The organism is Corallococcus exercitus (genome assembly GCF_003611585.1).
GTDB lineage: Bacteria > Myxococcota > Myxococcia > Myxococcales > Myxococcaceae > Corallococcus > Corallococcus exercitus.
In genome coordinates, this window is the sequence record NZ_RAVW01000028.1 from 1 (window position 1) to 41,743 (window position 41,743).

General features: G+C 71.5%; 36 protein-coding genes. 18 read left to right on the forward strand and 18 right to left on the reverse strand.

Translation table 11 applies throughout. The features are described 5' to 3' along the window. From D7W79_RS05980 to D7W79_RS06020, 10 genes are all read left to right on the forward strand, one after another. A partial coding sequence (locus D7W79_RS05980; protein WP_147441813.1) for an MFS transporter occupies positions 1–418 on the forward strand: 418 nt, incomplete at its 5' end. Positions 419–555: 137 nt separating this feature from the next. Next, positions 556–1,752 carry an endonuclease domain-containing protein gene (locus D7W79_RS05985; RefSeq protein WP_208729645.1) on the forward strand — a complete coding sequence of 399 codons (1,197 nt, stop codon included), beginning with the start codon at positions 556–558 and terminating at the stop codon, positions 1,750–1,752. A gap of 1 nt (position 1,753) precedes the next feature. Continuing rightward, on the forward strand, positions 1,754–2,770 hold the full coding sequence (locus D7W79_RS05990) for a hypothetical protein (protein WP_120524365.1): 1,017 nt from the start codon (positions 1,754–1,756) through the stop codon (positions 2,768–2,770). Between the two features lie 21 nt (positions 2,771–2,791). Then, positions 2,792–6,151 (forward strand): helicase HerA domain-containing protein, encoded by a 3,360-nt coding sequence (locus D7W79_RS05995; RefSeq protein WP_120524366.1) that lies wholly within the window; start codon positions 2,792–2,794, stop codon positions 6,149–6,151. Positions 6,152–6,330: 179 nt separating this feature from the next. Next, positions 6,331–8,724 carry a PAS domain-containing sensor histidine kinase gene (locus D7W79_RS06000; RefSeq protein ID WP_158616895.1) on the forward strand — a complete coding sequence of 798 codons (2,394 nt, stop codon included), beginning with the start codon at positions 6,331–6,333 and terminating at the stop codon, positions 8,722–8,724. A gap of 42 nt (positions 8,725–8,766) precedes the next feature. Continuing rightward, entirely contained in the window at positions 8,767–9,204 is a 438-nt protein-coding gene (locus D7W79_RS06005) for a hypothetical protein (protein ID WP_120524368.1), read from the forward strand. Between the two features lie 2 nt (positions 9,205–9,206). After that, positions 9,207–10,031, forward strand: coding sequence for an aminotransferase class IV (locus D7W79_RS06010; protein ID WP_120524369.1), 825 nt, complete (start codon positions 9,207–9,209; stop codon positions 10,029–10,031). A 21-nt stretch (positions 10,032–10,052) separates the two neighbouring features. Then, on the forward strand, positions 10,053–10,628 hold the full coding sequence (locus D7W79_RS06015; RefSeq protein WP_120524370.1) for an RBBP9/YdeN family alpha/beta hydrolase: 576 nt from the start codon (positions 10,053–10,055) through the stop codon (positions 10,626–10,628). 97 nt (positions 10,629–10,725) lie between these two features. Beyond that, positions 10,726–10,899, forward strand: a complete 174-nt coding sequence (locus D7W79_RS44240; RefSeq protein ID WP_167497668.1) for a hypothetical protein — start codon at positions 10,726–10,728, stop codon at positions 10,897–10,899. A 78-nt stretch (positions 10,900–10,977) separates the two neighbouring features. Beyond that, positions 10,978–11,445 carry a carbonic anhydrase gene (locus D7W79_RS06020; RefSeq protein WP_120524371.1) on the forward strand — a complete coding sequence of 156 codons (468 nt, stop codon included), beginning with the start codon at positions 10,978–10,980 and terminating at the stop codon, positions 11,443–11,445. Here the strand turns inward: D7W79_RS06020 and D7W79_RS06025 are convergent. After that, positions 11,442–12,179: a tetratricopeptide repeat protein gene (locus D7W79_RS06025; RefSeq protein ID WP_120524394.1), complete on the reverse strand. Its 738-nt coding sequence runs from the start codon at positions 12,177–12,179 to the stop codon at positions 11,442–11,444. The genes D7W79_RS06020 and D7W79_RS06025 overlap by 4 nt on opposite strands. 95 nt (positions 12,180–12,274) lie before the next feature. Between D7W79_RS06025 and D7W79_RS06030 the strand changes: the two genes are divergently transcribed. Next, positions 12,275–12,994, forward strand: coding sequence for a spermine/spermidine synthase domain-containing protein (locus tag D7W79_RS06030; RefSeq protein ID WP_120524372.1), 720 nt, complete (start codon positions 12,275–12,277; stop codon positions 12,992–12,994). A gap of 37 nt (positions 12,995–13,031) precedes the next feature. Then, on the forward strand, positions 13,032–13,859 hold the full coding sequence (locus D7W79_RS06035; RefSeq protein ID WP_120524373.1) for an alpha/beta hydrolase: 828 nt from the start codon (positions 13,032–13,034) through the stop codon (positions 13,857–13,859). 136 nt (positions 13,860–13,995) lie between these two features. Here the strand turns inward: D7W79_RS06035 and D7W79_RS06040 are convergent, their stop codons facing one another. Both D7W79_RS06040 and D7W79_RS06045 read right to left on the reverse strand, forming a co-directional pair. Next, entirely contained in the window at positions 13,996–15,357 is a 1,362-nt protein-coding gene (locus tag D7W79_RS06040) for a FadR/GntR family transcriptional regulator (RefSeq protein WP_120524395.1), read from the reverse strand. A gap of 535 nt (positions 15,358–15,892) precedes the next feature. Next, entirely contained in the window at positions 15,893–16,777 is an 885-nt protein-coding gene (locus D7W79_RS06045; RefSeq protein WP_120524374.1) for an SDR family NAD(P)-dependent oxidoreductase, read from the reverse strand. Between the two features lie 70 nt (positions 16,778–16,847). Here D7W79_RS06045 and D7W79_RS06050 point away from each other — a divergent pair, with 70 nt between their 5' ends. Beyond that, a complete protein-coding gene (locus D7W79_RS06050; protein WP_158616896.1) occupies positions 16,848–17,519 on the forward strand; it encodes a TetR/AcrR family transcriptional regulator in 672 nt (223 codons plus the stop codon). Between the two features lie 94 nt (positions 17,520–17,613). On the opposite strand, the gene D7W79_RS06055 is transcribed toward D7W79_RS06050, so the two are convergent. The 11 genes from D7W79_RS06055 to D7W79_RS06105 all read right to left on the reverse strand — a co-directional run bounded on the left by D7W79_RS06055 (position 17,614) and on the right by D7W79_RS06105 (position 29,870). Next, positions 17,614–18,411, reverse strand: coding sequence for a heme ABC transporter ATP-binding protein (locus D7W79_RS06055; RefSeq protein WP_439099178.1), 798 nt, complete (start codon positions 18,409–18,411; stop codon positions 17,614–17,616). 2 nt (positions 18,412–18,413) lie between these two features. Continuing rightward, positions 18,414–19,499 (reverse strand): FecCD family ABC transporter permease, encoded by a 1,086-nt coding sequence (locus D7W79_RS06060; RefSeq protein WP_120524377.1) that lies wholly within the window; start codon positions 19,497–19,499, stop codon positions 18,414–18,416. After that, a complete protein-coding gene (locus tag D7W79_RS06065; protein ID WP_120524378.1) occupies positions 19,496–20,371 on the reverse strand; it encodes a heme/hemin ABC transporter substrate-binding protein in 876 nt (291 codons plus the stop codon). The genes D7W79_RS06060 and D7W79_RS06065 overlap by 4 nt, the downstream gene beginning before the upstream one ends. Next, a complete protein-coding gene (locus D7W79_RS06070; protein WP_244221617.1) occupies positions 20,368–21,369 on the reverse strand; it encodes a hemin-degrading factor in 1,002 nt (333 codons plus the stop codon). The genes D7W79_RS06065 and D7W79_RS06070 overlap by 4 nt, the downstream gene beginning before the upstream one ends. 80 nt (positions 21,370–21,449) lie before the next feature. Further along, positions 21,450–22,109: an HmuY family protein gene (locus D7W79_RS06075; RefSeq protein ID WP_120524380.1), complete on the reverse strand. Its 660-nt coding sequence runs from the start codon at positions 22,107–22,109 to the stop codon at positions 21,450–21,452. A gap of 30 nt (positions 22,110–22,139) precedes the next feature. Next, entirely contained in the window at positions 22,140–24,167 is a 2,028-nt protein-coding gene (locus D7W79_RS06080) for a TonB-dependent receptor plug domain-containing protein (protein ID WP_120524381.1), read from the reverse strand. A 134-nt stretch (positions 24,168–24,301) separates the two neighbouring features. Next, positions 24,302–25,573 (reverse strand): metallophosphoesterase, encoded by a 1,272-nt coding sequence (locus tag D7W79_RS06085; RefSeq protein ID WP_120524382.1) that lies wholly within the window; start codon positions 25,571–25,573, stop codon positions 24,302–24,304. 57 nt (positions 25,574–25,630) lie between these two features. Beyond that, positions 25,631–25,981: a hypothetical protein gene (locus tag D7W79_RS06090; RefSeq protein ID WP_120524383.1), complete on the reverse strand. Its 351-nt coding sequence runs from the start codon at positions 25,979–25,981 to the stop codon at positions 25,631–25,633. Between the two features lie 125 nt (positions 25,982–26,106). Further along, entirely contained in the window at positions 26,107–27,486 is a 1,380-nt protein-coding gene (locus D7W79_RS06095) for a hypothetical protein (protein WP_120524384.1), read from the reverse strand. Between the two features lie 27 nt (positions 27,487–27,513). Next, on the reverse strand, positions 27,514–28,647 hold the full coding sequence (locus tag D7W79_RS06100) for a UTP--glucose-1-phosphate uridylyltransferase (protein WP_120524396.1): 1,134 nt from the start codon (positions 28,645–28,647) through the stop codon (positions 27,514–27,516). Positions 28,648–28,790: 143 nt separating this feature from the next. Beyond that, positions 28,791–29,870, reverse strand: coding sequence for a M24 family metallopeptidase (locus D7W79_RS06105; RefSeq protein WP_120524385.1), 1,080 nt, complete (start codon positions 29,868–29,870; stop codon positions 28,791–28,793). A gap of 365 nt (positions 29,871–30,235) precedes the next feature. Between D7W79_RS06105 and D7W79_RS06110 the strand changes: the two genes are divergently transcribed. Together D7W79_RS06110 and D7W79_RS06115 are read left to right on the forward strand one after the other, a co-directional pair. After that, entirely contained in the window at positions 30,236–30,967 is a 732-nt protein-coding gene (locus tag D7W79_RS06110) for a DUF6310 domain-containing protein (protein ID WP_338078777.1), read from the forward strand. Continuing rightward, a complete protein-coding gene (locus tag D7W79_RS06115) occupies positions 30,964–31,719 on the forward strand; it encodes a DUF5953 family protein (protein WP_120524387.1) in 756 nt (251 codons plus the stop codon). Before D7W79_RS06110 ends, D7W79_RS06115 begins: the two co-directional genes overlap by 4 nt. A 6-nt stretch (positions 31,720–31,725) precedes the next feature. On the opposite strand, the gene D7W79_RS43150 is transcribed toward D7W79_RS06115, so the two are convergent. Then, positions 31,726–31,908 (reverse strand): hypothetical protein, encoded by a 183-nt coding sequence (locus tag D7W79_RS43150; RefSeq protein WP_147441815.1) that lies wholly within the window; start codon positions 31,906–31,908, stop codon positions 31,726–31,728. Further along, on the reverse strand, positions 31,905–33,071 hold the full coding sequence (locus D7W79_RS06120) for an NAD(P)/FAD-dependent oxidoreductase (protein WP_120524388.1): 1,167 nt from the start codon (positions 33,069–33,071) through the stop codon (positions 31,905–31,907). Before D7W79_RS06120 ends, D7W79_RS43150 begins: the two co-directional genes overlap by 4 nt. 280 nt (positions 33,072–33,351) lie before the next feature. On the opposite strand from D7W79_RS06120, the gene D7W79_RS06125 reads away from it, so the two are divergent. Further along, on the forward strand, positions 33,352–33,810 hold the full coding sequence (locus tag D7W79_RS06125) for a YaiI/YqxD family protein (RefSeq protein ID WP_120524389.1): 459 nt from the start codon (positions 33,352–33,354) through the stop codon (positions 33,808–33,810). A gap of 6 nt (positions 33,811–33,816) precedes the next feature. On the opposite strand, the gene D7W79_RS06130 is transcribed toward D7W79_RS06125, so the two are convergent. Together D7W79_RS06130 and D7W79_RS06135 are read right to left on the reverse strand one after the other, a co-directional pair. After that, a complete protein-coding gene (locus D7W79_RS06130; RefSeq protein ID WP_120524390.1) occupies positions 33,817–34,302 on the reverse strand; it encodes a hypothetical protein in 486 nt (161 codons plus the stop codon). Positions 34,303–34,412: 110 nt separating this feature from the next. Then, positions 34,413–35,741, reverse strand: a complete 1,329-nt coding sequence (locus D7W79_RS06135) for an amidohydrolase (RefSeq protein ID WP_120524391.1) — start codon at positions 35,739–35,741, stop codon at positions 34,413–34,415. Between the two features lie 251 nt (positions 35,742–35,992). Between D7W79_RS06135 and D7W79_RS06140 the strand changes: the two genes are divergently transcribed. Both D7W79_RS06140 and D7W79_RS06145 read left to right on the forward strand, forming a co-directional pair. Next, positions 35,993–36,610 carry an outer membrane beta-barrel protein gene (locus D7W79_RS06140; protein ID WP_158616897.1) on the forward strand — a complete coding sequence of 206 codons (618 nt, stop codon included), beginning with the start codon at positions 35,993–35,995 and terminating at the stop codon, positions 36,608–36,610. A gap of 104 nt (positions 36,611–36,714) precedes the next feature. Continuing rightward, a partial coding sequence (locus D7W79_RS06145) for a non-ribosomal peptide synthetase (protein ID WP_120524393.1) occupies positions 36,715–41,743 on the forward strand: 5,029 nt, incomplete at its 3' end.

Sequence of the window (41,743 nt, forward strand, 5' to 3'; positions counted from 1 at the left end):
GGGCATGGTCATCCAGGGCGGGCTGATTGGTCCGCTGTCTCGCGCGGCGGGTGAGTTCCGGCTGCTCATCACCGGGGCGCTGCTCCTGGCGTGCGGCATGGCGGGGCTCGCGGTGTCGTATCAGGCGCTTCCGATGATGGTCGCCGTGGTGCTGGTGGGCGTGGGCACGGGCTTCCTGCAGCCGTTGATTTCGAGCCAGGCCTCGCAGGTGGCCCCGCCGTCGCAGCAGGGCGCCGTGCTGGGTCTGGCGCAGTCGTGCGGCGGGCTGGCCCGCACGGTGGGTCCGGTGGCGAGCGGCTGGATGTATGCGTCGTGGAGCACCCAGGCCCCCTTCCTGACGGGCATGGTTTCCGCGCTCGCGGCGGCGGGATTGGGGCTGTTGCTCCGTCGGGAGACCGCGGACGACGCGGGGCGGTAAAGCCTTTCAGACCCACCCGGGTCCCTTGCTTCCCGGAACGCCCTACCTCCTTTGGGGGGCTTGTCTTCACCCGACCCGTGAGAGCAGGCTTTTGCTCACAAGGGGGCGGTGAAGCCATCACTCCCGGGGGGTAGTGCTTGCCATTGGCGGGGGAAGTCGCGCTGCTGGATGCGTTGGACCGCCAGGCCCGGCGCCGGGCGGAAGGCATCGCGACCCTGAGCGTGCTGGAGGGACCGGAGGCCCTGGGGGGGACCCTCTGGAACCAGTGGGCCGCGAGGCACGGTCAGACGGTGGTGGAGGTCTCCGGGGAGGACCCGCATGCGGCGGCGCTGGGCTGGGCCCGGGCGCTGGCGGCGACCCGAGACCTGGGGGCGGACGCGGAGGCGCTGGCGACGTTCAGCCTGACGGCGGCGAATCCCAGACACACGCCGGTGTTCCGGGGAAAGACAGCGCATGAGCGGCGCGTGTTGTTGGACGCGCTGCCGCCGCCCGCGATGTTGCCGGAGGCCACCTGGGCGCTGTGCCGGGAGCTGGTGATTCACCGGGAGGCGGTGGAGCCCGGGGCATTGCCCGACGCGGTGCGCACGGCGCTCCAGAAGAACCTGGGCGCGGGGCTGCGCGCGTTGCATGCGCTGGTGCCGCCCGGGAAGGCGCCGGTGGTGCGGGTGCCCGCGGGTGAGGCGCCGTCGTTCCGGGGGCTCCACGTGGCGGGGGTGTTGAGCAACGCGGTGCCGGCGCTCGCGGTGGCGTGCGGGGTGTCCAGCGAGGCGCTGGCGGCGTTCCAGGCGGGCGGGGAGACGCGGCTGAAGGCGCTGGTGCGCGAGGGCGTGCTGGAGGTGCCTGAGCCAGCGTCGGGCGCCGAGGGGGCGCTGGCGGCACTCGAGGACCTGGAGCGAAAGGGAGCCTCCGAAGCGCGGCGCGCGCAGGCCGCCGAGGTGGCGCTGGCGGCGCATACCAGCGCGGAAGCCCTGTCCGAAGGAAAGGTCCGGAGCAAATACGAGAGATACCTCCGCGACAGGCTGGCGGATCACCCGGCCACGGCAGGCATCTTCAAACCCAATGCACCGGTCGACACCGGAGGCCCTCGTCCGTGGGTGGTGGACTTCCTCAGCCGTGAATTGAAGCTGGCGGTTGAGATCGACGGGTACCACCACTTCGGCACCCGGGAGCGGTTCCGCCTCGACCGACGCAAGGACCTGGACCTGCAACGCGCTGGCTACTGGGTCTACCGCATCCATTGGGAAGACCTGCTGCCCCGACTCGAAGAAATTCTCCAGACCATCAACATCCTGATTGAGGCCCGCAGGCGCGAGCTTGCAGGGCAGGAGCGCTGACATGAATACCCATCCCCCTGACACCCGACTTCAGGGCCTGGCCCTCGCATGGCTGGCGACACGCACGGACAAGAAGCCGGGAACGCGCAACGACTTGGCGAAGACGCTGCTCTCCTTCGTGGAGCACCGTTGGAGCCGTGGGGAGTGGAGCGAGCGGTTCGAGGCACTGATGGAGCGGCTTCTGGACACGGGGCTCGTGCAGAAGCGCTCCCGCACCGCGCTGGCGCTGACGGTGCAGGGACGCCAGCAGGCCTTGAAGTTCCTGCGGGTGGACTCCCCCAAAGGGCTCACCTGGAAGCGGGTGCGGCAGCAGTACCTGCTCGCGAAGGACCTGGACCTGCCGACCTCCAAGGCGGCGCTAGGCCGGTTGTCCAACGCGGACGGCATGCGGGCCCTGCTGCTCAAGCGCGCACATCAGGTGGATGGACCTGAGTTCCCGACGCTGGCCCAGGTCCGGGACCGGCTGATGTGGCGGAAGCTGGGCGTGGAGACGAATGAGAAGCTCACCCTGCGCGCCATCCAGGCCCACCTCCTGGGCAAACTGCTGGAGCAGGAAGTCAGCGACCCGAAGCGCGGTGTCGAGCAATTGGCGGCGCGTGCAGTGGGAGCCTCCCGGGTGGACGCGGAGGCACTGCGGCTGGCGACCCTGCGGAAGTGGGTGGTGACGGAGCAGGCTTCGGAGCCCAGCAAGAAGCCCGTTCAGGGCCCCCCTGTCGAGGATTCGCGCGAGGCGGCGCCGCACGATCCTGCTGCCTTCGCGAAGAATGTGCTTCGCGTGGCGAGGGCACTCCCCTCGGGACGCTTCGGGGACGACAAGGTCTTCATCTCGCACGTCTGGAAGGCCATGCAGCCCAGTTGGGCCAGCCGCGAAGCCTTCGACTCCGCCCTGCTGGAAGCCAACCGCAAGCGCCACCTGACGTTGACCCGCGCGGACCTCGTGTCGGTCATGAACCCGGCCGATGTGGCTGAGTCCGAGGTGCGCTTCTACGGCGCCACCTTCCATTTCGTCGTCGTCTAGTCCGCCTCCGAAAGAGCCTCCATGCCCACCGACGCCCATCTTGAAGCATTCCTGGCTGATGGCCCCGAGGTCTTCGCCAGCGTCCAGCAGGCCCAGTCGTTCTGGAAGCCGGACCCCTTCGACGTCGAGTCCATCAACGTCCCCGCCCGCCGGATTTTCGAACGGCAGGTGAATCGCGCCACGAAGAACCCTGACTCCGGCAAGCTGTACCTCCTTCGAGGCGAATCTGGCAGCGGTAAGACCCACCTGGTCCGCGCCTTCCGCCACCGCGTGCACTCCCAGAAGCTGGGGTACGTCGGCTACCTCCCAATGACGGTGGATGCCGCCAACTACGACCGATACATCCTGTCGAACCTCATCGACACGCTGGACCGCACCTACGACGTGACCGTGGACGAGGACAATACGGGGCTGACCCGCCTGTCCAACGCGCTCATGAAGTACTGCAAGAGCGCGTTCGAGCCGCTCATCCACGACGAGGGCATCCTGGAGGAGCACGAACTCCACGACATGATCCGCTCACTGGCGGACGAGCTTCACGAAAATCCCCTCTTCCGCCATGTCGACGTCCAGCTCCTGCGCGCCCTCATCTACCTGCAACGCCGGGAGGCCAAGTACCACCACCGGGTCCTTCAATGGCTTCGCTGCGAAGACATGGTCCCCGTTGACCGGCAGGTCATTGGCGACATTGTGCCCCGGACCGCGGACAACGACCCGATGCGGATGCTCACGCACCTGGGCAGGCTCATGGGCGCCATGGAGCAGGCACTGGTTCTCTGCGTCGACCAGGTCGAGGACATCAGCGACTTCGAGAAGAACCCTGGCATGGAGCCGTCATTCCGGCGCGCGATCAACAGCCTGGCCACCTTCGTGGGCAACGTTCCCACGGCGGTCGTTGTCGTCTGCTGCCTGTCCGACTTCTGGGCGACGATGCGCAAGCAGCTCACGCGGTCCATGCTCGACCGCATCGAAAACGATCCTCAGCCCGTGACCCTGGACCACCTGCTCACGGAAGAGACCGCTCGGGACATGGTCACCCAGCGGCTGCGCGTCCTCTACAACCATCACGGGCTCGAGGTGGATCACTCGGATCCGACCTACCCCATTCCCCGCTCCGAGATTGAGCGATTCAGTGGACTTCGCGTCCGGGACGTACTCAACGCCTGCCATCGATTCAGGGAGCAGGCCATCACCGAGGGGAAGCTCCCACAGCACCTGCCTCTTCCCGGCGAGGACAAAGTCGAGGGCAGCAAAGAGGAGCTCAAGCGGACCCAGCAAGCCACCATGGACCAGAGGTGGACTGACTTCCGGGCAAAGTTCAACGGCACCGTCCCAGAGAAGGATGCGGAAATCGTCTCCGTGCTCGCATGGGCGCTTGAAGCAGGAGGAGACGAACTGGGCGTGACGGACCAATTCAAGGTCAGGTCGCGCACGGATGCGACCATCGACGTCACGCTTCCGGCCGATTCCCAGGGGTTGTTCGTGGCGCTCTGCAATCGCTCGCCTCGGGGTGGAGGACTCGGCCGGCAGATGGCCGAAGCCCTCAGGTCCGCCGCCCGCAAGCTTCCAGTCATCCTTCGCACCACCGAATTTCCTGGCAATCCGACCGGGCTCGTCGGTGAACAGGTCGGCGTGCTTCTGAAGAGAGGAGGGAGGCGCGCGGTGGTGAGCAACAGCGATCTGCGCGAGGTAGTGGCCCTCCAGTCCTTCCGGAAGGAGCACCCGGAGGCAGCGTACCGTGAATGGAGTCGGTCGGCGCGTCCCCTCACTCGACTGAAGGTGATCTCGGACGTGCTTGCACTCGAGAAGCCTCCGCCGCCCACCCCGTCTGGTCGTGATACCCCACCTGCCCCTGACGCCCCCGGGAAGGCTCCCACGCTGGTGTCGCAGAAGCCGGCCCATGGTGAGCGCCGCACCGCGCAGCTTGAAAGTGCGCGCCGCACTGACACTCCCGTTGAGAAGAGGTCTTCCGACCATGCACACGGCGGGGACGAGGTCGAGCTGGAGGGGCGACGCATCCAGTCCATCAGCGAGCCGTTGGTGAGCAAGTCCCCGGGTAGAGCCCAGACGCCCAAGGAAGTGCCCCAGCAGAAGACGGCTGCGAAGGCCGCGAGTGAAACGAAGCCGGGCGCGCTGCGGGTCGGCGAGTCCGAAGGGGTCTTCACCCATCCCGTCTTCGTGCAGACGGAGGAACTGACGAAGCACAGCGCGTTCCTCGGCGGCTCCGGCAGCGGCAAGACGACGCTCGCGTTGAACCTCATCGAGCAGTTGCTCCTGCAAGGCATTCCCGCGCTGCTGGTGGACCGCAAGGGCGACCTCGCCGCGTACGCTCGCGACGAGGCGTGGGAGGAGGAGCTGAAGGACCCCGCGCTGGAGGAGCGTCGCCGCCTGCTGCGAGAGCGCGTGGACGTGGCCCTCTACACGCCGGGCCGCACGGATGGACGCGCGCTCGCGATTCCGGTGGTCCCTCGTGGTCTGGAATCCCTGCCGCCGGAGGAGCGCGAGCAGAGCGTGCTGCAGGCCGCGGACGCCATCGCGAGCATGCTCGAGTACCGCAACAGTCCCAGGGACCGGGCCGCGAAGGCGCTGCTCGCGCAGGCCCTGCGGCTGCTGGTGGAACGGCCCATTGGCCAGGAGCTGAGCCTGGACCTGGTCCAGAAGTTCATCGCATCCCAGGACATCACCCTCGTCCAGGAGACCAGCGGCATCGACCTCAAGGTGTTCCCGAAGCTCGCCCAGGACCTGGCGACGCTGCGGCTCAACGCGCGCAACCTCCTGGCCGCCCAGGGCGAGAAGCTGAACATGGAGGAACTGCTCGGGCTGGGGAACGCGAAGGTGCCGGGCAAGACGCGGCTGAGCATCATCAGCACCAAGTTCCTCGGCGGAACGCAGGGCGCGCTCTTCTGGGTGTCGCAGCTGCTCGTGGAGGCCAATCGCTGGGCCAGCCAGCATCCCTCCTCCAAGCTCCAGGCGGTCCTGATGTTCGACGAGGCGGACATGTATCTGCCGGCCGTGGGCATCCCCGCGACCAAGCAGCCCATGGAGAACCTGCTCAAGCGCGCGCGCTCGGCGGGCATCGGCGTGATGCTCGCGACCCAGAGCCCGGGCGACTTCGACTACAAGTGCCGGGAGAACGTGCGCAGCTGGTTCATCGGCCGCGTGAAGGAGGATCGGGCGATCAGCAAGCTCCGGCCCATGTTCTCCGATACTCGCGTGGATCCGGCCATACGTCTTCCCGCGCAGAAGATGGGCCAGTTCCACGTCCTGCGCGACGGCCAGGTCGAACAGCTCAAGGCGGACCGGAACATCATCAAGACCGACCAGCTCTCCGAGGACGAAATCCTCCAGCTCGCGCACCGCTCCCGCGAGCAGGGCTCCTGACGTCCGCTCCACGGCCGCCCCCTTCCCCGCTGGCTTCAAGGCCCGCGGGCAGGGGGGCGCTCCCCTTCCCTCGACCGGACTGGCCCTCGGGCGGGGAGTCGTCCCGGGTGTTCTCGCGCGGCTTCGGCGGGCAGCGGACCCCATACTTCCCCCAGGTGTCTTCCATGGGGGAGGCAGGAATGGTCTTGCGACAGGGCGAGGGACGGACCGCGCGTGGGTGCCCCGCGTCCGGTGAGGGCTCGTCCCTCCAGGCCCTCGAAACCCTGGAGCGCATCTCGGATGCGGTCTTCTCGCTCGACCGCTCCTGGCGCTTCACCTACCTCAACACGCGCAGCGAGTGGCTGCTGCGACACCCGCGCGCGGAGCTCCTCGGCCGCGTCGTGTGGGACGAGTTCCCCGAGGCACGGGGCTCCGTGTTCGAGCAGGAGTACCTGCGGGCGCTCCAGCAGCAGGTCAACGTCGCGTTCGAGGCCTTCTACGCGCCCCTCGAGGCCTGGTTCGACGTGCGGGCGTACCCCTCCTCGGAGGGCCTCACCGTCTGCTTCCGGGACGTCAGCGCCCGCAAGCGCGCCGCTCAGGCACTGCATGAGTCGGAGCAGTTCCTGCGCTCCACGCTCGACTCGCTGTCCACGCACATCGCCATCCTCGACGGCCGGGGCCTCATCCTCGCCGTCAACGAAGCCTGGACGCGCTTCGCGCGCGACAACGGCTGCGTGGAAGATCGCAGCCCGTGCGGCGTGGGCGCGAACTACCTGGGGGTGACGGACGCCGCGCAGGGCACCTTCTCCGAGGAGGCGCCCTCCGTCGCCGCGGGCATCCGCGCCATCATCGCTGGCCGCACGGAGCCGTTCCTCCTGGAGTACCCGTGCCACGAGCCCGGGGGCCACCAGCGCTGGTTCCTGCTGCGGGCCACGCGCTTCGCCGGCCCGGGTCCGCTGCGCGTGGTGGTGGCCCACGAGGACATCACCGGCCGCCGCGAAGCCGACGAGGCACGGCGCCAGCTGGTCCGGGAAGAGGCCGCGCGCGAGGAGGCGGAGGCGGCGCGTGAGCGGATGAACGCGGTGCTCGAGCGCATCACCGACGGCTTCGCCGCGTTCGACCGGGACGGCCGGTTCACCTACGTGAACCGGCCCGCGGAGGCACACTTCGGCCGCAAGCGGGAGGCGCTGCTGGGCCGGCGCCTGGCGGAGGTCTTCCCCTGCACCCAGGGCTCCGACATGGCGGCCCTGCTGCACCGGGCGACGGTGGCGCAGGTCCCCGTGGAGGAGGAGCAGCCCTCCGTCGTGCACAACCGCTGGCTGCGCGTCGTGGCGTACCCGTCACCGGAAGGCCTCTCCGTCTACTTCCGCGACATCACCGAGCAGCGGCGCGTCGAGCTGTGGAGCCACTTCCTCTCCGACATGGGTGCCGCCAGCACGCGCTCGCTGGACTGCGGGGACGTGGTCCGCACCGTGGTGACGCTCGCGGTGCCCACGCTCGCGGATGGCTGTGCCATCACCACGCGGAGCGGCGGCCCCGAAGACGAGGCCTCCACCGAGGCCGCCGCCGTGACGCCCGGGCTGGGAGACGCGCTGCGCGCGGCGTGCGCCCCGGGGGCCCAGGGCGCGCTGGGGCGGCTCGTGGCTCAGGCGGTGTGCACGGAGTCGGGAGCGCTCCTGCGGGAGCCTCCCGGGGACAGCCCCGGTGTGGAGTCCGCGGTGGCCGTGCCGCTGGCCCTCCAGGACCACTCCCTGGGCGTGCTGCTGATGGTGTCCACGCGCCCGGGCCTGCGCTACGGGCCGGAGAGCCTCCCCCTCGTGAGCGAGCTGGCGCGGCGGACCGCGCTGGCGCTCGAGAACGCGCGGCTGTACCGCACCGCCCGGCAGGCCGTCGCCGCGCGCGACGAGACGCTGGGCATCGTCTCCCATGACCTGCGCGCGCCGCTGAACACCATCTCCCTGCTGTCCCTCCGCGCGGAGAAGCGCCTGCCCCGGGAGGAAGGGGTGGAGGCCGCGGAGGCGCTGCGGAAGATCCGCGGCGTGGTGGGCAACATGGACCGGCTCATCGACGACCTGCTGGAGGTGGCGCGGGTGGAGTCGGGACGCGCGGTGCTGGACGTGGAGCCGCTGGACGTGCCCCGGCTGCTCGCCCAGGTGCAGGCCTTGAACGAGCTGCTGGCGGCGGACAAGGGGCTGCGCCTCGAGGTGGCCTTCGAGCCGGGCCTCCCCAAGGTGCGCGCGGACCGGGCGCTCGTGGTGCGCGTCTTCCAGAACCTGGTGGGCAATGCCATCCACTTCACCCCGCCTGGAGGCCGCATCCTCCTGAAGGCGGTGCGCCGCGGTGAGCAGGTGTGCTTCCGCGTGGAGGACTCGGGGCCGGGCATCGACGCGGCGGCGCTGCCGCACGTGTTCGACCGCTTCTGGCAGGCCATCCACGCGCGCAAGGCGGGCGCCGGGCTGGGGCTCGCCATCGTCAAGGGGCTGGTGGAGGCGCACGGTGGCCGCGTCTGGGTGGAGAGCCCGCCGGGCCACGGCGCAGCGTTCTTCTTCACGCTGCCGGGCCTCCGGCAGGGGGGCGAGGAGGCCCGTCCCTGACGGTCCTCAACGGAACGCCGCGCGCGGCTCTACACTGGCGCCATGCCTGCGCATCCCGCCTCCGGCCTGGCGCCGTGGTTTCCCCTGGTCATGCTCCCGGGGATGTTCGTGCTCTTCTCGTTCACCCTCTCCTGGATGGGGGGATGGAGCCGGCTCGCGCGGGACTACCGCCTGGACAGGGGCGGCGGCTTCCCGTGCAGGTACTTCGTCTCTGGCGGTTTGGGCCTGGTGAACTACCGTAACTGTCTCATCGTGGGTGGCGACGCGCGGGGGCTCTACCTCGCGGTGCTCCTTCCCTTCCGCGTGGGCCATCCGCACCTGTGCATCCCCTGGGCGGACCTCCAGGACCGCGTTCGCGAGCGGTGGTTCTTCCGATACTGTGACACGTTCAGGGTGGGACCCGACCGGGTGAAGCTGCGCATCCAGAGTTCCGCCATGAAGTCGCTCGACAGCTATCTGCCCGCCGCTCGCCAGGCCTGAGCATGCTCTCCACCGTCTCCGTCGATGGCGTCGTGCAGCGCTGGGAGGACCTGCGCCTCCAGGACTTCGCCCAGGGCTTCTTCTTCGGCGCGGGCTTCTTCACCACCTTTCGCATCGACGCGGGCCAGCCCCGGTTCCTCGCGCGTCACCTGTCCCGCCTGCGCGGAAGCCTCGACGCGTTCCCCACCGCCGTGCGAGCCCCGGCCCCGGAGCTCCTCCACGAGGACGCCGTGCGCGAATCGCTGCGCCGCTGCCTCGCGGCGGACGCGGCCCTGGGGCCCCGCTTCACCGGCGTGGGCAAGCTCGCGGTGAGCGACGGCCACGTGCTGTGCACCTTGCGTCCCTTCGACGCGGACCAGGAAGCGCATCACCGGGAAGGCCGCGAGCTGGACACCGTGGAGGCCGGGGCCTACCGGCGCGCGGAGCGCACGGTGAACCACAAGGGCCTGGCGTACTTCCGTCAGCACGCGCTCCTGCCGCGCCTGCCCGTGCTCACCAACGAGGCGGCGGAGGTCTGCGAGCTGCCCACCGCCAACCTCTTCGTGCAGCTCGACGGAGCGCTCGTCACCCCACCGCTCTCCGCGCCGTGTCTGCCGGGCATCGCCCGCGCGGTGCTGCTGGCCATGGCCTCCGTGGACGGGCTCCCGGTGGTGGAGCGCGTGCTGCCGCTCGCGGACCTGGCCCGGGCGCAGGCGTGTTTCTACAGCAACGCGGTGGCGCTGGCCGTGGGCGTGCCGAGGCTGCTGGGCCGGGAGCTCCCCGACAGCCTGAGGCTCGCGGAGCGGGCCCGCGCCGCGCTCGAGGCCCGGGCCGTCCGCGAGGGCTGAGCCCGTGGCACACTCGCATCCATGACCCGCTCCCTCGTCATGGTCCCCCGCTGGGCTGGAAGCCCCGACACGGACTTCTACCCGTGGCTCACCGCGAAGCTGCGCACGCCCCCTGCCCTCTTCGACGACGTGCGCACGCTGGACATGCCCACGCCGGGCGCCCCCACCCTCGACGGCTGGGTGTCCACGCTCGCCTCCGCGGTGGGTCCGGTGCCCGCGCCCTCCACCGTGTTCCTGGGCCACAGCGTCGGCTGTCAGGCCGTGATGCGCTATCTGGCGACGCTGCCTCCGGGCCACACCGTGGAAGGGGCCGTGTTCGTCGCGGGCTGGTTCGAAGTCGACACGCCCTGGGACACGCTGCGGCCGTGGCTCGACACGCCCATGGACTTCGAGCGGATCCGCGCCGCGCTCCGCCGCTGCGTGGTGGTGCTGTCGGACTCCGACCCCTTCACCTCCGACTTCCGCCGCAACACGCGCCTCTTCGAGGAACGCCTGGGCGCGGAGGTGCGCGTCATCCCCGGCGGGCGCCACTTCAACAACCCCCAGGAGCCCGCCGTGCTGGCCACCCTCCAGGAGTGCTTCGGCGCCTCACGCTGAGCAGCCGGCCGAGCAGGCGGCGGACGTGGCAATTTTCGCCGCCACCCCCATCTTTGGAGGACTTCGAAGGACTTTCTTCAACGACAGGGGGCTCGAGATGGAGACGAAGAAGCCAGACGAGAAGCAGGTCCAGCACCAGGGCATGGGTGAGGACCAGAACCTGCGCCACAAGGGCGAGGTGCGCGAGTCCGAGGCGGACCGCCATGCCGGCCCGAAGCCCGAGGGCAACGGCGGCACGGGGCAGCCCGCGGCGTTCCCGGAACACAACTGACACCGGGCGCGTGACCGGTTCCCACGGAATGGCCTGAAGGCGCTTTCGTGGGAGCCGGAAGCCATTAACCTGGGGCGCATGTCCGCTCCCGCTCCCTATGTCTCCCGCGTCCCCTTCGAGTCCGTCCACCCGAAGGCCCTGGCCGTGTACTGCTCGGACGGGCGCTTCACCGAGGCCGTGGAGGACCTGGCCCACCACCTGGGCCACGCCCGCATCGACACGATGACCATTCCTGGAGGCCCCGCGCTGCTCAACCGCTGGGCCTCGGACTACCTGGAGAGCGCGGGCTTCACGAAGGCCGCGAGCTTCCTCATCGAAGGCCACCACATCGAGGACGTGCTGCTGCTGGCGCACGCGGGGTGCGGCTACTACCACGCGAAGCACAGCGCGCTCGGGCCGGACATCGCCGTGGAGCAGCAGCTGAAGGACCTGCACTTCGGCGCGAAGGAACTCCAGACGGCCTACCCCCACCTGCGCATCCACCTCTTCTACGTGCGCCCCAAGGGGACGACCGTCGAGTTCGAGCCCATCCCGCGCGAGGGCTAGGACGCCCCGGCCTCACGGGCCGCCGCGTCCTGGAGCCCGCGCCGGAGCGCGTCCAGCAGCGACGGCGGGTCCCCCACGCGGAAGGCCTGGAGCCCCGCGTCGAAGTCCGCGCGAGCGCCCGTGGCGTCACCGCGCTGGAGCCGGAGCGCACCCCGCTCGTACAGCAGCTCGGGGTCCACCGCGTCGCCCTCCTGGGACGCGAGCGCGACGGTGAGGTCCTGCTCCGCGGCGTCCGCACGCCCCGCTCGGGCGCGGCTCCGGGCCCGCTGCTGGAGGAGCCACGGGTTGCCCCGGTCCTCCGCCAGGGCCGCCGTCCAGTCGGCGTCCGCCTCCGTCAGCCGCCCCAGCGCTTCAAGCGACTCCGCGCGCTTCATGTGCAGCACCAGCGCCTTGCGGAAGCCCGCGGCCTCCACCTCGGTGAAGCCCTCCACCGCCTCCGCGTGCCAGCCCAGCCGAGCGAGCGTGAGCGCCCGGTGGTAGCGCGTGGCCACGTGGCCCGGGGCCAGCTCCAGCACGCGGTCGAACCAGGGCAGCGCCTCCGCCGGCTGGCCGCCCCACACGCCCAGCGTCAGCCCCACCTCCACCAGGACCCGGACCTGCGTCGGGTGCGCCTCCGCCAGCGACCGGGCCAGCGCGAGCGCCGACGTGTAGCGGCCTCCCCGGCGCAGGCGGTCCACCTCGCGCAGGGGCTCGGACAGCTCCGGGGGCCAGGCCTGTCGTCCGTTGCGTTCCATGGGGTGGGGGCGGTCGTCCGGCATTTCGCAGGCAGGCCCCAGGGTGTCAAGGCGACGACTTGACCCGGAAGCCCGGTCGCGAGAAGAGCGCTGACATGAAGCCCTGGGAAACAGTGGAGCGAGCGCAGGTGCCGGACGTGGGAGAGGTCGTGCTCGCCCGGCGGGACGAAGAGTACGTGCTGCGCGTGCGCGGTCAGACGTTGATGTCCAGCCGCCAGCATGGCTCGGAGATGGCCATGGCCGAGGCCGGCTGCGCGAACCTCGCGGCGGACGTGCCCGCCCGGGTGCTCGTGGGCGGGCTGGGCTTCGGCTTCACGGTGCGCGCGGTGCTCGACCGCCTGGGGCCGGGGTCCCGCGTCGTGGTCGCGGAGCTGATATCGCCGGTGGTGGAGTGGAACCGGGGCCTGCTCGCGCCGCTGGCGAAGGCGCCGCTGGAGGATCCGCGCGTCACCGTGGTGGAGGGGGACGTGGGCAAGGTGATGCGCAGGCAGCAGGGCGCCTTCGACGCCATCCTGCTCGACCTGGACAACGGCCCGAAGGCCATGACCCACCCGGACAACGACAGCCTCTACGACCTCACCGGCGTGTCGCACGCCTACAACTCCCTGCGCTCCAACGGAACGCTGGTGGTGTGGAGCGCAGGGCCCTCGGTCGCGTACGTGAAGCTGCTGGAAGAGGTGGGCTTCTCCGTCCAGCTCCTCCACCCCACGGCGCACGGCACCAAGGGGACGCGGCACACCCTCTTCGTCGCCCGGCGCGTGCCCAAGACCAAGACCAAGACCTCATCGTCGTCCCGGCCGCCGTCGCGGCGCTGAAACACGCGGGCGTTCTTCCCATCAGGAGGTGGCAGCCATGTGGTGCATCCGTCTGTTCCTGTTCGCCGTCGTCCTCGTCAGCGGCGTGGGACACGCCACGGAGGCGGAGCCGATGCCTCCGCACGCGACGTTCCTGCTCCCGTCGAAGGCGCTCCGGGAGAAGCGCCGCATCAACGTCTACACGCCGCCCGGCTACGACGCGGCGAAGGGCGTGCGCTACCCGGTCCTCTACATGCCCGACGGCGGCGAGCAGGAGGACTTCCCGCACGTCGCCACCGCCGTGGACACCGCCATCCGCGCCGGGGAGATGCGGCCCGTCATCGTGGTCGGCATCGAGAACACCGAGCGGCGCCGGGACATGACCGGGCCCACGCAGGTCGAGAAGGACAAGCAGATCGCCCCGAGGGTCGGAGGCTCCGCCGCGTTCCGAGCCTTCCTCCGCGACGAGCTCATGCCCCACGTGCGCCGCAAGTACCGCGTCACCGACGAGACGGCCATCCTCGGCGAGTCGCTCGCGGGGCTGTTCATCATGGAGACGTTCTTCCTCCAGCCCGGGATGTTCGGCACCTTCATCGCGCTGAGCCCCAGCATCTGGTGGAACAACGACGAATGGGTGCACAAGGCCGGGGAGCGGCTCAAGGCGAAGCCGGGCCTGAAGGTCACGCTCTACTTCGCGTCGGCCGGTGACGACATCGAGGAGCAGACCACACGCCTGGCCGAAGTCTTCCGCGCGAACGCGCCCGCCGGGTTGAAGTGGAAGTACGAGCCCCGGCCCGACCTGCACCACGCCAACATCTACCGCTCGCTGGAGGCGAAGGTGCTGCGAGAGGCCTTCGCGCCTGCCTCCACGAAGGCCGTCCCGTGAGAAGGTCGCCAGAAGCGCGTTGACGAATCCGGCGTGGCTCGAACAACGGATGCATCCCAGGTCAATCGAAGCAGGCGCACCCCTCTGGGAGGACATACGAAGCTTCATGAGCGCGGGCACGAAGTGCGGTCGCCGCTCACGCAGCAGGAAGTCCCAGGCCATGGGCAATGAAGCGCCAGACGCGCACAGCCCACCGGCCGAGGGGGCACGGGATGCCGTGACTCGGCCCATCCGCCTTGCGAGCAACCACGCAGGTCGGGGCGCGGGTGCCAGTGGCTGAAGCCTCGGGCTGGAGGTCACCCGGCGGAGTCGAAGCGTCCCAACCTGTCCGACAGTCGGACAGGTTGTCCCAGGCCGCCCCAGTCACGTCCCCGTCGGCGCACTCCCCACCGGGCTCGCAGGAGACGAGCCCCGCGACAGCTGGAAACCGCAGCGCCTCGCTGTCGGGCTCTTCGAGGAGGGTCTGCACCTGGGGGCAGGGTTCAACCCCGAACGCCTCGGCATCTTCGACGGCTGAAGCGGAGATGTCAGGGCCATGCACCTCAACGCACAGGTGTGCCTCCAATGCATCGTCCTGCTCAGTGACTACGACAGGGGCGCCGAGGCCACGGGTCTCCACATGCGGGCCCGCTTCCAGGGCATCGTCCCGCCCGGGGGCCGACGTGGCAGCGCTGCGGCCACGGATCTCCATGCAAGGGCTTGTCTCCAGTGTCTCGTCCTTCACGGCGGATGACGTGTGGACGCCGAGGAGGCACTCCTGGGCTGGGTGGGCTTCGGGGGACGAATGCTCCCGAGGGGCAGGGGTAAAAGCATTCAGCACGCCTTCATCGCACGTCTTCAGCAGCGCCGGCAGTTGGCGTGTCAGCGCCTGCACGTCGCGCTCGCCCAGGGCGCGCTCCGCGCACACGGCCCACTGGCGTAGCGACTCGCCGCCCATGAGGAGCTGCAACCGGGCCGCGTTACCCCTCATGGCCCGCTGCAGTGACTGAATGAGGAGCAGGTGTCCTGGACGCTCTGCCGCATGGGCCGCCAGCCGCAGCAACTCGAATTCCAACTGCGCGCACCGTGCACCCGGCTCCCAGTGCGCCGCGTCCCAGAGAGCGTAGCAGATGGACTCCAACTGGCTCACAGCCGCCTCGGAGGCACGCGTGCAGCAGTCGACCAGCAGTTCCACCAGCACCTGCCGCTTGAGGCTGAAGAAGCCCTCCAAGAGCCGCCGGCACTCCTCGGAGCGCTCGTCATGCAGCGCGAGGCCCAGGTTCTCCAGCGTCAGTGACTCATCCAGCGCCACCGCACGCGTCACACGCCCGGGGCGCTGCACCACCAGGCCTCGCGCCGCCAGCCGCCGCAGCGCCTCGCGCACGGTGCTTCGGCTCACTCCGTAGCGACGCGCCAGCACATGCTCCGAGCCCAGCTGCCCGTTCCTCGGCAGCCTCCCCAGCGAAATCTCGCGCTCCAGCTGTTCCTCTACGTACGCAACGAGTCCCACCTGCACCATCACCGTCGCCCTCCCGCCCAAGTCTCGCCCATCCAACCAGACGGGTCTGACATGGACGCGCGGCCTCACCAACCTCGTCGCCTGCCGGGACAGCGCGCCCCCGGGCCCCATGCAGCGCGAACCTGTCCGACTGTCGGACAGGTTTGCGCAAAGCGCTCCCCACGGGTGCCTCTGCTCGTGGCCCCACCTTGGCGTCCGCGACAGCACGACGTCTCGGCTCACCGCTGCACTCCGCAAGGCGTGCGTCCTCCCGGAGTCCTTCACTTCATGGAATGGGTCGATGGACCTCTTGCGACCTCCTGGCCGGCAGGCTCCGTCGTGCTCCCATCCAACCCTGGAGGTGATTGATAGGCCTTCCGGATGGCATCCATCATCTGGAGATCACGACGCCAGAATGGAGCTGACGGCGCTGTCGTGGATGCATGGCGTCTGGCGCTGAGCGTTCCTTTGGACGGTCTTCTTCCAGCCCATCGACGCGCTGAACCCGCCCACTTCACCGGCGCCGGAGCCGCGTCCGGCGTCCCAAGGCCCGCCGCTACGGCGCGAGCCGCGCGGAGCCCGTGCCCGTCGCCTCGCGCGGCTTCATCATCCCGCCCGCCACGCGCAGGCCCAGCCAGCGCGGCGTGAAGCGCGTCAGGTTGGCCTGCAGCCAGTTGCGCCACCCCGGCACCACCGACGCCCGGCCCTGGTCCAGGGCCTTGAGGCCGTGCAGCACCACCTCCTCCGCCGTCGCCATGGGACCCACGGCGGCCTGCTGGGTGCCCACTACGTCGAAGAACGCCGTCCGCACGGGGCCCGGGCACAGCGCGAGCACTCGCACGCCGCGCTCGCGCGTCTCCTCCGACAGCGCCTCCGTGAAGGACAGCACGAACGCCTTGGTGGCCCCGTAGATGGCCATGTACGGCACCGGCTGGAAACCCGCGATGGAGGCCACGTTGAGGATGCCTCCCACGCCGCGCGCGAGCATGTCCGGCAGGAACAGGTGGCTGGTGTCCGCCAGCGACGTGACGTTGAGCATCACCTGTTCGTGCTGCCGCGCGAACGGCGCCGCGTCGAAGGCCCCGTGCATGCCGAAGCCCGCGTTGTTGACCAGCAGGTCCACGCGCAGGCCCTTCTCCTGGCAGCGCGCGTGCAGCTCACGGCCCGCGCCCTCGCGGCCCAGGTCCAGCGCGATGACCTCCGCCTGGATGCCGTGGGCCTTCGACAGCTCCGCCGCCAGCGTGCGCATCCGGTCCTCGGAGCGGGCCACCAGGATGAGGTCCATGCCGCGCGCCGCCAGCTCGCGGGCGAACACCTCTCCCAGACCGGAGGACGCGCCCGTCACGAGCGCGCGGTGGCCCGCGTAGGGGAAGGCCCTGCCCCGGGGGGCCGACGCGGGAACAACAGGGCGAACGGGAGACTGGGACGAAGTCGTTTGCATGGGGTTAGAATGTGAGCGAGCGCTCACGTTCTCAACTCGCGTGGTGCTCACATTCCCTTTCGGAGGCCTCATGCCCCGCCGTCCCCCACCTTCCCGTCGCAGGGAGCCCCGCCAGGAGCGGGCGCAGGCGACGTGTGACGCCATCCTCACCGCGACTGCTCGCGTTCTGCTCAGGGACGGCTACGAGGCCGCGAGCACCAACCGCATCGCCCAGGAGGCGGGGGTGAGCGTGGGGTCGCTCTACCAGTACTTCCCCAGCAAGGAGGGGCTGGTGACGGCGCTGATGGAGCAGCACCGCGCGCGGGCGCTCGCGGACTTCGAGGCGGGACTGGTGCCGCTGGCCGGCCAGCCGCTGCCGGTGGCGATGCGCGCGCTCATCCGGCAGGTGCTCGCGGTGAAGCGGGAGAACCCGCGCCTGAACCAGGTGCTGCATGAGCTGATGCCGCGGATGAAGCAGTGGGGCTTGTCGGATGTGTATTCGCAGCGGCTGCACCGGCTGGTGCGGGCCTTCCTCGCGCCCCGCTTCGAGGACCTGCGCCCCCGGAACCTGGACATGGCGGTCTTCATCCTGGTGAACGCGGTGGAGGCGCTGTGTCACACGGCGCTGACGGACCGGCCGGACTACGTGGAGGACGATGCATTCGTGGACGAAATCGCCGCGCTGGTGGTCGGCTACCTGCGTCCGGAGCCGGCCCTGGCGCGTCCCCGGCGCGCGACCCGGGAGCGGGCGGCCCGGATGTGAAGTTCAACGTCCTTCCGCGAGGAGGGTCCAACGCGCGGCCTTGGAGGGGCGTTCGCGCGCGTGGACACCCTCCTCGCGGGCGGAAACCGGTGCCTCAGGGCGGCGCGGGTGCGCGGCCCAGCGGAATCACCAGCGGCCCGGGCAGGTCCGGCCGCGCCAGCACCTCCACCTGCAACCCGAAGGTGCTCGCGATGAGGCCGGGGGTGAGCACGCTTGAAGGCGTGCCCGTCTCCACGCACCGGCCCTGGTCCAGCACGGCAAGGCGGTCCGCGTACCGCGCGGCCTGGTTCAGGTCATGCAGCACCGCGAGCACCGCGCCGCCTTCCCGTGCGAAGGCCCGAGCGCGCTCCAGCACCAGGTGCTGATGGGACAGGTCCAGGCTCGCCGTCGGCTCATCCAGGAGCAGGTAGCGGTGGCCGTGCGAGGGCGGGGTCCACAGCTGGGCCAGCACGCGGGCCAGCTGCACGCGTTGCCGTTCTCCGCCGGAGAGCGTGGTGTACGCGCGTGAGGCCAGGTGCTGCGTGTCGGTGGCATCCAGCGCGGCGCGGGCGATCTCCAGGTCGGACTGTTCGCCGCCCCTGCGGGCATGCGGGCTGCGGCCCAGCACGGCGACTTCGAGCGCGGTGAAGCCGAAGCCCAGGGAGGACTCCTGCGGCAGCACGCCCAGCCGTTGTGCGCGCTCCACGTCAGGCCACTGGTGCAGCGGGCGGCCCTCCAGGAACACGTCGCCGGACTTGCAGCGCAGCTCGCCCGACAGCGCCGCGAGCAGGGATGATTTGCCCGCGCCATTGGGACCCACCACGGCCAGCACCTCGCCAGGCCGGACCTCCAGCGACAGCGGACCGGCCACCCGGCCCCGCCCCCGCCATACCTCGATGCCACGCGCCTCCAGGCTCATGCCGCCCCCTTGCGCGCGAGCAGCGCGATGAAGGCGGGCACGCCCAGCACCGAGGTGAGCGCGCCCACGGGCAGCTCGGACGGGGAGGCCAGCGTGCGCGCGAGCAGGTCCGACGCGAGGAGCAGCGAGGCCCCCGACAGCGCGGACGCGGCCAGCAGCCTTCGATGGTCCGGGCCAAGCGCGATGCGCAGCAGCGCCGGCACCAGCAGGCCCACGAAGCCGATGATGCCGCAGAAGGCGACCGCCGCTCCCACGCCCAGCGCGGCGGCGAGGATGAGCTTGCGCTTGAGCCGCTCTACGTCCACGCCCAGGTGCCACGCCTCACGCTCGCCCAGGAGCATCAGGTTGAGCGCACGCGCTTCGCTCAGGAGCACCCCCAGCGTCACGCTCAGCGGCAGCGCCGCGGCGCCCACGGCCTCCCACGACGCACCGCCCAGGCTGCCCAGGCTCCAGAACGTGATGGAGCGCAGCTGCGCGTCCGTCGCGCTGTGCGTGAGCAGGCCCATGCCCGCGAACGCACCCGCGCTCACCGCCACTCCCGCCAGCAGCACGCGCGGCGTGTCCGTGCGCCCTCCTCCCGTGCCCAGCCTCAGCGCGAGCAACGTCGCCCCCAGCGCCCCCACGAAGGCCGCCCCGGGCACCACCAGCATCCGCAAGGGGCCCACGTGCGCGGCCAGCGCCACGTCCAGCACGATGGCCAGCACCGCGCCCAGCGCCGCCCCACTGGACGTGCCCAGCAGGCCGGGCTCCACCAATGGATTGCGGAACAGCGCCTGGAGCGCGGCCCCCGTGGTCGCCAGCACTCCGCCCACCATCACGCCCATCAGCACGCGCGGCAGGCGGAGGGTGAGCAGCACCGCGCGCTGCATCGCATCCAGCCGGTGGGAGGCCTCGCCCAGCCCCAATGCCTCCCAGAGACTTCCCAGGATGGCGGACGGGGGCACCATCATCGAGCCCACCGCCAGCGACGCCAGGACCATCAACGCCAGCAGCAGCCCCAGCGTCACCCAGGGCCCCGCGCCCGGCAGCCTCGAAGGCACCGGACGCGCGGTGGGGACGGGCATGGCCTCCGACGCGCTCATCGACCGCCGCCCTTGCCAGCCACCGGGGCCACCGAGTCCTGCACCCGGGCCACCGCCCGGCCCAGGCCGGGCCCCAGCCCCATGAAGTCCACGTCCTCCACCGTGACCAGCTTCCAGCCCTTCACCTGCGACAGGCCGGGCAGCTTCGCCAACCCTTCCGCGCCCCCCACCGTCGCCACCGAGCCCGCGGGCAGCAGCACGAACTCCGGCGCCGCCGCCACCACGGCCTCCGCGCCCAGCGGCTTGTAGCCCTGCAGGGACTCCGCCGCGTTCACGCCACCCGTCAGGCGGATGAGCGTGTCCGCCACGGTGCCCGAGCCCGCCACCATCATCGTGCCCGCGCCCCGCGCGTAGATGGCGAGGATGCGCGGCGGCTTCGTGCCCTTCACCTGGGCCGCGCGGCCCGCCGCCTTCGCCAGGTCCTCGTCCAGCTTCGCCACCAGCGCCCTGCCCTGCTCCGGCACGCCCAGCCGCTCCGCGATGCCCTGGATGCGCGAGCGCGCCGCCTCCACCGTGGGCTCGTTGGCGAACGTCTCCACCGTCATGCCCGCCTGCTTCAGCTGCGTCAGCACCGCCGGAGGTCCCGCCTCCGCCGACCCCAGCAGCACGCCCGCGCCCAGCGACAGCACCCCTTCCGCCGACAGCGCGCGCTGGTAGCCCACCGTGCGAACCTTCGACGCCTCCGGCAACGCCGCGCTGGAGTCATCCACGCCCACCACCCGGTCGCCCGCGCCCAGCGCGAACACCGTCTGCGTGATGGCCGGCCCGATGGTGATGAGCTTCGGCGCGGGCTTCGCCGCAGGAGGTGCCGCGTGTGCCGCCAGCGAGAACAGCGCCGCGAGGAGGCCCCACTTCGAAGCCGTGCGCCTCATGACGCCACCTCCACCGCGGGCAGCGTGCGGACCAGTTCCTCCATCAGCGCCCGCCACGCGGGGGACTCCAGCTCGCCCGGCTTCCGCTTGCCGAACAGCAGCGCGATGTTCTCCCCCGCCCGGTCGAACAGCTCCAACGAGGTGACGTCTCCGTCGCGCGTGGGCTTGCGCACCACCCACGCCGTGTGGACGTGGTCCGCGCGGACGTGGAGGTTGAAGCCCGGGTCCATCACGTTCATCCACGGGCCCATGGGCCGCACCGTACGCACCGGCCCGGTGTGGATTTGAATGGCGCCCGGGTTGCCCACGAACACCATGATGGGCAGCTCCGTCGCCGCGGCGCGCTCCAGCGTCCAGCCCAGCGCGTCCGGCGCCACCGGCTTCGCGAACTCCGTCCCCGCGAGCCTCAGCGCCTGCGTGCGCGCCACCTTGAACGTGTTGAGCAGCGCGAAGAACTCGTGCGTGTCCTGGAGCGCGCGCCAGCCGGCCTTGAGCCCCAGCGCGTCGATCTCCGAATCCGGCCGGGGCGCGGCGGGAGGCGACACCGGCATCACGCCCAGCACGTGGCCCTGGTCCTCGTGCTGGAGCTCGCGCACCAGCCCCTCGAAGGCGGCCACGTTCGCGTCGTCCTGGAGGTAGATCTTGTGCACCGCCGTGCCTGCCGCGTCGAAAACCTGGAAGCCGCGGCGCACCTGGCCGGAGAGGTCCTCGCGCAGCGCGAAGACGAAGCACCAGCGCGACAGGAACAGCCGCAGGTCGATGTCCTCGTCCAGCACCAGCGCCCGCGCGCCGTGCAACTCCACGTTGCGGTAGACGCCCTTCTTCTCGTGCACGGCGGACGCGTTGCGCGTGAGCGCCATCACCCGGCCCATCGACTCCAGCCGGGGCAGGAGCACGTCGAAGCGCGGCTCCAGCCGCACCAGCTCGCCGTTCAATCCGGTGGCGAGCAGCTCCGCCTCGCTCACACCCAGATGCTCCGCCGCGTCGCGAATGCGCATGCGCGGCTGGGCTTCGCGCAGGGCCAGCCAGCGCTCCCTCAGCGGGGCGTGGGGGCTTTCCCTCTCCTCCGTGCGGCCCATCACGGCTGCCCCCCGGCCGGCGCGGCCACCTTCGCCCAGAGCAGCTTCAGCATCGCGGGCGTGCCGGCTGCGTCGTAATAGGACTGCACCTGCACCTTGAAGTACGCCCCCGCATCCGAGCGCACGACGTAGAGCTGGGCGCGCGGCGTGAGCGTGTGGAACTGGAGGTCGTAGCTGTACCAGCCGTCCCCCGCGTTGAAGACGGTGTCCGGGCTGTCGCCGGTGTCACTGCCATCCGCCGCGTCCGTCACGTAGCCGGACGCCGGTGCCTGGGTGAGCGCCGCGAAGGGCGTGCCCGGCACGATGGCCACCCGCACGCCGCCCGTACCGCTGACGCCGCCGCGCGTCTTCACCGTGTAGCGCTGGAAGGCCAGGTCCCAGAGCGCGTCCTCCGTCGCGCTCACCTGCTTGCCGGAATCCAGATCCATGGCCACCCACGCCGCCGGGTCGGTCGCGTCGACGACGGAAGTGAACGTGCCGTCGCCGTTGTCCTGGTGCTTCAGGTTCGCGCCGTCCTGCGGCGTGACGACGGGGTTCTCGTCCTCGCCGGGCCCCGGCGTGGGTTGGAGGTCGTCACCACACGCGGTGGCCAGGCCGGCGAGGAGCAGCGCCGCGCGGGCGGGGCCCAGGAAGCCGGGGCGGGAGGGATTGGGGAACATGCGGACTCCTTCAGGGTGCGGCGTGGGAAATCAGAACCGGGTGGAGACACCGGCCTGGAGGGTGCGGGGAGGAATGGGCAGATCCTTCGGGTTGCCCGCACCGGTGAGGTTGCTGCCCACAACGAAAAGCTGGAGCCCGCCCGCTGGCATGAGCCAGGCAACACGGGCGTCCAGGGAGACGGTGGGGCTGGCACGGTAGGAATCCGCCACACCGTCTCCGTTGGTATCCGGGTAGAAGGGGCGCTCGCCGGTGAGCGCGCCGCGCACGTGGGCCTCCAGGCCCCACGCGCGGTGGCGCCACGTGGCCTGCGCGGTGAGCCGGTGCCGCGCCTGGCCCTCCAGCGCGCGGTCCAGCTCCTGGTCGGTGCCGTCGGTGAGCGTGTAGCCCAGCTCCACCTGCACGCGGCCGGGCAGCGACTGGCGCACACCCAATTCGCCGCCGCGCACGCGGGCCCGGGCGATGTTGACGTACGAGTAGCGCAGGAAGTCGCCCTCGGACAGGAGCGACGCGGCGATCATGTCGCGCAGCGCGTGCTGGAACGCGCCCGCCCACAGCACGGTGTCGCCCGTGGGCCGCGCCTCCACGTTGACGCTGAAGCTGCGCGAGCGCTCGGGCTTCAGGTCCGGGTTGCCGCGCACGGTGTAGCCGACGGACGGGTTCTCGAAGTCGATGAGCAGGTCCTGGAAGCTCGGCGCGCGGTAGCCCCAGCCGTAGCTGCCGCGCACGGTGAGCCACGACAGCGGGTCCACCTTCAGCGCCACGCGCGGCGTGGCCGCGAGCCCGAACCGCGAGTCCACGTCCAGCCGCCCGCCCGGCACCAGCACCAGCCCGGGCGCTTGCGCCAGCGTCCAGCTGTCCTGCGCGTACACGGAGCCGCGCCCGCGCCGGCCGCTTCCACCGTCCAGCCGGTCCGAGCGCAGCCACTCGCCCAGGTACTCGGTGCCCGCCACCAGCGCGTGTCCGGCGCCAGGCCGCGCGTCCACCTGAGCGCCCACGCGGGCCTGCTGGTCGCGCGTGTCCTCCACGGTGTCCAGCGCGGAGGCGTTGCGCTGGTCGCGCAGGTAGCGCCGGTCGAAGTGCCCGTAGGAGACGTCCGCGCGCAGCGTCGTCGTCTCACCCAGGCGCCAGGACGGGGACAGGCGCGAGGCGAAGCTGTTGTCGCGGCTGGCGCGGTCGAACACCGCGCCCGCGCCGCCCAGGTCCACGCCGCGCTGGATGCGGTGGGAGTAGGACGCGGTGCCCTCCAGCGACATCGCGCCCGCGCCATGCCAGTCACCGCGCGCGGACAGGTCGTAGCCGTTCAGGGTGCTGCCCGTGGTGCCGAGGTCCGAGGCGTCCAGGTCGTAGGCGGAGCGCCGCTGGAGTCCAGCGCTCATGCGCAGGCCCCAGGCGTCGCCGCGCGTCTCTCCGGTGGCGTCCAGGTCCAGCCGGTGGAGCGTGCCGTAGGCGGCGCGCAGGTCCGCGCCCAGGGTGCGCTGCGCTCGGCGGGTGATGAAGTTCACCACGCCCGCCACCGCGTCGCTGCCGTAGAGCACGGACGAGGGGCCCTTCACGATCTCCACCTGTTCGATGTCCTCCAGCGACAGGCGCGACAGGTCGATGTTGCCGTCCACCTTGCCGGTGACGCGCTCGCCGTCCACGAGCACCAGCACGTACTCCGGCGCCAGCCCCTGCACCGACAGCCCGGCGCCCGCGAAGCCCTGCTGCACCACGAGGCCGGGACGGGTGGAGAGCAGCTCCGAGGCGTCACGCGCGCCGCTGGCGATGATCTCCGCGCGGGTGATGACCTCCGTGGCCACCGGCGTCTCGCGCAGCCGCTCCTGCGTGCGCGAGCCCGTCACCACCGTCTGGAGCGCGGGGGATTCCTCGGCGGGAAGCGTGGCATCCACCGCCGGCGCAGGCTTCGCGGGGGCGGCCTCCGTCACGGGCCGTGCTTCCACAGGCGGCGCGGACGCAGCCTGCTCCACGCCTCCGTCCACGGACGGCACGTCCTCCGCCCGGGCCAGGCCGGACAGGGCACTCCACAGCAGCGCGCACAGCCACCAACGCCCGGACATCCCAGGTCCTCCCGGCACGAAAGCCGGGGGGCTTCCGCTCACGGGAAGCCTGTCGGGCGCTGGGCTCGGGGGCCTCGGGCCTCAGGAAACACACTGCCTCGGGCCCCTGCCGGGACCCGCTCCCTCAATGCGCTTCAGCCACGCTCACCCCGGGGCGCACCGCCCCGCCGTGGCTCCGCCGCCGACGCGGACTCCAGCGGCACCACCTGCGTCCGGTGACACCGGCGGCACTTCAGCTCCACCCCGCCCGGCACCAGTCGCGCCAGCAGGCTGCCGCACATGCAGCGCAGCTCCCCGGCACTTCCCTGTGGTCCGCATCCCTCGTGCATCGCGGCTCCCTGCGTTCGATGGGGCCGGACGATATTGATACTGAATATCAAAGTCAAAAGACTTCCGGCGAACACCCCGGAGGGAGTGTCCAGGGGAGGACCGTCTACTTCGTGCCCGTCTTCGCTTCGGGGCGCGAGGGCCGGCGCGGCCTTCGGCACGGGGAGCAGCGGCACGCGGCCTTCCGGATAGAGCGCGGTGAGCCGGTCGCCGCGAAGCTCCAGCGCGGCCAGGTGGCGGCCGTAGTGGGTGCTGAGGCCCGTGTCGATGACGATGACGCGGCCCCCGAAGCGGACGGAGAGCCGGCCATCCTGCGACGGCGTGTGACCCATCACCATGCGGCGAGCGCCGAAGCGCTCCAGCACCTGCGTGAGGCCCGCGTCCCACTTCGCCTCGTCGTCGAGGGCGTAGCCGCGAAACCACACCGGGCCCTGCGGATCCACGGCCCCGCCCGGCGGCTGCCCTGGCGTCAGGTCCTGCCACACCCAGCGGTTCACCTCTTCGAGCGTGGTGCCCGGGACGGTGGGCGCCAGGCCGCCGTGGAGGAAGAGCGTGTCGTTGATGCGGATGACGGCGGGGTGCGTGCGCAGCCACTTCCCGTAGCGCCCGTCCGCGGCGTAAGCGGCGGCGTGGCCGTGCAGCCCCTTCGGCTCGCCCGGACCGTCGGCGGTGGGGGATTGATCCGCGAAGGAGGCGAACTCGCCGGGCGTGACGTAGCGCAGGTCCCCGCGCATGTTCATCAGCTCGTGGTTGCCCAGGAGCGGGTGCACGCGGCCGCCTGCCTTGCGCGCCTCGGTCTCCAGGCGCATGAGCAATTCGAAGGCGTCGCGGGTGTGGTCGCCCCGGTCCGGCAGGTCACCGGTCTGCACCAGGTGCGCCTTGCCGCCAATCCAGCGGTCCTTCGCGTCGATGAGGCCCGCCAGCCGGAGCACTTCCTTCAGCGCGTCCACGTCGCCGTGCACGTCCGCGACGGCGACGATGCGCTCCACGCCCTGGAAGACGAAGCGCTCCTCCGTCTTCGGGGCGGCGGCACCCGCGAGCGCGGGCAGGAGCAGCAGGGACAGGAGAACGGGACGCACGTGACTTCCTTCCTTCGATTCGAAGAAGGAGGAAGCCTAGCGCACGTCCCGTCCGGCCTACGCCCTGGCGGCGGCGTAGATGTCCAGCAGCGTGATGCCCGCGACGGCGCCGGTCGCGGCGATGAGGCGGCCCTTGCGCACGCCCGGCTCCTTCAGGCCCTTGCCCATCGTCGCCAGGTCCAGCGCGTCACCGGCCACGCGCGCCCACAGCCACGGGCGCTTCTTCGCGGGGCCCAAGAGGGCCACGCCCGCGGCCAGTTCCCGGGCGCCGTAGCCGCGCACCAGCTTGTCCCCGCGCGAGATGCCGAAGAACCGGAGCAGGTTCCACGCTCCCAGCAACTCCGTGATGCCCAGGCCCACGCTGAACCAGCCCAACGCGCGCGGCAGCTTGCTTCTTGCCTTCGCCATGCACCGCCTCCTTGAAGCAGAAAGGTCCGGGGGAAAGCTGGAGGTGCCGCAAGCGCGCGCCAAGGCCCTTGGCGGCCTGGAAACGGATGCATCCTGGAAGGCAGGCGGGCGACGGAGCCCCTGCCCTACCGGGGGTTGCCCAGGAAGCGGGCCGGGATGGCGCGCAGGAACTGCGGATCCCTCCAGTCCCAGACGCGCTCCGGCGCGCTGTCCACGTCCACCGGAACGGAGTTCCAGTTGTGCACGTCGTAGGAGGTGGAGGCGCGCCAGTGGAAGAAGAGGCTGAACGCGGCCGTCACCGCGAGCACACCCGAAAGGACGCGATGCTCGCGGGGTGCGTCCAGCGCGAGCTGCACGGGGAACGTGAGGAAGAAGACGAGGTACGGCAGCACGTCGGTGAAGAAGCGCGGCCCCACGGAGTGCCCCGCCCACCAGATGGGGAACGCGGAGATGGCCACCCAATGCAGGAGCACGATGACGGCGAAGGCCTTCTCATGAGGCTCCAGCTCCCGGCGGCGCCACCGCTGGACGAACGCCCCCCCGGCGAGCACCAGGAACGGCGAAGAGAGGAGCAGCCCCCGCGACGGGCTCACCAGGTTCGCGGCCAGCGCCAGGAAGAAGCGCGAGCCCGCGACGTCCAGCGGGTGCACGTAGTACGGCGACAGGAGCGAGCCGTAGAGGTGCAGGTTGTAGCCGCAGAACGGCGCCGCCACGAGCGCCGCGCCCGCGAAGTACGCGGGCAACAACCGGCGGAAGCGCAGGAGGTAGTACGCGGTGACGACCACCACGGTGAGGGAGTGCGTGGGCCGGCACACGTACGCGAGCGCGACCGCCAGCCCCGCGACGAACGCGGTGCGCGAGGTCTGCGTGGGCCGAGCCAGCATCCACACGACGCAGGCGATGGCCAGCAGTCCGGGGCCGTGCTGCCAGAGGACGCGGCTGGCGGTGGAGTACGCCGTCGTCCCCAGCCCGAAGAGCAGGACGGTGACGAGCGCGGCGCGGGCGGACACGCGCCTTCGCAGCGCGACGAGCAGCACGCCCGCGGCGGCGCAAACGTAGAACGAAGCGATGAGCTGTTCGGTGCGGTGGAAGGCGCCCAGGTCCACCTTGCCGGTGCTCCGGAACAACTCCAGCCACTCCAGCGCCCGCGCACCGGGAGCGCCCAGGTGCGCGAGCAGCGGCCGGCCCAGCGAGAACAGCGCCTCCGCGCCCGCCAGGAACGGGAGCGCGGACACCATCACGCCGGGCGGGTACTCGTAGTAGATGTGGCCGCCGTAGACGCCGCGCGCGTACGCGGTCGCCTGCGTGAACGACGGCGCGTACTCGTCCAGGTCCGCGTTGCCCTCGTGGAGGATGCTGGCCGCGGACGGGATGGACCACAGCGAGTCCGTCTGCATCTGCACCTGGCTCGCGGTGTAGACGCAGAACAGCCCCAGGCACAGCAGCCAGGGCGCGAGCGATGAGGCCGCGAAGTCGCGACGGGACGAAGGAGACGCTGGAAGCACGGCGCCGCTTCTAGCGAATCTTCCAGCCTAATGCAGGGCGCCCAGGCGCTGTTGTAGCCGCCTCGCCACGCGGGGGAGGTCGTCGGGGGCCTTCACCGGCTCGAAGCGGCTGTTCAGGGGGTCCATGCGGCCCACCTCCACGAACGCCACCGACAAGAGCGGCTTGCCATCCGGCCCGGTCAGGCTGCTGGCCTCCGCCGTCACCTGCTCGAACTGGAGCACCGGCTGCCCGTCCACCTTCTTGGGCACCACCCGGTAGGGGATGGGGAGCTCCTGGCCCAGCATCGCCTCCAGCGAGAAGGTGATGTTGTTCGTGGAGATGAAGGGGTGCGCCGCCAGGTCCACCTTCTCCACCAACTGCAGCCGTCCCCCCAGGCGCACCGGCGCGGCGCCCGCGTCCAGCGCTCCGCTGGGGTTGGCCCGGGGCGTGACCTCCACCGTCATGTCGCAACCCAGTATCAGGTGCATCCCGATGACGGCCGGGTCCAGCGAGGCGGCCAGGTTGTCCACGTTGGAGAAGTACACGTACCGCACGCCGCGCTGCTGGAGCTGGTGGCCCACGCCGCTCTCGCGCAGGGCCCGGAAGACGTCGCCGTGACCGGAGGGCGCGAAGGACAGCCGGGCGTCCGACTCGCGGAACAGGCTGCCGTCCGGGGTCAGCCTCGGGAGCATCCCCTGGCGGAAGAGCAGCACGTCGTCCCCCCATCCGCCCGAGGTCAGGTGGGCGGCGATGGCGTCATGGGTGAGGAAGGACGTCATCACCGCCACGGGCACCGGCCGTCCCAGCCGCTGGCCCCACCGCCGCGCCTCCTCCAGCTTGAAGTCCAGGAAGGTGCGCCCCGCCATGACGGGGACGAGCCCCTTCACGCTGCCGCCGAAGCGCGTCCCGGCGCCCCCCGCGACCACGAGCGCCGCCACCTGTCCCTGGCGGAAGGCCTCCTCGCCCCGGGCCCGGCACGCGTCGTGTTCCGGCGTGCCCTCGGCCGGCAGCGCCCGGATGTCACCCGCGCGCAGCGGGCGGATCACGCCCTCGATTGGCCGTGACTCGCTCAGTTCGCCCCGCTGGTAGCGGGCAAGCAGCATCCGGAAGCGGTCCGCGTCGAAGCCGTCGTGCTGGAGCCGTGGGTCGTCCAGCTCTTCATCCTGGGTCTGGGTATTCACACCCGCGAAGCTGGGGAGCCCGGAGACTGCGGACATCGTTCCCGGGGGCGGGGGGACCGACGAAGCGCTCCGCTCCCGTGGCCCGCCTCACGGCCAGGCGGCGGCCCTGCCCGCGTCAACGCGGTGCCTGCCCTTTCGCGGGGCTAGCGCACCAGCAGGTCCGGCCGCTCCAGGCCTTCCACCCGCACCGTGGGCCAGCGCGGATCCACGGTGAGCAGCTCCAGGCCCGCCGGGGACACCACGGCGGTGTCCTCAATCTTCGCCCCGGGCAGCGAGGGGTTCCAGGCCACCGCGTTGTGGGGCTCCAGCGCCACGCCCGTGTCGGGGAGCGCCACCACGTCGCGGGAGAGGTAGCCGCACGAGCCGCCCTGGTGGTGCAGGGCCTGCGCGCCGGGGTGGCCCGCGTCCGCGTACGCGCGCACGAGCGCCGCGTAGACCTGGCCGAGCGTGGCGCCCGGGCGGCTCGCGGCGAACGCGGCGGCCTCCACGCGGGCCACGTCGGCGGCGAGCCGGCGCTCCTCCCGCGAGGGCTGCCGGAAGTAGACGAAGCGGGTGAGGTTGGCGCAGAGGCCGCGCCGCCGGCCGCAGAACACGAGCATCGCCCGGTCCCCCAGCGTGTCCCGCGAGGCCGTGGGATGGCGGTACACCGGCAGCCGGCGCGCGTCGCCCACGAGCGTGAGCATGGGATGGATGCCCCGCGCCCAGAGGGCCTGTGCGCCCGCCCCGGCCAGCTCGAAGCCCGTCCACTCCGGACGCGCGGCGAGCAGCACGTCCGTCATCGCCGCCGCCGCGTCCCTGCCGAGCGCGCGGTAGCGCTCCAGCTCCTCCGGGCCGAGCGACGAGCGGGCCCGCGTGAGGTCCACGGGCAGGGGGAACTCGCCCGCGACGGGCCGGTCCGAGCCGACGGGGCCCACGCCGGTGCGGGCCTTCACGAAGGCCTCGCGCGGGCGGCTGTCCGTCCACGGGTGCGCCTCCACCGGCAGCCCGCCAGGCAGCTCCTCGCGTGCCAGCCGCTCCGCCTCGATGTTGTCCGTGAGCACCCAGGCGCCCTCGTCGGTGACGAGCACCTCCGCGACCCCGGTCTCCGCGCTGAGGATGACCGTGCTGGAGCCACCGCACGTCATCCACGCGAACCAGTCCACGCCGCGAAAGCGGATGGCGCCCAGGCCCTGCGTCCGCATGTTGGCGCGCACGCGGGCGAGCTTCGTGGTCAGTTCGGTCATGGGGGCCTCGGAGGGGGACGCTGCCGCAAAGCTGGCGACGCGCTCCCCTCCTCGCAAGTCGGGGCCCGGACGGCCCTCCCCATGGAATAGGCACCCACGGCGGGATCAGCGCATGCCGATATGCTCCTGAGCCGAGGGACCGAAGCACCCACCTTTGCCGCGGGGATGTGGCCATGCGTTTCCGGACATGCAGCGCCCTCCTGCTCCTGATTGTCTTTTCCGCCTGCGCCGCGTCGACACCGTCTCCCGGCGCACGCGGGGCGCGGAGCCAGCGGCTCGCCAACCTCCAGCGGGCGGCGAAGTTGCCCTGGACTGACGGTGGACGGTGCGTTGTCCACGAAGCGTCCAGGCCTTGGCCCGTGCTGATGGAGCGGTGCTATCCGGCCCTCGACCACGACCGGCTTGAGTTCCACGACACGACCGGCAGATGCGCGGTCGCCTCCGCTGACGCCGCCGCCGTGGGAATCGGGTTCTGCGTGCTGGCGGCTCCTGAAATCGCCGTGGGAGCCGTGATCGTCCTTGGCGTGGTGGTGGTCGCCGTCGCCATCAAGGAAGCGCTGGATGCGTATGAACTCCGCCACGCCTATCCCGAGGAGGCAGGGACCTCACGAGGAGCGAAGGTGTCATCCCGGGAAGCGGAAGCGCAACGCGAGCCCAGGCCGAGGCCAGAGCCAGCGGGGCAGGACTGGCAGCCCCCGGTACCGCCCGTGCCCGTGGACCGGACGGGCCACGCCAGTTGCGAGCCTGTTCCAGTGCCCCACGCGGGCGAGGACGACGCGCATAACGAGTGCGCCGACAGGGTCCCGCCCAACCGTTATCCTGGAATGGACGTGCTCGTGGGCGGTGTCCGCTTCGATGCGCTGCAAGTCGGCGTGCGCGTACTGTGGGAGATCAAGACCCATCAATTCGACACGTACAGTGACTTTCTCCGACGGCAGGTGATCGGCGATCAGGTGGTTGAGCTGCGAGAAGAAAAAGGCATTGCGGAGGCTTGTGGATATGGCTTCGTCGTTGGCGTAAGCAGCGACGCGCACAAAACGGCGCTAGAGCGTGCGGATCCCGACCTGAAAATCGTTGTCACGGGGTGCAAGCGATGACCACCCAAAGCACCCTCGACATCATCGTCTACGCGCCTGCTCTCGTCGGTAGAGACGGTCGCACACTCGCTGTCGTCCACGGGATGGAACGTGCGCTCGCCGGAGTGCGCCTGGCGTGGAGAGTTGCCGACGACGGGCGCCTCATTGCTTTGCCGCAGCGCGACGCGTGGCTCACGGAAGGGACGAAAGACGGGAGATTCCCTCTGGTGTGCAACGGTGATGAGAGCTACCCCATTACGATTTATGGGTTGCAGATTCCCGCGCGCCAGGCGCCAGGCGGGCAGCCGTTGTTCGATGTCCACGCAGAGCTGCCACTAGACGCGGCGGTGATCACGGCAGCCGCAGATGTGCTTGGAAGCGTGGCAGAGAGTGCCCGCGCGTTCTGGGGGCATGCGACGCCAGCTAGCGCGGGTGTCGAGATCGCACGGCAAACACGCGATCCGGTCCACAAGCCAGGGGTTCCGCCCCGAGGGCTGCCAGCGCTCAAGCTGCCAGCGAAGAGCCGCTCCCCTGAGATTCCGCATCGCCTCGGGTGGCTGAACTACTGGTCCGCCGCCGCAGCGCAGGCCATCGGGTTCCCAGAGCCGACCCGCGACGCCGAGTTGCTCACGCGGGCGCGGCGCACGGCATCGGGTGGATGGATCGTGCAGCTCACCGACGCGCCGCTCGACCTGGACATCCCCGCCCACCTTGACGCGCTCATGCGGACCTATGAGCGGTTCCCGAAGATCGGCGGACGCGCAGCGCCCTGACCTCGATCACGGGGCTTGAGAGGTAGCTCCGCGCTGGTCGCTGTCCGCTACCGCGGCGTCCTGGGTCGGTGACGTCCCCGAGGCGCGCTCCCACGCCGAGCATGCGCCCAGCGCGAACCCCACGGCGAGCGCGGACACGCCTGCGGCGATGAGCAGGTATCGCGAAGGTCGATGGCGTCCGGTGGTCATGCGTCCTTCTCCACGGAGAGAGGGTTCGGCGCCGCGGCGAAAGGAAGCGGCGCGGGGGATTGCTGGCGGTTGCGCCAGTAGGGCGCTCCGGACCAGCGGCGCTCCAGGCGGTAGTAGCCCTCGCGGATGCGCAGGTGCTCCTGGAACTGATGGCGCACCCGCACCTCGTGCAGGCGCAGCGCGGCGGTGTCCCCTTGCAGGGAGCGGCTCACCGCGTCCGCGGACTGGTGCGCGGAGCGCAGGGCCTGGGACGTGCCCTGCGAGGACAGCGGGTCGAACGTGCACGCGGCGTCCCCCACCGCGAGCCAGTCCTCGCCATGCAGCCGGTCCAGGCAGGCGACGTTCGCGGACACCGCGCGCAGGGATGCGCCGCTGAAGTCACACGCCTCCAGGCGTTGGCGCGTCTCGGGCGCGTGCGCCATCCGCGCCCGCCACGCCTCCGGATCCTTCGGCGTGAGGCCGTGGAGCGAGTCCCGGTCGCCCATGAGCCCGAAGACCACCTGGTCGCCGGGCATCCGCGCGGAGTACCACCAGCCGTCCTCGCACGCCTCCACCAGCGAGAGCGCGTCCACGCCGCGGCCAGGCTGGAGCGGCAACGTGCCGCACACGCCGTGGGTCCGGTCCATCGTGTGGCGGCGGGCGCCTCGCGACGTGGCGAACACCGCGCTCCGGCCCGTGGCGTCCACCACGAAGCGCGCGTCCACGAAGGCGCGAGGCGCATCGCCCTCCACCGGGAGGAAGAGCCGGTAGCCTCCGCCCTCCAGGGGCTGCCATCCGGTGACCGCCGTGCCGGTGCGGACGTCCGCGCCCTGGCGCAGGGCCTCGTCCGCCAGCATCCCGTCGAACCGCGCGCGGTCCAGGTGCCAGCCCGTGCCCCACGGCGAGCGCAGGTGGTCGTTGTACGCCAGCGACGAAGTCCCCCAACGCGAACAGGAGCCCATGGAGCGCAGGTGGCCCTGGCGCGCGAAGGCGTCCCAGACGCCCAGCTGGGCGAGCAGCCGGCGGCTGTCCGGGGGCAGCGTCTCGCCCAGGTGGAAGCGTTCGGACGTGGAGCGCTCGAACAGGGCGACGCGCAGGTCCGTGCTCCGGCGCAGCGCCAACGCGAGCCCCGCTCCCGCCGGGCCGCCCCCCAACACGGCGACGTCATACCGGGTGCCGTCCATGCTCAACCCGCTGGATCCAGAAGCTTCACCTCGAGCCGCTCGGGCGACGGGGCTGTTGACGGTGTCCGGAAGGGCGGGGGCATGGGCGTGGCCCGGACGCAGTGCACCCGTCGTACCAGCCCTCCCCGCCGCGATGACAAAGGCGTGTCTGGGCTTGGGAACAGGGGCAGCGGGCGCCCGGGCCGCGGGACGCGTCAGGGGTTGGCCGCTGACGTGTCAGCGCGGGCGATGACGCGTCAACACGCCTGACCCCGGCGGGGGAATCAGCGAGGATGGCCGCATGAAAATCTGGGTCGATGCCGATGCGTGTCCCGGGCCCGTGCGGGACATCCTCTTGCGCGCCGTGCAGCGCGTGAAGGTCCCCATCGTCTTCGTGGCGAACAAGCCCCTGTCACTGCCGCGGCTGGCGTACGTGTCCACGGTGCAGGTGGGCGCGGGGCTGGACGTGGCGGACCGGCACATCGCCACCTCCGCGCAGAAGGGCGACCTGGCCGTCACGCAGGACATCCCGCTGGCCGCGCTGCTCGTCCCCAAGGGCGTCGTCGTGATGGATCCGCGCGGAGAACTCTTCACGCCGGAGAACATCGACGAGCGGCTGTCGGTGCGGAACTTCATGCAGGAGCTGCGCGACAGCGGCGTCACCACCGGCGGTCCCAGCGGCTTCTCGCAGCAGGACCGCCAGCAGTTCGCCGCCACGCTGGACCGGGAGCTGACCCGGCTGGTGAAGCAGCAGGGCTGAGCCGCGCTAATGGCCGGCGCCGCCGCTGCCCTCCGCCGGGGGCGTGCCTGTCGAAGGCGCCACGGGGCTCGTGCCGATGCCCTTGTTCTTGTTCCAGGCCTCCGGCGTGATGTCAAAGCGCGCGCCCTGGTTCTGGGAGGGGACCGCCTCCGGAGCCAGGTTGTCCACGTCGCGCATGTCGATGCTGCCCGAGCCGCCCGTCCCCACCTCGTCGAGGTCGACGCACTTGAAGTCCTCCGGCTTCGAGGACGGTTGGATGCCCGTGCCTCCGGAGGCCTCGGCGGAGGCCTGGGCTTCGGCGCCCACCTGCCCGTAGAAGTTCAGGTCATGCGTGCGCTGCATCTCCTGCGTGCGCGGCGACTCCTCCGAGTCCCAGGACATCTCATCGCTGGCGAACGCCTCGGACGGGGGGTCCTGCTGAACCGCGGCCGTCTGCGTGGCGCAGCCCCCGAGGAGGAGCGCGGTCAGCGAGGCCATGAGCGGAAGCTTCATCGGGTGTCCTCCAGAAGTGTCGTCCGCCACTCAAGGTGGAGGCACTTACGTCGGGGGCAAGCGATGGGGGACCCGTCGGGCAAGCGGCCCCGTTCCAGGCCGGGGCCTCTTCAATGGTTCGCGGAGGCACCACCCTCGTGCAGGCAGGCCAGCGCCGCCACGGTGAGCGACTCGCACCCCGTGCGCAGCGAACCCGCGCGGTCCGGCGCGTAGAAGCCCGAGTGCGGCCCCGGCAGGTGCGCCACCTTCTCCTGGGGCGTCGTGCCCGGCGCCTGCTCCCAGGCCTTCGGCGATGTGATGCCCATGAACCAATACGCGGTGGGCACCGGGTGCTCCGGCCCCTGGGCGAAGAAGGGGAAGTCCTCGCTCGCGGTGACGAGCACGCCCGGCACCAGCGCGTCGCGCCCGAACCACTCCGCGTGCGCGTCCCGGACGCGGCGCAGGAGCGCCGGGTCGTTGCGGTTCACCGGTGTGCGTCCCAGCACCTCCACCTGGGGAGGCTTCGGCGCGCCCGACGCCGCGGCCTCGCCCTTCGCGATGCGCTCGATGCCGGCCAGCACGCGGGCCAGCACCGCGTCGTCCTCCGTGCGCACCGTCAGCTCCAGCACGGCTTCGTCCGGAATCACGTTGGCGCGCGTGCCCGCCTGGAAGCGGCCCACCGTCACCACCGCGGCCTCCAGCGGCGACAGCGCGCGCGACACGATGGTCTGCAGGCGCATCACCACGCTGGCCCCCAGCACCACCGGGTCCACGGACAGCTCCGGCTGCGCCCCGTGCGCGCCCCGCCCGAACAGGCGCAGGCGCACGTGCGCGGAGCCCATCATCGCCACGCCCTCTCGGTGCATGAACGTGCCCACCGGCAGCGGCGCGGTGTGCTGGCCCAGCACGGCGTCCGGCGTGCCGAAGCGCGCGTAGAGCCCCGCGTCCAGCATCGCCTTCGCGCCCTCGAGCGTCTCCTCCGCCGGCTGCCCCACCACCATCACCGTGCCGCGCCACGCGTCGCGCGAGCGCGCCAGCACCGCCGCCGTTCCCACGAGGCACGCGGTGTGGACGTCGTGGCCGCACGCGTGCATCACCGGCTCGCCGTCGTCCGTGCGCTCGTGGCTCGCGTACGGCAGCCCCGTCTTCTCCTCCACGGGCAGCGCGTCCAGGTCCCCGCGCAGCAACACCGTGGGCCCATCCCCGTTGCGCAGGAGGCCCACCACGCCGTGGCCGCCCACGTCCCGGGTCACCTCATAGCCCTCCGCCTCCAGGCGCGACGCCACCTCGGAGGCCGTGCGCGCTTCGTGGCCGGACAGCTCCGGGTGTTCGTGCAGGTCCGCGTAGAGCGCGTCCACGTTCGTCAGCACCGCGTCCAGGTGCTGGAGGACGCGCCGGGCGCGGGCCTTGAGGCTGGAAGGGGCGGAGGTGCCCGGGACGGGCTGGGGGGCGTCGTTCATGGCGGTGTGCTCCAGGGCCCCGACGCGAGGGGGAGGCGTCGTGGGCGTGCGGGTCCGACTCAAGGTGGAAGCCGCGTGCCGGGCTTCACAAGGGAACGGGGCAGGGAGGCGGATGGGGGCCCGGTTTCGCGCGACACGTCCTGCCCTCCGGGGCGCCGTGGGCCTGCGGGGCACCGCTTGTCCGGTCGTTGTCCGCCCCTCCCCCGCGGGCCACCTTCTGGCTGCGCAGGCGACACATGAAGGGAGCGATCATGAGGCGAGGCATCGCACTGGGGCTCTGCCTGGTGGGACTGACGGGTGGCGTCGCGAGTGCCCAGGATCCCCCCGCGGATGCGCCCACGCGGATGGGACGGGTGGAGTGGAAGGGGCCCTACTTCCTGCTGGGGCTGGGCGTGGAGGGCTACACGGGCAAGCTCGCGCCCAACCTGGATCCGGGGCCGTCGTATGGCGTCGTCGTGGGCTACCGCCCCAATGACTACCTGGGCGTGGAGCTGGGCTACAGCGGCGGCACCAGCAACCTGTCCATCAGCAACGGGGCGTCCTTCGGCAACCCGGACATCGTGCGCAACGGAGGGCAGGCGGCCCTCACGCTGGGCTTCACCTCCGCGCGAATCCAGCCCTATGTGCTGGGGGGCATCGGGGTCGAGCAGTACTCGGTGCGCTCGGGGATGTTCTTCGAGTTCATCAACGATACAGGGGGCTACGCGCCCGTTGGAGCCGGCGTGCGCTTCCAGCTCAACCCGCACCTCACGACCGAGGTGCGCGGCAGCTACAGCTTCCTCTTCGGTCAGGACTTCTCGCCCACCCAGGATGTGGGCGCGGGAGAGGGCCGCTACTCGGGTCTGTTGATGATTGGAGGCAGCTACTGAGGTCCCCCGGGAACGGGGGCGGGTCCGCGGAGGTCCTGGGGTCTTGAGGTATCCTGCGTCCAGGCGCGGGTGCCTCCCCCGGCACACCCGCGCCCCCCGCTCCCATGACCGTCACCCTGATTGATCTCCTCGACGAGCGAAGCCGCCGTCATCCGGATCCGCGCCTCTACACCTTCCTGGAGGACGACGCGGAGGTGACGCTCACCCGGGCGGAGCTGGCGTCGCGGGCGCACCGCATCGCCGCGGCGCTCCAGTCGCTCGCGGCCGAAGGCGAGCGCGCGGTCCTGCTCTATCCACCCGGCGTGGACTACCTCTCCGGGTTCTTCGGCTGCGTGTGCTCGGGGTTGGTGGCGGTGCCGGCGTATCCGCCGGATCCGTCACGGCTGGAGCGCACCCTGCCCCGCCTGCGCGCGCTCATCGCGGACTCCGGCGCCACGGTGGTGCTCACCACGTCCGTCATCCTGTCGATGGCGGAGTTCCTCTTCACGGACGCGCCGGAGCTGCGCGCGCTCAAGTGGGTGGCGACGGACGCGCTGGACGCGAGCGACGCGGCGGCGTGGAAGCGGCCGGACGTGACGGCGGACACGCTGGCCTTCCTCCAGTACACGTCCGGCAGCACGGGCACGCCCCGGGGCGTGATGCTCAGCCACGGCAACCTGCTGCACAACCTCACGGCCATCCGCCGCGCCTTCCAGACGCGCGATGACAGCGTGGGCGTCATCTGGCTGCCGCCGTACCACGACATGGGGCTGATTGGCGGCGTGCTGGTGCCGCTGGCGCAGGGCTTCCACACGGCGCTGATGTCCCCGCTGTCGTTCCTCAAGCGGCCCCGCGCGTGGCTGGAGGCGCTGACCCGCTTCGGCGGCACCATCAGCGGCGGTCCCAACTTCGCGTTCGACCTGTGCGTGCGGCGCATCCCGCCCGCGGAGCGGGAGGGGCTGGACCTGAGCCGCTGGGAGGTGGCGTTCTGCGGCGCGGAGCCCATCCGTCCGGACACGCTGGCGCGCTTCACGGAGGCGTTCGGGCCGTACGGCTTCCGGCGCGAGGCGTTCTATCCCTGCTATGGCCTGGCGGAAGGGACGCTCATCGTCTCCGGCGGCGCGAAGGAGGCCGCGCCCGTCCTGCGCGACGTGGACGCGTCCTTGTTGGAGGCGGGCTGGGCACGCGCTCCGGAGGGTACGGGCCGGACGCTGGTGGGCTGCGGCGCGACGCTGCCGGATCAAGCCCTGTGCATCGTGCAGCCGGACACCGGCCGCGTGCTCCCGCCGGGCGAGGTGGGTGAGGTCTGGGTGAAGGGGCCCAGCGTGGCGCGGGGCTACTGGCGGCGCGAGGAGGAGTCCGCGCGGGTGTTCCAGGCGCGGACCGAGCAGGGAGACGGGCCCTTCCTCAGGACCGGGGACCTGGGCTTCCTGGACGCGGGGGAGCTGTACGTCACGGGGCGTGCGAAGGACCTGATCATCCTGCGTGGACGGAACCTGTACCCGCAGGACCTGGAGGTGGTGGTGGAGGAGAGCCACCCCGCGCTCAGGCCCGGGTGCGGCGTGGCCTTCGGCGTGGAGGTGGGCGGCGAGGAGCAGCTCGTGGTGGTGCAGGAGGTGGATCCGCGCAAGTGGGACGGAGACGCGGCCCCGGTGCTGGGCGCGATTCGGGGAGCGCTGGCGTCACGGCATGAGGTGAGGCCCTACGCGGTGGTGCTCATCAAGCCCGGGAGCCTGCCGAAGACGTCCAGCGGCAAGGTGCAGCGGCGGACCACGCGGGAGGCGTTCCTCGCTGGAGGGCTGCGAGAGCTGCACACGTGGCGGGCGGTTGGACTGACCGATCCGGACGCGCACGGAGCGCATCCGGAGCCTCGCGAGCAGCACGCAAGCGCGGCGACTGGACCGGATGCGCGCAAGACGACTTCGGAGCTGGAGTCGAACGACACGCGCGCACGGCGCATAACCGGGTTGACCGGCACGGACGCGCACGGCGCGCATTCCGTGCGGGCCCCCCGCGAGCAGCACACAGGGCAGGCGACCACGACGGCCGGTTCGGACGCGCAGGGTGCGCCTTCGGAGCTGGAGGCCCGCGTGCTCGCACGAGTCGCGGCGCGACTGGGTGCGCGGGTAGAGGACGTGGATGTCCGTACGCCCCTCACCCACTACGGGCTGGATTCGCTGGCGGCGGTGGAGCTTGCGCATGCGCTGGAACAGGCGCTGGGCGTGCCCGTGCCGATGGAGTCGTTGCTGCGCGGCGCGAGCGTGGCGGAGCTGGTGCGTGACGCGACGGCCGTGCGCGCGGTGCCGCGTCCGGAAGTGGTTCGCGTGCCTCGCGCGGAGTCCATGCCGCTGTCCTTCGCGCAGGAACGCCTGTGGTTCCTGGACCGGCTGGAGCCGGGCAGCGCCTTCTACAACGTCCCCGTCGTGTCGCGACTGGACGGGACGCTGGACGTCTCCGCGCTGGAGCGGAGCCTCCAATTCCTCGTGCGCCGCCATGAATCCCTGCGCACCGTGTTCGTGGAGACGCGCGGCGAGCCAGGCCAGCGCATCCTTCCGGACCTGGCGCTGCCCCTGTCCGTCGTGGACCTCACGTCCACGCCCGCCGATACGCGCGAGGCCTCGGCCCGGGAGCTGGCTCGCGAGGAGGCGCGGCGGCCCTTCGACCTCGCCCGGGGCCCGCTGCTCCGGGTGACGCTGCTGCGACTCGAAGCCTCGCGGCACTGGCTGCTGCTCACCGTGCACCACCTGGTCGCGGATGGCTGGTCCATGCGCGTCCTCGTGCGGGAGCTGTCGGAGGCCTACGCGGCCTTCTCCACCGGCCGTGCCCCTGCCCTGCCCGAGCTTCCCTTGCAGTACGCCGACCACGCGGCGTGGCAGCGCGACTGGCTGCGCGGCGAGCGGCACGAAGACCTCCTCGGCTGGTGGCGCCAGCACCTGGCCGGAGCACCTCCCGTGCTCGACCTCCCCGGCGATCGCCGCCGGCCCCGCGTGCAGTCCTACCGGGGCGCCCAGTGCGTCCATCGGCTGACGCAGGCCGCTTGGGAGCGGGTGAAGGCCTTGGCTTCGCGCGAAGGCACCACGCCCTTCGTCGCGCTGCTCGCGGGCTTCCAGGTGCTGCTGCACCGCTACACCGGCCAGGAGGACCTGGTCGTGGGCGTGGACACCGCGCACCGCTCGCGGCCGGAGACGGCCGGCATCGTGGGCCTGTTCGTCAACCAGCTCCCGCTGCGCGGCGACCTCTCCGGTGAGCCGTCCTTCCGGGAGCTGCTGCGCCGCGACCACCGCGCGGCGCTGGAGGCGTGGGCGCACCAGGACCTGCCCTTCGACGCGATGGTGCGGGGCCTCAACCCGGAGCGCAGCCTCGCGCACGCGCCCCTCTTCCAGGTGAAGCTGGTCCTCCAGGACGCCGCGTCCGGACCGGTGCGCCTGCCCGGCCTCACGCTGACGAGCACGCTCGGCGACACGGGCGCCACCAAGCTCGACCTCACGCTCTCCGTCACCGACTCCGGTGAAGGCCTGGAGCTGCTGTGCGAGTACGCCACCGACCTCTTCGACGCGGACACCATCGCGCGGATGCTCGGGCACCTGGAGGCGCTGCTGGACGGCGCGGCGGCGAATCCGGAGCGGTCCATCTCCGCGCTGCCCCTGTGGACGCCGGAGGCCCGGGGTCAGGTGCTGGAGGCATGGCGTCCCACCGGGCCCGCCGTGGCGCCGGACCTCGCGCACCGTCTCTTCGAAGCGCAGGCCCACGCCACGCCGGAGGCCATCGCCGTCGCGCTCGGCACCACGACGGTGACGTACGCGCGGTTGGAGGCGCGCGCGAACCAGCTCGCAAGGCACCTCGTCGCATCGGGAGTGCGTCCTGAAGCGGTGGTGGGCGTGCACCTGGAGCGCACGCCGGACTTCGTGGTGGCGCTGCTCGGTGTGCTCAAGGCGGGCGGCGCGTTCCTGCCGCTGGATCCGGCCCAGCCTCCCGCGCGGCTCGAAGCAATGCTGCGCGAGGCCCGGGCGTCCGTCCTGCTGAGCGACGAGTCACTGGCGGACCGGCTGGCGTCGCAGGGCGAGCTTCTGGTCCTCCTGGACGCGGACCGCGCGGCGCTGGAGGCACGGCCGGAGCTGCCGCTGTCCCCCGCGCCGGCCGTGACGCCCGCGAACCTCGCCTACGTCATCTTCACCTCCGGCTCCACCGGCACGCCCAAGGGAGCGCTGCTGGCGCACCACGGTCTGTGCAACACGGCGCTCGCCACGCGCGACGCGCTGGGCCTGCTTCCCGGAAGCCGCCTGTTGCAGCTGGCGTCCATCGGCTTCGATGCGTCGGTGAGCGAGGTCTTCTCCACGCTCCTGTCCGGCGCGACGCTGGTGCTCGCGCCCGCGGAGTCCCTGTTGCCGGGGCCGCCGTTGCAGTCGGTCCTCGCCTCCGAGCGCATCACCGCCCTCACCGCCACGCCCACGTCGCTGGCGCCGTTGGAGCCGTCCGCGCTGCCCCTCCTGGAGGCCGTGGCCTCCGTGGGCGAGGCGTGCACGCCGGAGCTCGCGGCGCGTTGGAAGCCGGGCCGACGATTCCTCAACGCCTACGGCCCCACCGAGGCCACCGTCTGCGCCACCATCGACCTGGACGTGACGCCCGCGCGTCCGTCCATCGGCCGCGCCATCCCGGGCGCGCGAGTGGCGGTGCTCGACGCTCGCGGGGAACCCGTGCCCGTGGGCGTCCCCGGTGAGCTGTACGTGGGTGGCCCCGGCGTGGCGCGCGGCTACCTGGAGCGGCCCGCGCTCACCGCCGAGCGCTTCGTGCCGGATCCGTTCTCCGCCGAGCCCGGCGCCCGCCAGTACCGCACGGGCGACCGCGTGCGCACGCTGTCCGACGGACGCCTGGAATACCTGGGCCGCCGCGACGCGCAGGTGAAGGTGAACGGCATCCGCATCGAGCTGGGCGAGGTGGAAGCCACGCTCGCGCAGGTCCCCGGCGTGCGGCAGGCGGTGGTGCTCCCGCGCGAGCACGCCGGTGAGACGCGGCTGACGGCATGGCTCGTCGCGGACGAGTCCCTGGACGTCACCGCCGTGCGGCGCTTCCTCAAGGAGCGGTTGCCGGACGCCTTCGTGCCGTCCGCCTACGTGCGGCTGGACGCGCTGCCGCTCACCCCGGGCGGCAGCGCGT

Excerpts from the sequence above, each read along its gene's own strand:
- D7W79_RS06105 (WP_120524385.1), bottom strand. The coding sequence starts at position 29,870 with ATGACCGAACTGACCACGAAGCTCGCCCGCGTGCGCGCCAACATGCGG.
- D7W79_RS06010 (WP_120524369.1), top strand. The coding sequence starts at position 9,207 with ATGCTCTCCACCGTCTCCGTCGATGGCGTCGTGCAGCGCTGGGAGGAC.
- D7W79_RS06025 (WP_120524394.1), bottom strand. The coding sequence starts at position 12,179 with ATGGAACGCAACGGACGACAGGCCTGGCCCCCGGAGCTGTCCGAGCCC.
- D7W79_RS06050 (WP_158616896.1), top strand. The coding sequence starts at position 16,848 with ATGCCCCGCCGTCCCCCACCTTCCCGTCGCAGGGAGCCCCGCCAGGAG.
- D7W79_RS06035 (WP_120524373.1), top strand. The coding sequence starts at position 13,032 with ATGTGGTGCATCCGTCTGTTCCTGTTCGCCGTCGTCCTCGTCAGCGGC.
- D7W79_RS05990 (WP_120524365.1), top strand. The coding sequence starts at position 1,754 with ATGAATACCCATCCCCCTGACACCCGACTTCAGGGCCTGGCCCTCGCA.
- D7W79_RS06000 (WP_158616895.1), top strand. The coding sequence starts at position 6,331 with ATGGTCTTGCGACAGGGCGAGGGACGGACCGCGCGTGGGTGCCCCGCG.
- D7W79_RS06140 (WP_158616897.1), top strand. The coding sequence starts at position 35,993 with ATGAGGCGAGGCATCGCACTGGGGCTCTGCCTGGTGGGACTGACGGGT.
- D7W79_RS06110 (WP_338078777.1), top strand. The coding sequence starts at position 30,236 with ATGGAGCGGTGCTATCCGGCCCTCGACCACGACCGGCTTGAGTTCCAC.
- D7W79_RS44240 (WP_167497668.1), top strand. The coding sequence starts at position 10,726 with ATGGAGACGAAGAAGCCAGACGAGAAGCAGGTCCAGCACCAGGGCATG.
- D7W79_RS06020 (WP_120524371.1), top strand. The coding sequence starts at position 10,978 with ATGTCCGCTCCCGCTCCCTATGTCTCCCGCGTCCCCTTCGAGTCCGTC.
- D7W79_RS06125 (WP_120524389.1), top strand. The coding sequence starts at position 33,352 with ATGAAAATCTGGGTCGATGCCGATGCGTGTCCCGGGCCCGTGCGGGAC.
- D7W79_RS06070 (WP_244221617.1), bottom strand. The coding sequence starts at position 21,369 with ATGCGCATTCGCGACGCGGCGGAGCATCTGGGTGTGAGCGAGGCGGAG.
- D7W79_RS06060 (WP_120524377.1), bottom strand. The coding sequence starts at position 19,499 with ATGAGCGCGTCGGAGGCCATGCCCGTCCCCACCGCGCGTCCGGTGCCT.
- D7W79_RS06015 (WP_120524370.1), top strand. The coding sequence starts at position 10,053 with ATGACCCGCTCCCTCGTCATGGTCCCCCGCTGGGCTGGAAGCCCCGAC.
- D7W79_RS06045 (WP_120524374.1), bottom strand. The coding sequence starts at position 16,777 with ATGCAAACGACTTCGTCCCAGTCTCCCGTTCGCCCTGTTGTTCCCGCG.
- D7W79_RS05995 (WP_120524366.1), top strand. The coding sequence starts at position 2,792 with ATGCCCACCGACGCCCATCTTGAAGCATTCCTGGCTGATGGCCCCGAG.
- D7W79_RS06115 (WP_120524387.1), top strand. The coding sequence starts at position 30,964 with ATGACCACCCAAAGCACCCTCGACATCATCGTCTACGCGCCTGCTCTC.
- D7W79_RS06030 (WP_120524372.1), top strand. The coding sequence starts at position 12,275 with ATGAAGCCCTGGGAAACAGTGGAGCGAGCGCAGGTGCCGGACGTGGGA.
- D7W79_RS06130 (WP_120524390.1), bottom strand. The coding sequence starts at position 34,302 with ATGAAGCTTCCGCTCATGGCCTCGCTGACCGCGCTCCTCCTCGGGGGC.
- D7W79_RS06120 (WP_120524388.1), bottom strand. The coding sequence starts at position 33,071 with ATGGACGGCACCCGGTATGACGTCGCCGTGTTGGGGGGCGGCCCGGCG.
- D7W79_RS06040 (WP_120524395.1), bottom strand. The coding sequence starts at position 15,357 with ATGGTGCAGGTGGGACTCGTTGCGTACGTAGAGGAACAGCTGGAGCGC.
- D7W79_RS06090 (WP_120524383.1), bottom strand. The coding sequence starts at position 25,981 with ATGGCGAAGGCAAGAAGCAAGCTGCCGCGCGCGTTGGGCTGGTTCAGC.
- D7W79_RS06080 (WP_120524381.1), bottom strand. The coding sequence starts at position 24,167 with ATGTCCGGGCGTTGGTGGCTGTGCGCGCTGCTGTGGAGTGCCCTGTCC.
- D7W79_RS06065 (WP_120524378.1), bottom strand. The coding sequence starts at position 20,371 with ATGAGGCGCACGGCTTCGAAGTGGGGCCTCCTCGCGGCGCTGTTCTCG.
- D7W79_RS06075 (WP_120524380.1), bottom strand. The coding sequence starts at position 22,109 with ATGTTCCCCAATCCCTCCCGCCCCGGCTTCCTGGGCCCCGCCCGCGCG.
- D7W79_RS43150 (WP_147441815.1), bottom strand. The coding sequence starts at position 31,908 with ATGACCACCGGACGCCATCGACCTTCGCGATACCTGCTCATCGCCGCA.
- D7W79_RS06135 (WP_120524391.1), bottom strand. The coding sequence starts at position 35,741 with ATGAACGACGCCCCCCAGCCCGTCCCGGGCACCTCCGCCCCTTCCAGC.
- D7W79_RS06005 (WP_120524368.1), top strand. The coding sequence starts at position 8,767 with ATGCCTGCGCATCCCGCCTCCGGCCTGGCGCCGTGGTTTCCCCTGGTC.